The sequence below is a fragment of the Klebsiella sp. K5-204 genome (assembly GCF_030128585.1).
GTDB classification, from domain to species: domain Bacteria; phylum Pseudomonadota; class Gammaproteobacteria; order Enterobacterales; family Enterobacteriaceae; genus Klebsiella; species Klebsiella quasipneumoniae.
Window position 1 is genome coordinate 56,020 of the sequence record NZ_JAKUZS010000003.1, and the last position, 56,028, is coordinate 112,047.

Genomic DNA, 56,028 nt, shown 5'->3' on the forward strand with positions numbered 1-56,028 from the left:
ATGGGGGCGATAGCGCCGAAGGCCGTGGCGACGCCTTTACCGCCGCGGAAATGAAAGAAGACTGGCCAGATGTGGCCCACGCAGGCGGCAATCGCCACTAAACCCAGCCAGAACGGCGTCAGGCCCAGCGCCCAGGCGCCCCATACCGGCAGCATGCCCTTCAGCACATCAAAAATAAGTACCGCTACGGCCGCCCCTTTTCCGCCGATTCGTAGTACGTTAGTGGCCCCGGGGTTGCCTGAGCCGCTGTCGCGTGGGTCGGGCAGGCCAGCAAGGCGACATACCAGAATGGCGCTGGAAATGGAGCCGCAGAGGTAGGCGAGGAGTACCAGTCCAGGCGCGATTGCACTCATAACGCTGTTCCGTTTTGAAAATGTCGTTGTATTCTCTGCATCTGTGGATAATACGCATAATTCGCCGGAAGTGGTATCCGGTTTAGCTAAAAAGCAGGCAGGGCGTGATGGATATTGTATTTATAGAGCAACTTTCGGTAATCACCACCATTGGTGTTTATGACTGGGAACAAACCATTGAACAGAAGCTGGTGTTCGATATCGAAATTGCATGGGATAACCGCAAGGCGGCCGCCAGCGATGATGTCAGCGATTGCCTTAGCTATGCTGATATTAGCGAGCGCGTCATCGCGCATGTTGAGGGGGGAAAATTCGCGTTAGTGGAGCGGGTGGCGGAAGAGGTGGCCGACCTGCTGCTGGAGACATTCCAGTCGCCATGGGTGCGCATTAAAGTCAGCAAACCTGGCGCCGTGGCTCGCGCGGCAAACGTCGGGGTGATTATTGAACGTGGCCTTAATCTGAAACAAAACTTTTCAGGTCACACTTGTTAAACAAATTGCGTTTATACCGGTCATAGCATCCGGTCATCAGGCAATTTTACTGGCGATCTCCTACCAGAACGGCAGGTGAATCCTTGTGTACGCCGTGTACGCTGCGGATTGCGCGCCCTCTGGCAGCCGGGTTATGCCTGTTGAACGATACCGTGTTCCTGGTTTTTTTCATTTTACTTTTTTAAAGGGTTTAATTGGATGAGCGATATACACTCGCTGCTGGTGGCGGCAATATTGGGTGTGGTTGAGGGGTTAACAGAATTTTTACCTGTTTCCAGTACCGGTCATATGATTATTGTTGGTCACCTGCTGGGGTTTGAAGGTGATACGGCAAATACCTTTGAAGTGGTTATTCAGCTAGGCTCGATACTCGCCGTGGTGGTGATGTTCTGGCGTCGCCTGTTCGGCCTGATCGGCATCCATTTCGGCAAGCCGCCGGCGCATGAAGGCAAGGGCAGCGGTCGCTTATCGCTTATCCATATCCTTCTCGGCATGATCCCCGCGGTGGTGATGGGGCTTATTTTCCACGACACCATTAAGTCCTTGTTTAACCCGGTAAACGTGATGTACGCCCTGATTGTCGGCGGTGTGCTGTTAATTGCGGCGGAAGTGCTGAAGCCGAAACAGCCGCGCGCGGTCGGGATTGACGATATGACCTATCGTCAGGCATTCGTTATCGGCTGCTTCCAGTGCCTGGCGCTGTGGCCGGGCTTCTCCCGCTCAGGGGCGACCATCTCCGGCGGCATGCTGATGGGCGTCAGCCGCTACGCGGCGTCGGAGTTCTCATTCCTGCTGGCGGTACCGATGATGATGGGCGCCACGGTGCTGGACGTCTACAAGAGCATCGGCTTCCTCAACATGGGCGATGTTCCGATGTTTGCCGTCGGCTTCGTGATGGCGTTTATCGTGGCGCTGATTGCGATTAAAACCTTCCTGCAGCTGATCAAACGGATCTCGTTCATTCCGTTCGCTATCTACCGCTTTATCGTCGCGGCAGCGGTGTACGTGGTCTTTTTCTAAGGCCATCGCCCTCAGCCTTGCGGCTGGGGGCAACGCTGTTCCTTCCACTGCGCCACCGCCGCAATTCTCCGCCGCGTCAGCTCCTCGCGAATTTCCGCCCCTTTAAAGCCCGCCGCTACCACCTCTTTGGTGGAGACCGACTGCGCCACTTCCCAGGCTTCCAGCAGCAGGCGCCCCTGCGGATAATCGCTGGCCTCAAAGCTGGTACGCCCGCGGACGTCGGCTTCGCTGGTGAGGGCGATCTGTTGCACGCGCTGCGGTTTACGCCAGGCGTCAATGCTGTCGAAAAGTTTGACGAGGGTTTTTGGCTGCAGGATCGGCAGGGTGTGGATCAGATCATGGTACTCCGCCACCAGTTTCGCGAGATCGCGGATATCGTTCGGCACCCGCAGACGCGCGCAGAGCTGCTCCACCAGCTTGACTCCCGCCGGGCCATGGCCGTGGTGACGCGGCCAGAGCGCTTTCGGCGTCAGCCCTTTGCCGAGGTCATGGCACAGGGTGGCGAAGCGCACCTCGACGTCCGGCGATAGCATCGCGGCCATCGTGACGGTCATCAGGGTGTGCAGGCCGGTATCGATTTCCGGGTGCCATTTGGCCGGGGCCGGCACGCCGTACAGGGCGTCAATCTCCGGGAACAGCACCTTGAGGGCCTGGCAGTCGCGCAGCGTCTGGAAAAAGACCTGCGGGTTGCGGGTGGTCAACGCGCTTTCCGTCTCTTTCCACACCCGCTCCGGCGTTAAATGGACCAGTTCGCCAGCCTCAACCATGGCGGCCATCAGGGTCTGGGTCTCTTCGGCGATGCGAAAACCGAGATGGGCATAGCGGGCGGCAAAGCGCGCCACGCGCAGCACGCGCAGCGGGTCTTCGCTAAAGGCGGGAGAGACATGGCGCAGCAGGCGCTGGCGGAGATCGTTTTGTCCGCCGTAGGGGTCGATAATCGTGCCGTCGGCATCCTGGGCGAGGGCGTTGACCGTCAGGTCGCGGCGCAGCAGATCCGCTTCAAGAGTGACGTCCGGGGCGGCATAGCAGGTAAAACCGGTATAGCCTGCGCCGGATTTGCGCTCGGTGCGGGCCAGGGCATACTCTTCCCGGCTTTGCGGATGAAGGAACACGGGAAAGTCGCGGCCTACCTGCTGATAGCCCGCGTCAAGCATCTGTTGCGGGGTGGCGCCCACCACCACCCAGTCTCGGTCTTTGACCGGCAGTCCTAACAGCGCGTCGCGCACCGCACCACCGACCAGATAACTCTTCACGCCTGATTCTCCCGTATCTGTTTTTCGCAAGATGATACGTAAGTCTGGCAGAGAAGACGAATTAGTTCATCCACCGGTCTTTACGTTTGCGGCTTGGCACCAGATGCGGCAGCACCAGACCCAGCAGCAAACCGACGCCCAGCACGCCGCCGCCGTACATAAACCACTGCATGATAATGGTGCGCTGTTTATCATCAAGCTGCAGATTCGCCGCATTCACCTTCTTCTGCGCGACAACCAGCTCGTTTTTCAACTTTTGGTTCTCGTCTTTCAACGCGTTGATCACGCTGTCGCTGCCGGCGACTTTCTTCTGCATATCCGCCGTGCGCTGGTTCCAGGTGGCGTCGATATTATTCAGCTTATCGGTCAGCGTTTTGACCTGGTTTTCCAGATCCGGGACGCGGGTGCGCAGGCTGGGCTCGTTGCTCAGCTCTTTCAGCGGGATCCAGGCGGTACGCCCATTCGCGTCGCGGATCTGCGCGTAACTGGTGCTGTCGTTGGTTTGCAGCACCGACACTTCTTCCCCGGCGTTGATGGTGCCGACCAGACGATAATTATCGCCCGGGCCGCTGCGAACCCAGGTGTTCAGCTCATCGGAAACGTAGCGCTTTTCTTCTGCGTGAACCGCCGTGGCGGCGCTAAGCGCGAGCAAAGTAAAAGTAATCAGGCGTAATTTTGGCATCAGGTCATCGTTTGGTCATAAAAAGTGGAACGATAGTAGAGGCATCGCCAGAGCGACGCAAAGTTTTCCACCACAATCGGAATCATCCAGGAGGTGGCCCGGCAAAAAGCGCGTTGCATGGCGATTCGCCGCAAAATACTATCTACTGACAAAAAATATCGTCGTAAGTTCGCCGCAATTTGTCGGCGCAGCACAGAAGCGGAAGAATTCAGTCATGGCTCAAGAAATCGAACTTAAGTTTATCGTCGCTCAGGATGGGGTAGAGACGCTGCGCGAGCAGCTCAATGCGCTCGAGGCGAAACATACGCCCGCGAGCCAGTTGCTGAACATTTACTATGAAACCGCCGATAACTGGCTGCGTCGTCACGACATGGGGCTGCGCATCCGCGGCGACCAGGGGCGTTATGAGATGACGCTGAAAATCGCCGGTCGGGTGGTGGGCGGCCTGCACCAGCGCCCGGAATACAATATTCCACTGGATAAACCTGAGCTGGCGCTTGAGCGCCTGCCGGCGGAGGTCTGGCCGCAAGGGGAACTTCCAGCCGCGCTGGCGGAGCATGTGCAACCGCTGTTCAGCACCGACTTTGCCCGTGAACGCTGGGTGATCCAGGAAGGAAAGAGTGAAATTGAGATTGCCCTCGATCGCGGCGAAGTGAAGGCGGGCGAGCATCAGGAGCCGATCTGCGAGCTGGAGCTGGAGCTGCTCGCCGGGGAGACTGCCGATCTGCTGCGCCTCGCGCAGCGTTTGCTGGAGAGCGGCGTCCTGCGTCAGGGGAGCCTGAGCAAAGCCGCGCGCGGGTATCATCTGGCGCAAGGCAACGACGAGCGCCCGGTAACCCGGCTGGCGGTGCTGCCGGTGGCGGCGAAGGCCAGCGTGGAGCAGGGGCTGGAGGCGGCGCTGGAGAGCGCCCTGGCGCACTGGCTGTATCACGATGAGGTCTGGCTGCGCGGCAACGCGAAAGCCAAAGCGGAAATCCTGCTGGCGATAGCCCGCGTGCGCCATGCGCTGGTGCTGTTCGGCGGCATCGTGCCGCGGAAGGCGACCACCCACCTCCGCGCGTTGCTGAACGATGCCGAAGCGGCGCTGCTGGCCGCGGACACCGCCGATGAGGCGTTATTCCGCACCGAGGTCGTCGCCGCCAAACTGGCGCTGACCGAATGGCTGGTCCAGCGCGGCTGGCGTCCGTTCCTCAACGAGGCGGGAGAGAAAAAAATAGCCGGATCGTTCAAACGGTTTGCCGATATTCACCTTTCCCGGGCGGCGGCTGAGCTGCGCGGCGCCGTGCAGCACCTGGCGGTGGAGGATGCCGCCGACCAGCTGCCGAAGCTGGCGCGCGACATCGACAGCGTCCAGTTGCTGGCGGGCGCCTATGGCGACGCCGTCGCGCCGTGGCTGGAGAACTGGCAGGAACTACAGCGTGCGATAGAGCATGACGACCGCAGCGTCTTTGAATATTTCCGTCGCCAGGCGCTGGCTGCCGAGCCGTTCTGGCTGCATAGTGGAAAACGATAATTACAGGCCAGGGAGCCCCTATGATGCCGCTTTCTTCGCAGTTACAGCAGCACTGGCAGACGGTCGCTGACCGCCTGCCAGCGGATTTCCCCGTCGCCGAACTGAGCCCGCAGGCCAGGTCGGTGATGGCGTTCAGTGATTTTGTCGAACAGAGTGTGATCGCCCAGCCAGGCTGGCTGAACGAGCTTGCCCAGTCTTCACCGGAGGCGGAAGAGTGGCGGCATTATGAGACCTGGCTGCAGGAACGCCTGCAGGCGGTGGCTGACGAAGCGGGGTTGATGCGAGAGCTACGTCTTTTCCGCCGTCATATGATGGTCCGCATCGCCTGGGCGCAGGCGCTGTCGCTGGTAAGCGAAGAAGAGACGCTGCAGCAGCTGAGCGTCCTGGCGGAGACCCTGATTGTCGCCGCCCGCGACTGGCTGTACGCCGCCTGCTGTAAAGAGTGGGGAACGCCCTGCAATGCCGAGGGCCAGCCGCAGCCGCTGCTGATCCTCGGGATGGGAAAGCTGGGCGGCGGCGAGCTGAACTTCTCTTCCGATATCGATCTGATTTTTGCCTGGCCCGAGCATGGCGCCACCCGCGGCGGCCGCCGCGAGCTGGATAACGCCCAGTTCTTTACCCGCCTGGGGCAGCGGCTTATCAAGGCGCTCGACCAGCCGACGCAGGACGGCTTTGTTTATCGGGTGGACATGCGCCTGCGGCCGTTTGGCGACAGCGGGCCGCTGGTGCTCAGCTTTGCGGCGCTGGAGGATTATTACCAGGAGCAGGGCCGGGACTGGGAACGCTACGCGATGGTGAAAGCGCGGATCATGGGCGATAACGACGACGCCTACGCCAGCGAGCTGCGCGCGATGCTTCGCCCCTTCGTCTTCCGCCGCTATATCGACTTCAGCGTGATCCAGTCGCTGCGTAACATGAAAGGCATGATCGCTCGCGAAGTGCGGCGTCGCGGGCTGAAAGACAACATCAAGCTCGGCGCCGGCGGGATCCGTGAAATTGAGTTTATCGTGCAGGTCTTTCAGCTGATCCGCGGCGGTCGCGAACCTGCGCTGCAGCAGCGGGCGCTGCTGCCGACGCTGGCGGCGATTGATGAGCTGCATCTGCTGCCGGAAGGCGACGCGACGCTGCTGCGCGCGGCCTATCTGTTCCTGCGCCGGCTGGAAAATCTGCTGCAGAGCCTCAACGATGAGCAGACTCAGACTCTGCCGCAGGATGAACTGAACCGCGCCAGGCTGGCGTGGGGGATGCATACCGACGACTGGGAGACGCTGAGCGCGCAGCTGGCGAGCCATATGGCCAGCGTGCGGCGGGTGTTTAATGAGCTGATCGGCGATGATGAGGCCCAGTCGCCGGATGAGCAGCTGGCGGAGTACTGGCGCGAACTGTGGCAGGATGCGCTGGAAGAAGATGACGCCAGCCCGGCGCTGGCGCATTTAAACGACGCCGACCGCCGCAGCGTTTTGGCGCTAATTGCTGATTTCCGTAAAGAGCTGGATCGGCGCACCATCGGCCCGCGAGGCCGCCAGGTGCTGGATCAACTGATGCCGCATCTGCTGAGCGAAATCTGCTCGCGCGCCGATGCGCCTCTGCCTCTGGCGCGGATCACGCCGCTGTTGACCGGGATCGTCACTCGCACCACCTATCTTGAGCTACTGAGCGAATTCCCCGGCGCGCTGAAGCACCTGATTACGCTCTGCGCGGCGTCGCCGATGGTCGCCAGCCAGCTGGCGCGCCACCCGCTGCTGCTTGATGAACTGCTGGATCCCAACACCCTCTATCAGCCGACGGCGACCGATGCCTATCGCGACGAGCTGCGCCAGTATCTGCTGCGCGTGCCGGAAGAGGATGAAGAGCAGCAGCTGGAGGCACTGCGCCAGTTCAAGCAGGCGCAGCAGCTGCATATCGCCGCGGCGGATATCGCCGGCACGCTGCCGGTGATGAAGGTCAGCGATCACTTAACCTGGCTTGCCGAAGCGATCCTCGACGCGGTGGTGCAGCAGGCATGGGGACAGATGGTGGCCCGCTACGGCCAGCCGACCCACCTGCACGATCGCCAGGGGCGCGGCTTCGCCGTCGTCGGCTACGGCAAGCTCGGCGGCTGGGAGCTGGGCTACAGTTCCGATCTCGACCTGGTGTTCCTCCATGACTGCCCGGCGGAGGTGATGACCGACGGCGAGCGGGAGATCGACGGCCGTCAGTTCTACCTGCGGCTGGCTCAGCGGATCATGCATCTGTTCAGCACCCGCACCTCGTCCGGTATTCTCTACGAAGTTGACGCCCGGCTGCGCCCTTCCGGCGCGGCGGGGATGCTGGTCACCACCGCCGACGCGTTTGCCGACTATCAGCAGAACGAAGCCTGGACATGGGAGCATCAGGCGCTGGTGCGCGCTCGCGTGGTCTATGGCGACCCGGCGCTGCAGGCGCGATTTGACGCCATTCGTCGCGATATCCTGACCACCGAGCGGGATGGCGCGACCCTGCAGACCGAAGTTCGCGAGATGCGTGAGAAGATGCGCGCCCACCTCGGCAACAAACATGCCGATCGTTTTGATATCAAAGCCGATGCCGGTGGGATCACGGATATTGAATTTATTACCCAGTATCTGGTCCTACGCTATGCCAGCGACAAGCCGAAGTTGACCCGCTGGTCTGATAACGTGCGTATTCTCGAGCTGCTGGCGCAGAACGACATCATGGACGAGGAGGAAGCGCGAGCCTTAACGCACGCGTACACCACCTTGCGTGATGCGCTCCATCACCTGGCCCTGCAGGAGCTGCCGGGACACGTGGCGCCAGAGGCATTCAGCCGGGAGCGTGAGCAGGTCAGCGCCAGCTGGCAGAAGTGGCTGATGGCTTAACTATAAAATCGGGTGTGCTATTATCGCGCGCAAAGTTTGCGTCTCGCAGGAGAGAGTCATGAAAGTAACGCTGCCGGAGTTTGAACGTGCAGGAGTGTTGGTGGTGGGTGATGTGATGCTGGACCGCTACTGGTACGGCCCCACCAGTCGTATTTCCCCGGAAGCCCCGGTGCCGGTGGTGAAGGTGGAAAATATCGAAGAACGTCCTGGCGGCGCGGCAAACGTAGCGATGAACATCGCCTCCCTGGGGGCGACGTCGCGCCTGGTGGGATTGACCGGGATTGATGACGCCGCCCGCGCGCTGAGCCAGGCGCTGGCCAACGTCAATGTGAAGTGTGACTTTGTCTCCGTCCCGACTCACCCGACCATCACCAAGCTGCGGGTGCTGTCGCGCAACCAGCAGCTGATCCGCCTCGACTTTGAAGAGGGCTTTTCCGGCGTTGATCCGCAGCCGATGCACGAGCGCATTCAGCAGGCGCTGGGCTCGATTGGCGCGCTGGTTCTCTCGGACTACGCTAAAGGGGCGCTGACCAGCGTCCAGACGATGATCAAGCTCGCCCGTGAAGCAGGCGTGCCGGTGCTGATCGATCCGAAAGGTACCGATTTCGAACGCTATCGCGGCGCAACGCTGCTCACGCCGAACCTCTCTGAGTTTGAAGCGGTGGTGGGCAAGTGCCAGAATGAAGCGGAGATCGTTGAGCGCGGCATGAAGCTCATCGCCGAATTCGAACTGTCAGCGCTGCTGGTGACGCGCTCTGAGCAGGGGATGACGCTGCTACAGCCGGGGCGTCCGCCGCTGCATATGCCGACCCAGGCCCAGGAAGTGTACGATGTCACCGGCGCCGGCGACACGGTGATTGGCGTGTTGGCGGCGACCCTGGCCTCCGGCAATACCCTGGAAGAGGCCTGCTATTTCGCCAACGCCGCGGCGGGCGTGGTGGTTGGCAAGCTGGGAACCTCCACTGTTTCTCCTGTCGAGCTGGAAAATGCGGTTCGCGGCCGGGCTGAGACTGGCTTCGGCGTGATGAGCGAAGAGGAACTCAAACAGGCGGTTGCGGCAGCGCGCAAGCGCGGCGAGAAAGTGGTTATGACCAACGGCGTCTTCGACATTCTGCACGCCGGCCATGTCTCCTATCTGGCGAATGCGCGCAAACTGGGCGACCGTCTGATCGTGGCGGTCAACAGCGATGCCTCCACCAAACGTCTGAAAGGCGAAACCCGCCCGGTGAACCCGCTGGAGCAGCGGATGATCGTGCTGGGGGCGCTGGAGGCGGTCGACTGGGTGGTCTCCTTCGAAGAAGATACACCGCAGCGCCTGATTGCCGGGATCCTGCCGGATCTGCTGGTCAAAGGCGGCGACTACAAACCGGAACAGATCGCTGGCAGTGAAGAGGTCTGGGCGAACGGTGGCGAAGTGCTGGTGCTCAACTTTGAAGATGGGTGCTCAACCACCAACATTATTAAGAAAATACAAAAAGATAGCGAAAAATAACCGTTTCGCTATTCACCCACCAGAACGGTGCGGCATCACGGCCTGCGATAGCGATATCGCGGGCCGTTTTTATTTAATGATGTGGAAAATGATTTGGCGCAATAAATAATCACATTAAGCGCATTTTTCGTACAAATGGCGTTAAGGTAAGCGTAAATACTGAAGTGAGTAAAAGGCATATGACTGATCAGAACATCCACCGCTGAAGGAGTATGCGCATGAACCATAACGATATGTATTCAATGAAGAATTTTGATTTTTTGGCGCGGAGTTTCGCCAGAATGCACGCCCAGGGCCAGCCAGTTGATCTTCAGGCCATCGTCGGCAATATGGATGAAGAACATCGTGAATGGTTTTGCCAGCGCTATGAACTGTACTGTCGTCAGGTGAACAGCCCGGCGGAAGCCGCACACTAAGCCAACGCAAACGGGCCCCTGAGGGCCCGTTTTTTTACTGCTGCTCTTCGCTGCCAGGCGTCGTCGCCGGGCGGTTTTCAAGGTCATTCAGGCGCTGTTCCAGCAGCGCCAGTTTTTCGCGGGTCCGCAGCAGAACCTGAGTCTGCACGTCAAACTCTTCGCGGCTAACCAGATCCAGGCGGGTCAGCTGCGACTGCAGCGCCTGGCGGATTTTCTTCTCAACATCCTCACCCAGATCGCGAAGTCCTTTTGGCATCGACTCATGGACCTGGCGGGCGATTTGTTCAATTTTTTTCGGGTCAATCATGGTGGTTTCCTGCTCGGGTCGGATGATTGATCATTGTAGTGCGAACCAGGCCGCCTATAAACCAGAAATGTTTGAAGCTTATGCATTGCCGAGGATAGTCAATAGCGTTATAGTTATCTCGCTTATTCTCAGGGCGGGGCGAAATTCCCCACCGGCGGTAAATCAACCATGGCGTTGAAAGCCCGCGAGCGCTTCCCGTGACTACGGGAAGGTCAGCAGATCCGGTGTAATTCCGGGGCCGACGGTTAAAGTCCGGATGGGAGAGAGTAACGGCACAGTCGGGCCCAGGCCCGCTCGCGTTGACTTTTGCCGCTAAACCGGCGCTCCTAAGACTGCCCTGATTCTGGTAACCATAATTTTAATGAGGTTTTTTTACCATGAATCAGACGCTCCTTTCTTCTTTTGGTACCGCTTTTGAACGTGTGGAACACGCTTTAAACGCCCTGCGCGAAGGCCGCGGCGTGATGGTGCTTGACGATGAAGACCGTGAAAACGAAGGCGATATGATTTTCGCCGCCGAAACCATGACCGTAGAGCAGATGGCGCTGACCATTCGTCACGGCAGCGGCATTGTGTGCCTGTGCCTGACCGAAGATCGCCGTAAACAGCTGGATCTGCCGATGATGGTGGAGAACAACACCAGCGCCTACGGCACCGGCTTTACCGTCACCATCGAAGCGGCCGAAGGCGTGACCACTGGCGTTTCCGCTGCCGACCGCGTGACCACCGTCCGCGCGGCGATTGCCGACGGCGCGAAACCTTCCGATCTCAACCGTCCTGGCCACGTTTTCCCGCTGCGGGCGCAGCCGGGCGGCGTACTGACCCGCGGCGGCCACACCGAAGCCACTATCGACCTCGTGACTCTCGCCGGCTTCAAACCGGCAGGCGTGCTGTGCGAGCTGACCAATGACGATGGCACTATGGCCCGCGCGCCGGAGTGCATCAAGTTCGCTCAGCAGCATAATATGGCAGTTGTCACGATTGAAGATCTGGTGGCCTATCGTCGCGAACATGAGCGTAAAGCCAGCTAATCAGCGGCTGACAACGCCAGTGAAAACAGCCCACTTTTTAGTGGGCTGTTTTGTTTCTGCGCCTTAACCGATGCCCATCGTCTGGAGCACCACCAGGCTCAGCCCCATCACCGACATCCCGCACAGGACGCCATAGCTCGGGTTGCTTTGCGGATCGATCTCTTTTGCCAGCGGCATCAGTTCATCGACCGACAGCGCCACCATAATCCCGGCGACGGCGGCCATGATCGCGCCCATGACCAGCGGCGAGACCAGACTGCCCAGAATCAGCCACGCCAGCACGCCGCCTAAAATCTCCGCCATGCCGGAAAGACCGGCCCAGAGCACCGCCTTGCTGCGCGATCCGGTAGCGGCATATACCGGCCCGGCAACCGCCAAACCTTCAGGAATATTGTGCAGGGCGACGGCAAGCGCCACTCCCATGCCAAGCTCGAGGTTGTTGCTGGCCGTGACATAGGTGGCGATGCCTTCCGGAAAATTATGCAGGCTGATACCCAGCGTCAGCAAAATGGCGGTGCGGCGTAAATTGCGCGGCCGCGGCGCGGCGGGCGGCATCAGATCCTGCGGGTGGGCGTGCGGCAGCAGGCGATCGAGACCAAAGTAGCCCAGCAGGCCGACAACAAACATTCCGTAGCCGAGCAGCGGCGACATGCCCTCGGCGGCCAGCGCGGCAGGCAGCATTTCCATCAACGAAATCAACAGCATGATCCCGGCGGCAAAGCCGAGGGAGAAGCCAAGCAGGCGGTTAGAGGGTTTCTGGCCAATCACGCCGAATATGGCGCCAATAAAGGTTGCGCTACCGGCTAACAGCGTCAATATTAAGGGTGATGACATCGCTTCTCTCCCTGCGAAAATAAGTGCATACGAGTATATTGCCTGAGGATGCGCGTACGGGACAGCTCCCTTTACCGCGAATTACATTCAAATTTTCTGACGATCATCATCATGGTTATCTGAGTTTATCCTGGCGCAAAAGCGCGTAATGTGAGCACATCACATTGACACCCTAAGGATATCATCATGTCCCGTACCCGAATGCCCGCGTTGTTCCTCGGCCATGGCAGCCCAATGAACGTGCTGGAAGACAATCGCTATACCCGCGCCTGGGCTCACCTGGGCGAAACCCTGCCGCGTCCGAAAGCGATCGTGGTGGTCTCTGCGCACTGGTTCACGCGCGGTACGGGCGTGACGGCGATGGAGGCCCCGAAGACCATTCACGACTTCGGCGGCTTCCCGCAGGCGCTGTATGACACCCATTACCCGGCTCCGGGTTCCCCGGCGCTGGCGCAACGACTGGTGGAGTTGCTCTCGCCGGTGCCGGTCACCCTCGATAAAGAAGCCTGGGGATTTGACCATGGTTCATGGGGCGTGCTGATTAAGATGTATCCGCAGGCGGATATCCCGATGGTTCAGCTGAGCATCGACAGCACCAAACCGCCGGCCTGGCATCTCGAAATGGGGCGGAAGCTGGCCTCGCTGCGTGATGAAGGCATTATGCTGGTGGCCAGCGGCAACGTGGTGCATAACCTGCGTACCGCCCGCTGGCATGGCGAGAACACGCCGTATCCGTGGGCGGAGTCCTTCAACAACTACGTGAAGGCGAATTTGCAGTGGCAGGGCCCGGACGATCAGCACCCGCTGGTTAACTACCTGGCACATGAAGGGGGCTCGCTCTCCAACCCAACGGCGGAACATTTCCTGCCGCTGTTATATGTCCTGGGGGCGTGGGACGGCGTTGAGGCGATTTCGACCCCGGTCGATGGCATCGAGATGGGCTCGTTGAGTATGCTATCGGTGGTGGTTGGCGCCTGATAGGTTGTGCTCCGGCGGCGGTATCGTCGCCGGAGCGCGACATTATTCGACGAAAATGTGCGGATAGAAGCGCGACAGATCCTGGGTAATCAGCGCCCGGTCTTCACGAATGCCGATCCCGGCGGGCTGATCGTTGATGAGCCAGCTGCCAATCAGCGTGTAGCTGTCACCAAACTTCGGCAGCGGGTAAAATTCCTGCACGATTGTGCCTTCTTCTCCGTACGGGCCTTCCACGGCTTCCAAAACTTTGCCATTCTCAACGATCGACACGTTGGCGCCTTCGCGGGAGAAGATTGGCTTAATGACGTACTTCTCCATCTCCGGATGGGCATCTTCGCTGAAGTAAGCCGCCAGCAGATTCGGATGATTAGGGAACATTTCCCACAGCATCGGCAGCAGCGCTTTGTTGGAGATGATGCTCTTCCACGCCGGCTCCAGCCAGCGGACGCCGGCGTCTTCCAGCTTGGTGGAAAACATCTCCCGCAGCATAAACTCCCACGGATAGAGCTTGAACAGGTTGCCAATCACCTGATCCTGGAGATCGGTAAACTGGCCTTTTTCACCCAGACCAATATCTTCGATGTAGAGGAATTCCGTCGCCAGCCCCGCCTCGGCGGCGCAGTCCTGCAGATATTGCACGGTGCCGCGATCTTCAACGGTATCGCGGCAGCAGGCCATATGCAGCAGCTGGAAGCCAAACTGCTCGCGCAGCTCACCGAAGCGATCGATTAGCTTTTCCTGCAGGCTGTTGAACTGATCGCTGCCCGCCGGCAGCTTGCCGGCGTTGAGCTGGTCTTCCAGCCAGATCCACTGGAAGAAGGCCGCTTCATACAGCGAGGTCGGCGTGTCGGCATTGTTCTCCAGCAGCTTCGGCTCGCCGACGCCATCCCAGGCCAGGTCGAGACGTGAGTAGAGTGACGGCTGGTTGGTTTTCCACGACTGGCGCACAAAGCCCCAGGTGTGTTTAGGGATGCGGAATTTGGCCATCAGCTCATCGCTGGCGATCACTTTTTCCACCACCTGAAGACACATCTGATGCAGCTCGGCGGTGACCTCCTCCAGCTTTTCCACCTGGGCGAGGGTCAGCTTGTAATAAGCCTCTTCGCTCCAGTAGGGCTCGCCGTACATGGTGTGGAAGTTGAAGCCGTATTCGGTCGCTTTCTCGCGCCAGTCCGGGCGCTCGGTAATGCTAACTCTTTCCATGTTGCTTAGCCGCCCATTGAGCGAGAAGAGGAGGTGGAGCCTGCGGCGCTACGCTGCATGGTCGACTGCTTCGCCACCGACTCGCCGAAGCCCCCGCGGGTGACGGTGGTGGTGGTCGCTGGCTTCGGCGCCATCGCGGTTTTCGGCACGTTCATGGTGCGGCCCGGCTGGGCGGCGCCATAGCTCTTGCCGCTGGCGTCAGTGTACTGACCGTAGGCCGGGCTGGCCGGGTTTTTGGAGCTGAACAGCGGCTGCTGTTGCGCCATGCCGCCGCCCATCAGGCGGCCCATCATGTAGCCGGCCATCAGCGGCATCCAGAAGCTGCCGCTGCTTTGCGCCTGCGCCTGGTTTTCCGGGGCGACGCCCGCCTGGGCAGGCGTTTGCTGGCACTGGCCTTCGCCAAACTCGGCGACGCAGTCTTCGCGGGTGGCATATTTCGGCGCGGTGCGCTCTGCCTCTTTCACCGCGTTGGTGTAGGCCGTGGTGCATTCGGCTGCTTTGCCCGGGTTGGCGGCGGAGCAGTCATCGGCGTTCTGGTACAGCGAGACCGTTTCGTCGCTTTTTTCACAACCGGCAAGCATAAAGACCGCGGTGACGGCCAGGGCGACCGGCGTCAGGTGGCGTGCGCTCCAGCTTTTGCGGAACGACGAATGATTAATATTTTTTGTCCGTTTCATATTTGTCTTCCAGGACCCAGTGGTATGGCGTGTGTTAACGCTCAGGATAGAGGATGAGTGGTGGAAAATGAAGCGAAGAGGGGCGCTAAGCGGGGGATCTTTACGTTGCCTTACGTTTAACGCATCGCCTGTCCGATGGACAGGCGATGCGCGTCACAGTATGAGAATTACTGACGGAACGGATTGCTGCCGCTGCTTTGGGTCGTCGTCCGTGCAGACGCCGGCTTCACGGCCGCGGTCGTGTTGCCGTAACCGTCGGCAGTGGCATCCTGCTGCGGATTTTCCGGCGCGACGCTGTCCGCGGAGGTGGAGATCGGTTTGCCCAGGGTGTTGTTCAGGGCGACCAGATCCTGCTCGTTCAGCGTACCTAACGCCGACTTGATGTTCAGCTCGTTGATCAGGTAGTTGTAGCGCGCATTCGAGAGCTGCTGTTTGGCGTTGTAGAGCGTGGTGGTGGCGTCGAGGACGTCAACGATAGTACGGGTACCCACCGAGTAGCCTGCTTCCATCGCATCCAGGGAGCTTTGCGCAGAGACCACCGCCTGTTTGTAAGCGTTGATGCTGCTGATAGAAGCATTCACGTTGTTAAACGAAGAACGCACGGTCTGGACCACGCTGCGGTGAGCGCTTTCCAGCTGCTCGCTGGCGCCGACGAAGTTGTACTGCGCCTGTTTAACCTGCGAGTTAACCATCCCGCCCTGATACAGCGGCATGGAGAAGCTCAGGCCGATTTTGTTCTGACCGATATCAGCATCTTGCGTGATGCTGTTTGAGCCGCTGTAGCGGTTGTTGGAAACGCCCGACGAGGCGTTCAAATCCAGGGTCGGCAAATGGCCGTCCTGCGCCTGGCGAATCTGCTCGCGGGCCAGATCCTGGCTCAGACGCGCCTGCAGCAGCGACAGGTTGCGGTTCTCCGCTTCCTTCAGCAGGGCGTTCACCGCCTGCGGTTTGCTGGTTTTGAAGCCGTCTACGTTCAGGGAGGCCAGCTCCGGGTAGTAGTTGCCGGTAACCTGGCGCAGCTCTTCCACGGCGTTGTCGAGATCGTTACGCGCGGTCACTTCGTTCGCCAGCACGGCGTCGTATTGTGAACGGGCGTTCTGCACGTCGGTGATCGCCACCAGACCGACGTTAAAGCGCTGGGTGGTTTGATCCAACTGGCGGTAAATTGCCTGTTTCTGCGCTTCGGTATAAGAGAGCGTGTCGATGGCGGCCAGCACTTTGAAATAGGCCGTCGCGGTATTCAGAATCAGCGTTTGCTGATCGGTCTGATACGTGACATCCTGAATGCCTGCCGTTTTTTCCTGCAGCGTCAGGGCGCGCCATTTCGACATATCAAACAGAACCTGCGTTAACTGCAGCGAGCCGCTGGTGACGTTAGAATTCTGGTCTTTATAATCACGGAAGCCGCTGGTATAGGTATAATCCGCTCCCAGCCCGAGCTGAGGCAGTAATGGACTGCGCGCTTCGTTGATCTTTTCGAACGCGGCGTCACGATCGGCTGCCGATTTACGCAGATCGGGGTTGCTGATGCGCGCCTGCTGGTAAACCTGAAGCAGGTTTTCCGCCTGGCTCATGGCGCTGAACCCGGTCAGGCTCAGGCCGATAAGAATGGGGAGCAATTTCTTCATTTGCATTCCTTGTTGTGAAGCATTTAGCGCTGGTCTAATTCTAAGAAAAATTCCGCTGATTGTATCGATTCTGCCGCCGTAAAAAGTTGGCGTTACGTGCCATCCGGCGGTAATTTGCACCAATCTAACATACGGACCGTAAAACGGTAGCCAAACGGTCTGGAAATCCCTCATTTCGGATTAGCAGGACATGACAATGAGCAAACCCATTCACCAGGGAATTACCTTCTCCAAAAATGATGTAGAAATTATTGCACGCGAAACGCTGTATCGTGGTTTTTTTTCGCTCGATTTATACCGTTTTCGCCACCGTCTGTTTAACGGCGGCATGAGCGGCGAAGTCACCCGTGAAATTTTTGAGCGCGGGCATGCCGCCGTCTTGCTACCCTTTGACCCGGTGCGGGACGAAGTGGTGCTGGTCGAACAAATCCGTATCGCCGCCTATGATACCAGCGAGAGCCCTTGGCTGCTGGAAATGGTCGCCGGCATGATCGAGGCGGGTGAGACGGTAGAAGATGTCGCCCGTCGGGAAGCGCTGGAGGAGGCCGGCCTTGAAGTTGGGCGGACGAAACCAATATTAAGCTATCTGGCCAGTCCTGGCGGCACCAGCGAACGGTTATCGATCCTGGTGGGCGAAGTTGATGCATCGACGGCAAAAGGCATTCACGGCCTGGCCGAGGAAAATGAGGATATTCGGGTGCATGTGGTGAGCCGGGAGCAGGCTTACCAGTGGGTAGAAGAGGGGAAAATCGACAACGCAGCCTCTGTCATCGCCTTGCAATGGCTGCAATTGCATTATCACAATTTACGAAACGAGTGGACAAAATGAAGCGTTATACACCTGACTTCCCTGAGATGATGCGCCTGTGCGAGACCAATTTCGCCCAGTTGCGCCGCCTGTTGCCGCGAACGGATGCAGCGGGTGAGAAGGTGAGCTATCAGGTGGGAAGCGCGCAATATCGGTTAACGATAACGGAATCAACCCGCTACACTACTCTGGTGGCGATAGAGCAGACTCTGCCAGCGGTGAGCTACTGGAGTCTGCCGTCGATGACCGTTCGCCTCTACCATGACGCCATGGTGGCCGAAGTGTGTTCGAGTCAGCAGATCTTTCGCTTCAAAGCGCGATATGATTATCCTAATAAAAAGTTGCATCAACGCGACGAAAAGCATCAAATTAACCAGTTTCTGGCCGACTGGCTGCGTTACTGTTTAGCACATGGAGCGATGGCGATTCCGGTTTGTTAGCGTCGTTAAACCTAAGGACACCATTTGGAAAGCCTGTTAAACCTACCTCTGGCTGGTGAGGCCAGAGTCAGGATCTTACAAATTACTGATACTCACCTGTTTGCTGAAAAACATGAAACGTTGTTAGGCATCAATACCTGGGAAAGCTATCAGGCCGTACTGTCGGCCATTCATGCCTCACAGCGTCCATGCGATTTGATTGTCGCAACAGGCGATTTGGCGCAGGATCACTCCTCCGCGGCCTACCAGCATTTTGCTGAGGGCATCGCGAGTTTCGCTGCACCCTGCGTCTGGCTACCGGGCAACCATGATTTCCAGCCGGCGATGTACAGCACCCTGCAGGAGTCGGGCATTTCCCCCGCCAAGCGCGTGTTTCTCGGCGACCACTGGCAGATCCTGCTGCTGGACAGCCAGGTGTTTGGCGTTCCCCATGGCGAGCTGAGCGACTTCCAGCTGGAATGGCTCGAACATAAGCTGGCGGAGGCGCCGGAGCGTTATACCTTACTCCTGCTGCATCATCATCCGCTGCCGGCCGGCTGCAGCTGGCTGGATCAACACAGTCTGCGCAACGCCGGCGCGCTGGACAGCGCGCTGAGCGCCTGGCCGCGGGTGAAGCATCTGCTGTGCGGCCATATTCATCAGGAGCTGGATCTCGACTGGAATGGCCGACGTATGATGGCGACGCCGTCGACCTGCGTTCAGTTCAAACCGCACTGCGCCAATTTCACCCTCGATACGGTGTCGCCGGGCTGGCGCTGGCTGGAGCTTCACCCTGACGGAACGCTGACCACCGAAGTGTGCCGCCTGGAAGGCGCGGCGTTTCATCCGGATATTGCTTCAGAAGGCTACTGATGGCGACGCTCCTTTATCTGCACGGCTTTAACAGTTCTCCGCGCTCGGCGAAGGCGACGGCGTTAAAGACCTGGCTGGCGCAGCACTATCCTGAGATCGCCATGGTGGTGCCGGAGCTGCCGCCTTACCCGGCGGAAACGGCGGAGCTGCTGGAGTCCATCGTGCTGGAGCACGGCGGCGAGCCGCTGGGGGTCGTAGGGTCGTCGCTGGGCGGCTACTACGCGACCTGGCTGTCGCAGTGCTTTATGCTGCCAGCGGTAGTGGTTAACCCGGCGGTGCGGCCGTTTGAGCTGCTGAACAATTTTCTCGGCCACAATGAGAATCCGTACACCGGGCAGCAATATGTGCTAGAGTCTCGCCATATTTACGATCTCAAAGTCATGCAAATCGACCCGCTCGAAGCGCCGGATTTACTCTGGCTGCTGCAGCAGACCGGGGATGAAGTGCTTGATTACCGCCAGGCCGTTCATTACTACGCCTCCTGCCGGCAGACGGTGGAGGAGGGCGGTAATCACGCATTTGTCGGCTTTGACGATCATTTCACTCAGATTATCGAATTTCTCGGCCTGCGCTAAACGGCCCTGAACGACCTACGAATACACACCATGACGCAATCTTCATATAACGCTGATGCCATTGAGGTACTCACCGGGCTAGAGCCGGTGCGCCGCCGTCCGGGCATGTATACCGACACCACCCGTCCTAACCATCTTGGTCAGGAAGTGATTGATAACAGTGTGGACGAAGCGCTGGCAGGCCATGCTAAACGCGTGGAAGTGATCCTGCACGCCGACCAGTCCCTCGAGGTGATTGACGACGGGCGCGGGATGCCGGTCGACATTCACCCGGAAGAGGGGGTGCCGGCGGTTGAACTGATCCTCTGCCGGCTGCACGCGGGCGGTAAGTTTTCCAACAAAAATTACCAGTTTTCCGGCGGTCTGCACGGGGTGGGGATTTCGGTGGTCAACGCCCTGTCAAAACGCGTGGAGGTCAACGTGCGTCGCGACGGTCAGGTCTACAGCATCGCCTTTGAGAATGGTGAGAAAGTAGAGGACCTGCACGTCACCGGCACCTGCGGTAAACGCAACACCGGGACCAGCGTCCATTTCTGGCCGGACGAAAGCTTCTTCGATAGCCCGCGCTTCTCCGTTTCGCGTTTGACCCACTTGTTAAAAGCGAAAGCGGTGCTGTGCCCGGGCGTGGAAATTGTTTTCCGCGACCAGGTCAACAACAGCGAGCAGAGCTGGTGCTATGCCGATGGCCTTAACGACTACCTGAGCGAAGCGGTGAACGGCCTGCCGCTGCTGCCGGAAAAACCTTTCGTCGGCACCTTCTCCGGCGAGACGGAAGCGGTGGACTGGGCGCTGCTGTGGCTGCCGGAAGGCGGCGAGCTGCTGACCGAGAGCTACGTCAACCTGATCCCGACCATGCAGGGCGGGACGCACGTCAACGGCCTGCGTCAGGGGCTGCTGGACGCGATGCGTGAGTTCTGCGAGTACCGTAATATCCTGCCGCGCGGGGTGAAACTGTCGGCGGAAGATATCTGGGATCGCTGCGCCTACGTGCTGTCGGTGAAGATGCAGGATCCGCAGTTCGCCGGGCAAACCAAAGAGCGCCTGTCGTCGCGCCAGTGCGCGGCGTTCGTCTCCGGCGTGGTGAAAGACGCCTTCAGCCTGTGGCTGAACCAGAACGTGCAGGCCGCGGAGCTGCTGGCGGAGATGGCTATTTCCAGCGCCCAGCGCCGTCTGCGCGCCGCCAAGAAAGTGGTGCGCAAAAAGCTGACCAGCGGTCCGGCGCTGCCGGGTAAGCTGGCCGACTGCACCGCCCAGGATCTGAACCGTACCGAGCTGTTCCTCGTCGAAGGGGATTCGGCGGGCGGTTCAGCCAAGCAGGCGCGCGATCGTGAATATCAGGCGATCATGCCGCTGAAAGGCAAGATCCTGAATACCTGGGAAGTCTCTTCCGATGAAGTGTTAGCTTCGCAAGAAGTACACGACATTTCGGTGGCGATTGGGATTGACCCGGATAGCGATGATTTAAGCCAGCTGCGCTACGGCAAAATTTGTATTCTGGCGGATGCGGACTCCGATGGTCTGCACATCGCCACGCTGCTGTGCGCGCTGTTTGTGAGACATTTCCGTACCCTGGTGAAAGAGGGGCACGTCTACGTGGCGCTGCCGCCGCTGTACCGTATCGACCTCGGCAAAGAGGTCTACTACGCGCTGACGGAAGAAGAAAAAACCGGCGTGCTGGAGCAGCTGAAGCGTAAGAAGGGCAAGCCAAACGTCCAGCGCTTTAAAGGTCTCGGCGAGATGAACCCGATGCAGCTGCGGGAAACCACCCTCGACCCGAATACCCGCCGCCTGGTGCAGCTGGTGATCAGCGATGAGGATGAGCAGCAGACCACGGCGATGATGGATATGCTGCTGGCCAAGAAGCGTTCCGAAGATCGTCGCAACTGGCTGCAGGAGAAGGGCGATATGGCGGACCTGGAAGTGTAAGACCGCGCGCTGCGCCAGACGTAAAAGGGAGCCTCAGGCTCCCTTTTCTTATTTCGTTTCTGCGTCAGCGGGCTTAGACGCCGGCCTGCAGGATACGGATGTTGGTCTCCAGCACATCGCCTTTGACCGCTTCCGACCAGGCTTTCATGTGCGGGGTCTGCAGGTGCGCTTCAAGATGCGCGACGCTTTCCCACTGCTCCACCATGACGATAGAGTCAGGAGCGGTGGTCTGGAAGCTGACGCCAGCGGCATGATCCACCATGGGCGCATAGCCGTGGCAGCCGGCTTCCTGCAAAACGGTCGGAATAATTTTCGCGAACTGATCGAGAACCGCCTGGCGGTGGTGCTGGCCCGGGCGGGTACGGATTTCTGCAATCACTGTTAACATGGTTAACTCAACTCCTTCTGTGTGGATCTTGTCATACTCCAGGTTCGAATAACTCGAAATATGTAGAGCATAGACCCCTAGTTAACCAAAAATTTCCGCCAGATGCTTGCGATATTCTGCGATATACCGTGGGACATCAGGCATTTTAATCACGTCGTTGGCGATAAAGGTTGGCAGCGCCTCCATACCCAGGAACTGGTTGGCTTTATGGAACGGCAGGTAAACGCCGTCAACGCCGACGCCGTGGAAGAACTGTTCTTCGTCGGTGAAGGCTTCCATCGGCGCGTTCCAGGTCAGGGAGAGCATATATTTTTTCCCTTGCACCAGGCCGCCGGAGCCATATTTTTTGCTGGCGTCGGAGCGGGTACGGCCGTCGCTGGCGTACAGTGAGCCGTGGCCTTCGGTAAAGACGTCATCCATATATTTTTTCACCGTCCACGGGGCGCCCATCCACCAGCCCGGCATCTGCCAGATCACCACATCGGCCCAGAGGAAATTCTGCACTTCGGCTTTTACGTCGTACTCGCTGTCGGCGCGAACGCTTTTAACATCGTGTCCGGCGTCGCGCAGATAACTCTCCGCGACCTCGGTCAGGGTGTCGTTCAGCTGGCCATTCGAGTGCGCGAATTTTTTTGCGCCATTGATAATCAGGATGTTGCTCATCATTTGTCCTCAATCTTGAAAATTTGCCGACGATCTTACCCCGCGAAGCGGGGCAGTAAAATGAGCAAAATGTGCAAAGTCTTTTGCTAAATGAGCAATAATATCGCTACCAGTCAACGCGGGCTTCGAAGCCGCCGTCGCGGGCATTGGCAAACTCGACGCGCATGCCGTGCAGCGAGGCGATGCGCCGGACGATCGACAAGCCCAGGCCGCTGCCCGTAGCATCCTGACCCGGCGGGCGGTAGAAACGCTCGCCGATGCGCGCCAGCGCCTGCGGGCTGATGCCGGGGCCGTTATCGCGTACCCGAAACTCGCGGGCGTTGAGGGTGATATCGACCTGGCTGCCGCGCGGGCTGTAGCGCACCGCGTTATCCAGCAGATTGCGCACCAGCAGGCTAAGGAGCAGCGGCTGGCCGGTGCGGGAGATGCCAGAGACATTAAGATGCAGGCGCAGCTCAATCCCGGCCTGCTGCGCCGGGTGGTACATCTCCATTACCGCCGACTGCAGCAGATCGTCGATGGCGACCGGCTGCACGTCGTCCAGCTGGGCGAGCGAGTCCAGCCGCGACAGCGTCAGCAGCTGATCCACCAGACGGGTGGCGCGATCGATCCCCTGATGGAGCTGAGCCAGGGCTTTCTCACGCCCTTGTGGATCGTCCAGAGAGAGCTGGGCGACTTCAGTCTGCACCTTCAGCGCCGCCAGCGGGCTGCGCAGCTCGTGGGCGGCATCAGAGGTAAACCGACGCTCACGCAGCATGACGTCGTGGGTGCGCTGGAACAGCTGATTCAGCGACTCGACCAGCGGGCGGACTTCAGTGGGGATCTTCTCCACGCTGAGCGATTCCGCCGAGTCCGGCGCGCGCAGGCGCAGCGTGCGCGCCAGATGTTTCAATGGCGCCAGTTCGCGGCTTAACAGCACGATGAGCAGCACGAACATCAGCGGCAGGGCGATCATCCACGGCGTTAGCTGCGAGGTAACAATGTCCATCGCCATTTCGCGGCGATAATCCCACTCCTGGCCGACGGCGATACGGTGGCGGCCATCGGCGGTGGTTAACCACAGGAAGCGCCACTCGTCATCATCGCCGCGCAGGTAGCCATCGCTGAAGCCCTCGCGCTGCGAGTGCCATTGAATATCCTCCCCGTTTTCGCCGTCGTTAAGCACCATTTTGCCGTCGCGGGTGAAGATGGCGAACGCCAGCGCATCGTCGTCGATATGCCCGTGGCGCACCTTTTTCTTTTCCCCGAGCGATGCCGGCGGGGCGCGGAGCTCTTCGAAATTCATGACGCTCAGGCGGCGGGCGAACAGCAGCTGCTGGGTATCAAACAGCTTATCCAGCTTTTTACTGGTCTGCTGCCAGGCGATCACGCTGGCCACCCCCCAGGCGGCGGCGGTCAGCACGGCAAACAGCAGCGTCAGACGCAGGCGCAGGCTCAGGCGGGCAAGTCGTTTCATGCGTCACCCAGGGTATAGCCGATGCCGTGGACGGTGCGGATAAATTCACTGCCGAGTTTGCGGCGCAGATGATGGACGTGAACTTCCACGGCGTTGCTGGAGACCTCGTCGTCCCAGGTGTAGAGCTTTTCTTCAATAAGCTTACGCGGCAGTACGCGCCCGGCGTTACGCAGCAGCAGTTCCAGCAGGGCGAACTCCTTCGGCTTCAGCGTCAGGCTTTCGCCGTCGAGGCTGGCGGTTAAGCGGTTCGGGTCAAGGCTCACCTTGCCGTGGCGCAGCTCGCTGCTGCTCTGGCCGTGGGCGCGGCGGATCAATGCTTCGAGGCGGGCCGCTACCTCAATCAGGGCGAAAGGTTTGCACAGATAATCATCGGCGCCCAGGCGCAGCCCCTCCACCCGCTGGCTGAGCGCATCGCGGGCGGTGAGGATCAGCACCGGCTCATGGCGGCCTTTGTCGCGCCACTCGCGCAGAATATCGAGGCCATCGATGCCGGGAAGGGTGAGATCAAGAATTGCCGCGTCGTAGGGGGCGCTGTATAAGGCGTTTTTGCCCTCCAGCCCGGCGGTAAACCAGTCGATGCTGAAGCCCATTTTGCTCAGCCCGGCCTTGATGCCATCGCCGATTAACTTGTCATCTTCCACCAATAATATGCGCATTTTCCCTCCTGCCAACCCGGCTGCTCTGCGCAGTAAACCGCGTTGCGACCGGGGTTGTACAGCATTAAAATTTCTTTTTTCCCCTTAAGAAGTCGTTAAGTTTTGTCGGGCGTAATAGGAGCCATATCAACACGAAGGGAGAACACATCATGAAGAAAATTGCTGCGATGACCGCGATCGTTGCCCTGGTTTCCATGCCGGTGCTGGCTGCCGGACAGGGCGGGTATACCGGTCCTTCTGCGACCACGCCGGCAAGTTCGACCACCCAGGGCGGCGGATTTACCGGCCCGAGCGGCGCGGTCACCACCGTCACCAATGTCAAATCGCTGCGGGACGATACCTGGGTGACCCTGCGGGGCAAAATTACCGAGCGCGTGTCCGATGATCTGTATAAGTTCCAGGATGCTACCGGGGTGATCAATGTCGATATCGACCACAAACGCTGGAACGGCGTCACCGTCGGCCCGCAGGACACGGTAGAAATTCAGGGGGAAGTCGATAAGGACTGGAACTCGGTGGAGATCGACGTTAAACAGATCCGTAAAATCACGCCATAAGTCTCCGGCGGATAAGCGCAAGATCGGTCAGGAATCGCTATCCTCGCTCTGTCAGAGTATGTCGCGAGGAGGAGACGATGAACGATATTAAGGCCAGCCCGGCGTATGCCGGGCGCTTCCAGCGCGTCTGTAGATACATTGCGCGTCATCTTGATGAGCCGCTGTCGCTGGAGGCGCTGAGCGCGATAGCGCACAGTTCGCCTTACCATTTTCACCGGCAATTTAGCGCGTATACCGGCATTCCCTTGTACCGGTATATTCAGTGGTTACGTCTGCGACGCGCCTGTTGGCGCCTGGCGTTCAACCCCCGCGATAAAATCATCGACATTGCCCTTGATGCCGGATTTCAGAATGCGGAGTCGTTCAGCCGTGCCTTCCGTACCGCGTTTGACCAAAGCCCGACCCAGTTCCGTCAGCAACCGGACTGGGCCGAGTGGCATCGACGCGTACCGAAACATACGCTACAGGAGCAAACGTCGATGGACGTCAATATCATTTCGTTCCCCACCACCCGGGTAGCCGTCCTGCAACATCGTGGCAGCCCGGACCTTGTCAACGCCACCGCCGCGCGTTTTATCGCCTGGCGTAAGACGAGCGGATTATCGCCCGTTGCCACCAGCGAAACCTGGGGGATCGCCTGGGACGATCCGCAGACTACCCCGCAGGAGGCATTTCGTTTTGATCTCTGCGGTACGGTCGAACGGCCGGTTGGTGAAAACGCCTTTGGCGTGATTAACGGCGAAATCCCCGGCGGACGCTGCGCCGTCGTGCGCCATCACGGCTCGCTGGACACCCTGGCGAACAGCGTTTGGTATCTCTATCGCGACTGGTTACCCGCTTCAGGCGAGACGTTACGGGATTTTCCGGTCTACTTCCGTTACCACAATTTTGTCCACCAGGTGGCTGAGCATGAGCTGCAAACCGATATTTATCTGCCGCTGGCCTGATTAAGGTGACGGAATCCTCAACCGATCTCACGGCCTGTGACTCAGGGCGTGAGATCGGGTATTATCGCGGGTAGTTTTGCCGTCCGAACGGTCGGTACCCAGATTGAGGATCCACGATTAATGAGCGATATGGCAGAGCGCCTTGCGCTGCATGAATTTACGGAAAATGCTTACCTGAACTACTCCATGTACGTGATCATGGACAGGGCATTACCGTTTATTGGCGATGGCTTAAAACCGGTCCAGCGTCGCATCGTCTATGCGATGTCCGAACTGGGGCTGAACGCCAGCGCCAAATTCAAAAAGTCCGCCCGCACCGTCGGCGACGTGCTGGGTAAATATCACCCACACGGCGACAGCGCCTGCTATGAAGCGATGGTGCTGATGGCGCAACCCTTCTCCTATCGCTATCCGCTGGTGGATGGCCAGGGGAACTGGGGGGCGCCGGACGATCCGAAATCCTTCGCCGCCATGCGTTACACCGAATCCCGCCTGTCGAAGTATGCCGAGCTGCTGCTCAGCGAGCTGGGGCAGGGGACGGTCGACTGGGTGCCAAACTTTGACGGTACGCTGCAGGAGCCGAAAATGCTGCCGGCGCGCCTGCCAAACATCCTGCTCAACGGCACCACCGGCATCGCGGTGGGCATGGCGACCGATATTCCGCCTCACAACCTGCGTGAAGTGGCGAAAGCGGCGATTACGCTGATTGAGCAGCCGAAAACGACCCTCGACGAACTGCTGGATATCGTGCAGGGACCGGATTTCCCGACCGAGGCGGAGATCATCACTTCGCGGGCGGAAATTCGCAAAATCTACCAGAACGGACGCGGCTCGGTGCGCATGCGCGCGGTATGGAGCAAAGAGGACGGCGCGGTAGTGATCAGCGCGCTGCCGCACCAGGTCTCCGGCGCCAAAGTACTGGAGCAGATTGCCGCGCAGATGCGCAATAAAAAGCTGCCGATGGTGGACGACCTGCGCGACGAATCGGACCACGAAAATCCGACCCGCCTGGTGATCGTCCCGCGCTCCAACCGGGTGGATATGGAGCAGGTGATGAACCACCTGTTCGCCACCACCGATCTGGAGAAGAGCTACCGCATCAACCTCAATATGATCGGTCTCGACGGCCGCCCGGCGGTAAAAAACCTGCTGGAGATCCTCAGCGAATGGCTGGTGTTCCGTCGCGATACCGTACGTCGCCGTCTGAACCACCGGTTAGAGAAGGTCCTTAAGCGCCTGCATATCCTTGAAGGTTTGCTGGTGGCGTTCCTCAATATTGATGAAGTCATCGAGATCATCCGCACGGAAGATGAGCCGAAGCCAGCCCTGATGTCGCGCTTTGCCATCAGCGAAACCCAGGCGGAAGCGATTCTGGAACTGAAACTGCGCCATCTCGCCAAACTGGAAGAGATGAAGATCCGCGGCGAGCAGAACGAGCTGGAAAAAGAGCGCGATCAGCTGCAGGCGATTCTGGCCTCTGAACGTAAGATGAACAACCTGCTGAAGAAAGAGCTGCAGGCCGATGCCGATGCTTTCGGCGACGATCGCCGCTCGCCGCTTCACGAGCGTGAAGAAGCGAAAGCGATGAGCGAGCATGATATGCTGCCGTCTGAGCCGGTCACCATCGTTCTGTCGCAGATGGGCTGGGTGCGCAGCGCCAAAGGGCACGACATCGACGCCCAGGGGCTGAGCTATAAAGCGGGCGACAGCTGGAAAGCTTCGGCGAAGGGCAAGAGCAACCAGCCGGTGGTGTTTATCGATACCACCGGGCGCAGCTATGCCATCGATCCGATTACCCTGCCCTCGGCGCGTGGCCAGGGTGAGCCGCTGACCGGCAAGCTGACGCTGCCGCCGGGCGCGACCGTGGAACATATGCTGATGGAAGGCGACGATCAGAAACTGCTGATGGCCTCCGACGCCGGCTACGGTTTTGTCTGCACCTTCAACGATCTGGTGGCGCGCAACCGCGCCGGAAAAGCGTTGATCACCCTGCCTGACAACGCGCATGTGATGCCGCCGCTGGTCATTGAGGACGAGTCCGATATGCTGCTGGCCATCACCGCCGCCGGGCGGATGCTGATGTTCCCGGTCAGCGATCTGCCGCAGCTGTCGAAAGGCAAGGGCAACAAAATCATCAACATTCCTGCGGCGGAAGCCGCCGCCGGCCAGGACGGTCTCGCACATCTGTTTGTCCTGCCGCCGCAGAGTACGCTGACCATTCATGTCGGCAAACGGAAGATCAAACTGCGTCCGGAAGAGCTGCAAAAAGTCACCGGCGAGCGCGGCCGCCGCGGTTCGCTGATGCGCGGGCTGCAGAAGATTGACCGTGTTGAAATTGACTCGCCGCGCCGCGCCGCGGCAAGCGATAGCGAAGAGTAAGCGCTTCTCCTCCCGTCTTTGGCGGGAGGAGGCGAAAAAAAGCCGCAAAATCGTTGTTTATTCAGGCGTTGCGATTAACAATGTCCATCATCAGGGGCCCAGGAAGAACGGTCCCGGCCTGCGCAGAACTTGTGAGCCTGCCTTCTGCCAGCAGCGAATAATTCTAAGCGGTTTGGGTTTTAGAGGTAGCTATGCTATTCATTTTTCGAGTAATTTTCGTGGTCATTTATTGCATCGTAGTGTGCATACTTGGCTGTCTGTACTGCTTGTTCAGCCCGCGTAATCCAAAACATGTTGCCACTTTCGGCCATCTGTTTGGCCGCTTATCCCCGGTGTTTGGTCTGAAGGTGGAGCTGCGCAAACCTGCCGATGCGGAAAGCTATGGCAACGCGATCTACATCGCTAACCACCAAAACAACTATGATATGGTGACGGCATCTAACATCGTGCAGGCCCCGACGGTCACCGTGGGGAAAAAGAGCCTGTTGTGGATCCCGTTCTTTGGCCAGCTGTACTGGCTGACCGGTAATCTGCTGATTGACCGCAATAACCGAACCAAAGCGCACGGCACCATTGCCGAGGTCGTCAACGCCTTTAAAAAGCGTAAAATTTCGTTCTGGATGTTCCCGGAAGGGACCCGCAGCCGCGGTCGCGGTCTGCTGCCGTTTAAAACCGGCGCCTTCCACGCGGCTATTGCCGCCGGCGTGCCGATTATTCCGGTGTGTGTCTCGAATACATCGAATAAAATAAAGCTCAATCGCTGGAACAACGGTCTGGTGATTGTGGAAATGCTGCCGCCGGTGGATACCAGCCAGTTCGGTAAAGACAACGTGCGCGCGCTGGCGACGCATTGCCGCGAGCTGATGGCCGCCAAAATCGCTGAGCTGGACAACGAAGTGGCCGAGCGCGAAGCGGCCGGTAAGCAATAAGACAGGAAACGCCGCCAACGCGCGCGTATTGCTGGCGGGAAACGAATTCCCTTTTTCATTTGTCAGTATGTCATGGAGTTAATATGTCACTCAGTCGGCGTCAGTTTATTAAGGCTTCCGGCGTAGCGCTGTGCGCTGGCGCCGCGCCGCTGAAGGCCCATGCCGCCGGCCAGCAGCCTGCGCTGCCGGTTCCGCCGCTGCTGGAGTCCCGTCGCGGTCAGCCGCTGTTTCTGACGCTGCAGCGTTCGCACTGGTCGTTTACGCCAGGCACCCGCGCCCCCGTCTGGGGGATCAATGGCCGCTATATGGGGCCGACGATCCGCGTCTGGAGCGGGGACGACGTCAAGCTTATCTACAGCAACCGTCTGACGGAGAACGTCGCGATGACCATCCGCGGCCTGCAGGTGCCTGGCCCGCTAATCGGCGGCGCGGCGCGCATGATGTCGCCGAACGCCGACTGGGCGCCGGTGCTGCCGATCCGTCAGAGTGCGGCGACGCTGTGGTACCAGGCCAATACGCCGAACCGGATGGCGAAGCAGGTCTATAACGGTCTGGCCGGCATGTGGCTGGTGGAGGATGAGGTGAGCAAGAACCTGCCGATCCCTAACCACTATGGCGTCGATGACTTCCCGGTGATAATTCAGGACAAACGGCTGGATAACTTCGGCACGCCGGAATATAGCGAACCGGGCAGCGGCGGCTTCGTCGGCGATACGCTGCTGGTCAATGGCGCGCAGAGCCCCTATGTCGAAGTGTCCCGCGGCTGGGTGCGTCTGCGCCTGCTGAACGCTTCCAACTCCCGGCGCTATCAGCTACAGATGAGCGATGGCCGACTGCTGCATGTCATTTCCGGCGACCAGGGGTTCCTGCCGGCGCCGGTTTCGCTCAAGCAGCTGTCGCTGGCGCCGGGGGAACGGCGTGAAATTCTGGTCGATATGACCAACGGCGATGAAGTGTCCATTACCTGCGGCGAAGCGGCGAGCATCGTCGACCGTATCCGCGGCTTTTTTGAACCGTCCAGCATTCTGGTCTCCACGCTGGTGCTGACCCTGCGCCCGACCGGGCTGCTGCCGCTAGTCACCGACAGCCTGCCGGCGCGTCTGCTGCCGACTGAGCTGCTCTCCGGCACGCCGATCCGCAGCCGGGATATCACGCTCGGCGACGATCCGGGGATTAATGGCCAGCTGTGGGATCCGCAGCGTATCGATATCACGGCGCAGCAGGGGACCTGGGAGCGCTGGACGGTGCGCGCCGACCGCCCGCAGTCGTTCCATATTGAAGGGGTAATGTTCCAGATCCGTAACGTCAACGGCTCGACCCCTTTCCCGGAAGACCGCGGCTGGAAGGACACCGTGTGGGTCGACGGGCAGGTCGAACTGCTGGTCTACTACGCCCAGCCGTCGTGGCCGCACTTCCCGTTCCAGTATCTGAGCCAGACGCTGGAGCTGGCCGACCGCGGTTCGATTGGCCAGATGCTGGTGAATCCCGCACCGTAAACTCTTCGACCCTGGCCGGCATACGGTCAGGGTTTGAGAAAATCCTCCTTCATTTCCACTATCATTCCGGCTTATAATCCACGCCCTTTTGGTTATTTTTTTATCATTTTCCCCGGAAGCAATATGAGCGCAATATCCCTGATCCAACCGGATCGTGACCTTTTTTCCTGGCCGCAATACTGGGCTGCCTGTTTCGGCCCTGCGCCATTTTTACCGATGTCGCGTGAAGAGATGGATCAACTTGGCTGGGATAGCTGCGACATTATTCTGGTGACCGGCGACGCCTACGTCGACCACCCGAGCTTCGGGATGGCCATCTGCGGCCGTATGCTGGAAGCGCAGGGGTTCCGCGTGGGGATCATCTCCCAGCCGGACTGGAACACCAAAGACGACTTCATGCGTCTGGGCAAACCGAACCTGTTCTTCGGCGTGACCGCCGGCAACATGGACTCGATGATCAACCGCTACACCGCCGACCGTAAGCTGCGTCATGATGACGCTTACACCGCCGGCAACGTGGCGGGCAAGCGTCCGGACCGCGCCACCCTGGTCTACACCCAGCGCTGTAAAGAGGCGTGGAAAGATGTGCCCGTGATCCTCGGCGGCATCGAAGCCAGCCTGCGCCGTACCGCCCACTATGATTACTGGTCCGATACCGTGCGCCGCTCGGTGCTGGTGGACTCCAAGGCCGATATGCTGATGTTCGGCAACGGCGAGCGTCCGCTGGTGGAAGTGGCTCATCGCCTGGCGATGGGCGAAACCATCGATCAGATCCGCGATGTGCGCAATACCGCCATCATGGTGAAAGAGGCCCTCCCGGGCTGGAGCGGCGTTGACTCCACCCGTCTGGATACCCCGGGCAAAATCGACCCCATCCCGCACCCGTATGGTGAAGATCTGCCGTGCGCCGATAACAAACCGGTCGCGCCGAAGAAACAGGAAGCGAAAAGCATCACTGTGCAGCCGCCGCGGCCAAAACCGTGGGAAAAAACCTATGTGCTGCTGCCTTCTTTCGAGAAGGTGAAAGGCGATAAGGTCCTGTACGCTCACGCCTCGCGCATTCTGCACCATGAAACCAACCCCGGCTGCGCCCGGGCGCTGATGCAAAAGCACGGCGAGCGCTACATCTGGATCAACCCGCCGGCAATCCCGCTCTCCACTGAAGAGATGGACAGCGTCTTCGCCCTGCCTTACAAGCGGGTGCCGCATCCTTCCTATGGCGATGCGCGCATCCCGGCGTATGAGATGATCCGTTTCTCGATCAACATCATGCGCGGCTGCTTCGGCGGGTGTTCGTTCTGCTCGATCACCGAGCACGAAGGACGCATTATCCAGAGCCGTTCAGAGGATTCGATCATCAATGAGATCGAAGCTATTCGCGACACGGTGCCGGGCTTTACCGGCGTGATCTCCGATCTCGGCGGACCCACCGCCAACATGTATATGCTGCGCTGCAAATCGCCACGCGCCGAGCAGACCTGCCGCCGACTCTCCTGCGTCTACCCGGATATCTGCCCGCACATGGATACCAACCATGAGCCGACGATCAATCTTTACCGTCGCGCCCGCGAGCTGAAGGGCATCAAAAAGATCCTTATCGCCTCCGGGGTACGCTATGACATCGCGGTCGAAGATCCGCGCTATATCAAAGAGCTGGCGACCCACCACGTCGGCGGCTATCTGAAGATCGCGCCGGAGCATACCGAAGAGGGCCCGCTGTCGAAGATGATGAAGCCGGGAATGGGCAGCTACGACCGCTTTAAAGAGCTGTTCGACACCTATTCGAAGCAGGCGGGTAAAGAGCAGTATCTGATCCCGTACTTTATCTCCGCCCACCCGGGGACCCGTGATGAAGACATGGTGAACCTGGCGCTGTGGCTGAAGAAGCACCGCTTCCGTCTCGACCAGGTGCAGAACTTCTATCCGTCGCCGCTGGCGAACTCGACCACCATGTATTACACCGGCAAAAACCCGCTGGGCAAGATCGGCTATAAGAGTGAAGAGGTGGTGGTGCCGAAGGGCGATAAACAGCGCCGTCTGCACAAAGCGCTGCTGCGCTATCACGATCCGGCCAACTGGCCGCTGATCCGTCAGGCGCTGGAGGCGATGGGCAAGAAACACCTGATTGGCTCACGTCGCGACTGCCTGGTGCCGGCGCCGACTCTGGATGAGATGCGCGAAGCGCGTCGCCAGAACCGTCATACCCGCCCGGCGCTGACCAAGCACACGCCGATTGTGCATCAGCGTTCTAACGGTGGCGCAACGGCGAAAAAGCCCGTTAAACGGGGTAAAGTCGCCGGGCGTTAAGCCTGACTTTGCGCCCGGCAGCGTTTCGCTGGCCGGGCGGTTTCTCAAGCCGGACACGCGTCAGCGCTGCCCGGCTTTTTTACCTGTTATCCGCCGAACTGATCCGGGTCGGGCCCCAGACGCTTGCCCTGATCCAGCCTGGCAATCTCCCCCAATTCTTCTTTATCCAGGCGGAAATCCCAGACGTTAAAGTTTTCGGCGATGCGCGACGGCGTGACGGATTTGGGGATCACTACCAGACCGCTGTCGAGATGCCAGCGGATGACAATCTGCGCCGGCGTTTTGCCATATTTATCAGCCAGCTGATGGATAACTTTCTGATCGAAGACGCCCTTACCCCCTTGGGCCAGCGGGCTCCAGGATTCGGTCTGGATCTTGTGGGTGGCGTTCCAGGCGTGCAGCTGCCGCTGCTGCAGCAGCGGATGCAGCTCTATCTGGTTGATCACCGGCGCGACGCCGGTTTCATCAATCAGCTTCTGCAGATGCGGTACCTGGAAATTACACACGCCGATGCTCTTCGCCAGCCCCTGCTGCTGCAGCTCAATCAGCGCCTGCCAGGCCTCGACGTAATGGCCGATAGCCGGCACCGGCCAGTGGATTAAATAGAGATCCACATAGTCCAGCTTCAGCTTGCTGAGACTCTCTTTCAGCGCCTCGTGCGGCCGTTTTTGATCGTCGTTCCACAGCTTGGTGGTGATGAATAGCTCATCGCGATTGACGCCAGCGCTTTGCAGGGCGTTGCCGACGCCAGCCTCATTTTGGTACGCGGCGGCGGTGTCAAAAGAGCGATAACCGACTTCCAGCGCCTTATGAATGGCGGAGACGACTTCCTCGTTGCCAGCTTTCCACACGCCGAGACCCAGCTGCGGCATCAGGTTGCCGTCGTGTAGTTTTATAACGGTTGGATGTGTCATGCCTTCCTCCTGTTAATGAACTCGGCGAAGCAGGATCCGCCGAGGGGTAGCATTAAGTCTGGACGAAATAGCTAAAAACGGTAGTAAAAACACCTCTCCCCGACGTTTGTTTAACGTAAGGGGAGGTGAATCAGGCGGGGTAACTTAGCGGGCAGCCTCGTAGATACGACGGCTGACGTCCAGGGTGATATCCTGGCGCTCGCCCAGCTTGGTCATGCCGTGCTCTTCCAGTTTCGCCAGCAGCGCCGGGATGGAGCTACCGTCGAGACCGTAATCGGAGAGGCGGGTCGGCACGCCCATCTGCTCGAAGAACTGGCGCGTCGCGGCGATGGCGGCATCGATGCGCTGGTCGTCTGAGCCCTCGGTGATATGCCACACGCGCTCCGCATATTGCAGCAGCTTCTCGCGCTTGGTATCGCGCTTCTCATTCCACAGCGCCGGCAGAACGATAGCCAGCGTCTGGGCGTGATCGAGACCATGCATCGCCGTCAGTTCGTGACCAAGCATATGCGTTGCCCAGTCCTGCGGCACGCCAGCGCCGATCAGGCCGTTCAGCGCCTGGGTCGCGGCCCACATAATGTTGGCGCGCACGTTATAGTTTTCCGGCTCCTGCAGCGCTTTCGGGCCATCCTCGATCAGGGTCAGGAGAATGCCTTCGGCGAAGCGGTCCTGAATTTTGCCGTCAACCGGGTAGGTGACGTACTGTTCGACGGTATGGACGAAGGCGTCAACCACGCCGTTGGCGACCTGGCGCGGCGGCAGGGTATAGGTGTAGACCGGATCGAGGATCGCGAACTGCGGCTGAACATGGGAAGACATAAACGCGCGTTTGTCGCCGGTGGTTTTCCGCGAAATCACCGCCCCTTTGTTTGATTCAGAACCGGTCGCCGGCAGAGTGAGAACCGAGCCCATTGGAATGGCGCTGGCGATCTTACTGCCATAGGTTTCCAGAATTTCCCACGGATCGATATTGGCGTCATAGTGGGCTGCTGCCGCGATAAATTTGGTGCCATCCAGCACCGAACCGCCGCCGACCGCCAGCAGGAAGGTGACCTTCTCTTCGCGGGCGAGCTTCACCGCATTCATCAGGGTTTCGTAAGACGGGTTCGGCTCGATGCCGCCAAATTCAAGGACGTCCAGGCCATTCAGGGCGGTCAGTACCTGATCCAGGACGCCCGTTTTTTTCACGCTGCCGCCGCCGTAGGTGATCAGTACGCGAGCTTCCGCCGGGATCTGTTCACGCAGTTTTTCAATCGCGCCTTTGCCAAACAGAATGCGGGTTGGGGTATGCAGGTCAAAATTATTCATTGCTTGAATCCTCAAAAGAGTAAAACCGCCGACAGGGACGATACCGCTGCCCGATGACGGTTATTGTGGTCCTGGCGCCGTTGCCCCTCAATGCACATTTCTGCCTATGTCTTGCCTATTTCTCCATATGGCTGGAGAATTCGCGGCGGCCTGCGCACAATGTACGGGTGAAGAAACATCGGGAGAGACGGTGGTAATGCAACACGCAGAGATATGTCAGACACTGACAGAGAAGGTTAACCAGCTGAAAGATAAGCACGAAATGTTAAGTTCGCTGCTACCCGACGTCCGCCTGCTGTACGGGACGCAGCCGGGACCGCGGATGCCGGTGATGTACCAGCCGGGGATCGTTTTTCTCTTTTCTGGCCATAAAATTGGTTATATCAATGAGCGGACGTTTCGCTACGATACAAACGAATATCTGCTGCTGACCGTACCGCTGCCTTTCGAATGCGAAACCTTTGCCACCCCGGAGGTGCCCCTGGCCGGCATGCGCCTGAACGTCGATATCCTGCAGCTGCAGGAGCTGCTGATGGATATTGGCGAGGATCCGCTGTTTCAGCCCGCCGTCGCCTCCAGCGGGATAAACTCCGCAGTGCTCTCGGAGGATATCTTGTGCGCTGCTGAACGGCTGCTCGACGTGATGGAGCGGCCGCTGGACGCGCGGATCCTTGGCAAGCAGATCGTCCGCGAAATTCTCTACTATGTGCTGACGGGACCCTGCGGCGGCGCGCTGCTGGCGCTGGTCAGCCGGCAGACCCACTTCAGCCTGATTAGCCGCGTACTCAAGCATATCGAGAGTCAATACACCGAAAACCTCAGCGTCGATCGGCTGGCGGCGGAAGCGAATATGAGCGTATCGGCGTTTCACCATAATTTTAAATCGGTGACCAGCACTTCGCCGCTGCAGTATCTGAAAACCTACCGTCTGCACAAGGCGCGCATGCTGATGATCCATGACGGGATGAAGGCCAGCGCGGCAGCGATACAGGTGGGCTATGAAAGCCCTTCCCAGTTCAGTCGCGAGTTTAAGCGCTACTTCGGGATGACGCCCGGGGAAGACGCCGCGCGTATTCGTACGATGCAGGGAATGTAATACCGGGGAGGGAGCAGGCCGGGCGGGCGCAGCCCCCCGGCAGTCGACGTCAGGCGCTGCAGTATTTCTTTTTGATCACCACGAACAGCGTGCCGAGCAGGCCAGCCAGCAGCAGGGCAATCGGCAGGATCATCAGGCAGGTCATCACCTGATCTTCATGACGCTTCACGAACGGGATCATGCTCAGCGCATAGCCGAGGCCCGTGACCACGCCGACCCACAGCAGGGCGCTCAGCCAGTTGAAGAACTGGAAGCGGCGGTTCGGCAGACCGGAAATCCCCGCCATGGTTGGCAACAGGGTACGGACAAATGCCAGAAAGCGGCCCGCGAGCAGCGCCAGCAGACCGTGGCGGTCAAACATGCAGGTGGCGCGCTGATGGTACTTATGCGGCAGGTGCGCCAGCCAGCCTTTCACCGTTTGCGTATTGCCCAGCCAGCGCCCCTGTACATAGCTCAACCAGCAGCCGAGGCTGGCGGCGGCGGTCAGAATGGCGATAGTGGGCACAAAGTCCATGACGCCTTTAGCAATCAGCGCGCCGGCGAGCAGCAGCAGGCTGTCTCCAGGTAAAAAGGAGGCAGGCAGCAGCCCGTTTTCCAGAAACAGGGTCGCGAACATAACCAGATATACAACGCCCACAACATGAGGGTTCGCCAGTGCGGCAAAATCATGTTGCCACAGCGCGGCGACAATCTCTTGAATGACAACCATGGACTTTCCTAAGTGGTACCGTATTGTTGACTAGTGTACTCCTGAAGAGACCCGAGCACCTTGATCCCGGGCGCAACAAAAGCGGCCGCTCCGATAAAAAGCGTCCGCTATTGTTGCCACTGACTGTCACTTTACACGATACGCGCGAAGCCCGCTGCTAAATCCGCCTGCAGATCGTCAACATTTTCGAGTCCAATGTGCAAACGGATCAACGTGCCGCTGAAGTCGACTTCCGCATCCGGTCGGATGTGAGCGATTTGCTCCGGCTGATTGGCCAGAATCAGCGATTCAAAGCCGCCCCACGAGTAGGCCATGCTGAACAGGCTGAAGTTGTCGAGATACGCTGCCAGCTCAGCGTCGTTGAGGCGCTTGTTGAGCACAAACGAGAACAGCCCGCTGCTGCCGGTAAAATCGCGCTTCCAGAACTCATGGCCTTTACTGCCGGGCAGAGCGGGGTGGTTGACCCGCGCCACCTGCGGATGCTGCGCCAGCCACTCGGCGATGCGCAGGCTGCTTTCATGATGCTGACGCAGGCGGACGCCCAGCGTGCGCAGGCCGCGGCTGGTCATATAGGCGGTATCGGCGTCCAGCATTTGCCCCATCAGATAGGCATTCTCACGCAGCTGCGGCCAGCAGCGCGCGTTCGCCACCGCGGTGCCGACCATGGCGTCGGAGTGGCCGATCAGGTATTTGGTGCCTGCCTGAATAGAAATATCAATGCCAAAATCCAGCGCTTTGAACAGGATCCCCGCCGCCCAGGTGTTATCGATCATGATAATCGCTTCCGGGGCGACCTGACGCACGGCGGCGACAATCGCCGGCACATCGTGCACTTCCATGGTGATGGAGCCAGGCGATTCCAGGAACACCACGCGGGTCTCAGGGCGAACCAGACGGGCAATATCGGCGCCGATTAAGGGATCGAACCAGCTGGTGGTCACACCGAGTTTGGCGAGAATTTTGGTACAAAAATCCTGGCTTGGCTCATAGGCGGTATTGGTCATCAGCACATGGTCGCCCTGCTCGACAAACGCCAGGATAGTGTTGGCCACCGCGGCGGCGCCGCAGGGGAAGAGGGCGCAGCCGGCGCCGCCCTCCAGCTCGCACATCGCTTCCTGCAGCGAGAAGTGGGTCAGGGTGCCGCGACGCCCATAGAACAGCTCGCCGTTGGCCCGATTGCGGGTGGCGTGCTTTTTGGCCTCTACGGTGTCGAACACCAGCGATGACGCGCGCTGGATCACGCTGTTCACTGAGCCCTGGGTATATTTTTTGCTCCGCCCGGCGTTGACCAGCGCGGTATCAAGATGTTTATCAGCCATGTTGATGAACCTGTTTTTATACGTCTGGACGTCTAAACTAGCATGAATCTTCTTTTCTGTACCAGCGCGCTGCCGATACAGGCGAAAATTTTACCAGGCCCGCGGTTAGCCACTTTTTTACTGCGTAAGCGCAAGGAAAATAAACGTGATTTGCTGCACAGTGTAAATACTAATGAGAACCACTATCAATTCGATGTCGTTTTGATATTATTGTGGGCAGATTTTGTGATTATCGTCGTGGAGATAGAGCGTGGGTAATAATTTGATGCAGGCGGATCTCTCCGTTTGGGGTATGTATCATCATGCCGATATTGTCGTTAAGGTGGTGATGATTGGCCTGATTCTGGCGTCGGTCGTCACCTGGGCCATCTTCTTCGGTAAAGGGGCGGAAATCCTCGCCAGCAAGCGTCGCCTCAAACGTGAACAGCAGCAGCTGGCGGAAGCCCGCTCTCTCGATCAGGCCAGCGATATCGCCAGCGCCTTTGAGGCGAAAAGCCTCACCACCCAGCTTATCAATGAAGCGCAGAACGAACTCGAACTCTCCGCCGGTGCCGAAGACAATGAAGGCATCAAGGAACGAACCGGTTTCCGCCTTGAGCGCCGCGTCGCGGCCGTCGGTCGCCATATGGGGCGCGGCAACGGCTATCTGGCCACCATCGGCGCCATTTCGCCGTTCGTGGGCCTGTTCGGCACCGTCTGGGGCATCATGAACAGTTTTATCGGCATCGCCCAGACCCAGACCACCAACCTTGCGGTGGTGGCGCCGGGCATCGCGGAAGCGCTGCTGGCGACAGCTATCGGTCTGTTCGCCGCCATCCCGGCGGTGGTCATCTATAACATCTTCGCCCGCATGATCGGCAGCTATAAGGCCTCGCTCGGCGACGTCGCCGCTCAGGTCCTCCTGCTGCAAAGCCGCGACCTGGACCTCAGCGCCAGCGGCGTGAAGCCGGTGCGCAGCGCGCAGAAATTACGGGTAGGTTGATCGGCTATGGCGATGCGTCTTAATGAAAATCTGGACGATAACGGCGAAATGCATGAGATCAACGTGACGCCGTTTATCGACGTCATGCTGGTTCTGCTGATTATCTTCATGGTAGCTGCGCCGCTGGCGACGGTCGACGTGAAGGTCAATCTGCCGGCCTCCTCCAGCCAGCCGCAACCGCGACCGGAAAAACCTATCTACCTGTCGGTGAAGGCGGATAAGAGCATGTTCCTCGGCAACGACCCGGTGACCGAAGCGAATATGATTAACGCCCTGGATAGCCTGACCGCCGGCAAAAAAGATACCACCGTCTTCTTCCGCGCGGATAAAACCGTCGATTACGAGACGATGATGAAAGTGATGGATACCCTGCATCAGGCGGGCTATCTCAAGATCGGGCTGGTGGGCGAAGAGACCGTCAAAGCCAAATAACCCGATGCTTTTCCTGAAAAGGCTGGCCGCGCGCCGGCCTTTTTTATTGTCCTCTGCCAGCGAAGTGTTGGCCTGGCGTTGCCATCACGTTATCTGTCTGAGATATAATGTCGCTTCTTTTTGTTAACTGACAGGATCTTATGGAACGCTTTCTGGAAAATGCTATGTACGCCTCGCGCTGGCTGCTGGCGCCGGTTTATTTTGGCCTCTCGCTCGGTCTGATTGCGCTGACCATCAAATTTTTTCAGGAGATCTTCCACATACTGCCGCATATTTTTAGCGTCAGTGAGTCGGATATGATTCTGACCCTGCTGTCGCTGGTGGATATGACCCTGGTGGGCGGTTTGCTGGTGATGGTGATGTTCTCCGGGTATGAAAATTTTGTCTCGCAGCTGGATATTAACGAGGGTAAAGAAAAACTCAGCTGGTTGGGCAAAATGGACGCGACGTCGCTGAAAAATAAGGTTGCCGCCTCCATCGTGGCGATCTCCTCTATTCACCTGCTGCGGGTGTTTATGGATGCGAAAAACGTCCCGGACAATAAGCTGATGTGGTATGTCATCATCCACCTGACCTTTGTGCTGTCGGCCTTTGTGATGGGCTACCTCGATCGTCTGACCAAAGTGAAACACTGATCCTTTCTCTCCCGGCGGCGTTAGCCGCTGGGCTTTCTTCTCCCCGTTTCTGCTGTTCTGCGCTGGCGTATGTCCGGGCTTCTGCTTTGCTTAAAGGGCGCTTAACAACGGAGGCAGGGTGATGACGCGATTAACGGCCAAAGATTTCCCGCAGCAGCTGCTCGAGTATTATGACTACTATGCCCACGGCAAAATCAGCAAACGCGAGTTTCTCCAGCTGGCGGGGAAATATACCGTCGGCGGGATGACCGCGCTGGCGCTGTTTAATCTGCTGAAGCCCGACTATGCCCTGGCAGAGCAGGTACCGTTCACCGACCCGGATATCCGCCCGGAGTATATTCATTATCCCTCTCCTGACGGCCACGGCGAAGTGCGGGCTTACCTGGTGACGCCGACGAAAATAGCCGACAAAGCGCCCGCCGTGGTGGTGGTGCATGAGAACCGCGGCCTGAATCCCTATATTGAAGACGTCGCCCGGCGGGTAGCGAAAGCGGGGTATATCGCGCTGGCGCCGGATGGCCTGAGCTCCGTCGGCGGCTATCCGGGGAATGATGATGAAGGCCGCGCGCTGCAGCAGAAAGTCGATCCCGTGAAGCTAATGAATGACTTTTTTGCCGCGGTCGCGTTTATGGCGAAGCATCCGCAGGCGACGGGGAAGGTTGGTATCACCGGTTTTTGTTACGGCGGCGGCGTCAGCAACGCGGCGGCGGTCGCCATTCCGGAGCTGGCCTGCGCGGTGCCGTTTTACGGCCGCCAGCCGCCGCTGAAGGAGGTCGATAAAATTAAAGCGCCGCTGCTGCTGCACTATGCCGGCCTCGATAGCGGCATTAATGAAGGCTGGCCCGCCTATGAACAGGCGTTGAAGGAACACCATAAAGTCTATGAGGCCTATCTCTATCAGGGCGTGAATCACGGCTTTCATAATGATTCCACGCCGCGCTACGATCGGGCTGCGGCGGACCTGGCCTGGCAACGCACGCTGGCATGGTTTGAGAAGTATTTACGCTAGCGCAACCGTCATAAATAGCGCTACCGCTCGCTCAAAAAAACGCTATATAATTTATTATATAACGATTGGGAGGGCGCGATGGAAAATCATTTTGGCAAAGGCTTAATGGCGGGGCTACAGGCATCCTATGCTGACACCGCCGCGCATGCGGCGAATTTTTGCGCCGACTATAAACGCGGGTTTGTGCTTGGTTACTCGCACCGCATGTTTGAAAAAACCGGCGACCGCCAGCTCAGCGCCTGGGAAGCGGGGATCCTCACTCGTCGCTATGGCCTGGACAGGGATATGGTGATGGATTTCTTCAAAGAAGGTGGGGCGGGTATGGCGATGCGCTATTTTCTGGCGGGCTATCGGCTGGAAAGCTAAACAGGACGGCTTCGCAGGCGGAACCGTCCTGTGGTGGGAACCCTTTCCCGTCAACGGGAAAGGGTGAAGACCTTACGCCTGGCGCTTATCTTCCGTTTGGGTGTCAAAGTCGCGGGCGTCGTGGCGCTCATGCAGTTGCTCATTGAGCGGGCCGTTGGTGCGGTTAACGATGCGTCCGCGCTTGACGGCGGGGCGGTTGCCGACATCCTGCGCCCAGCGCAGCACGTTGGTGTAGCTCCCGGCGTCGAGGAACTCCGCCGCGTTATAGACATTGCCCAGCACCACGTTGCCATACCATGGCCAGACCGCCATATCGGCGATGGTATACTCCTCGCCGGCCACATAGCGACCGCGGGCGAGCTGTTTGTCCAGCACGTCGAGCTGGCGTTTGGCTTCCATGGTAAAGCGATCGATCGCGTACTCGATCTTCACCGGCGCATAGTTATAGAAGTGGCCGAAGCCGCCGCCGAGGAAGGGCGCGGCGCCCTGCAGCCAGAACAGCCAGTTAAGGGTTTCAGTGCGGCCGGCGGGATCCTTCGGCAGGAAGAAGCCAAATTTTTCCGCCAGATAGAGAAGAATGTTGCCGGATTCGAATACTCGGGTGGGCGGCGTGGTGGAGTGATCGCTCAGCGCCGGGATCTTCGAGTTCGGGTTGATGTCGACAAAGCCGCTGGAAAACTGATCGCCTTCGCCAATGCGTATCAGCCAGGCGTCGTACTCCGCGCCGCTGACGCCCAGCGCCAGCAGCTCCTCCAGCATGATCGTCACCTTCTGGCCGTTGGGCGTGCCAAGTGAGTATAGCTGGAGCGGATGGGTTCCCACCGGCAGGACGCGTTCATGAGTCGCGCCGGACACGGGACGGTTGATGTTGGCGAACGCGCCGCCGCTGTTTTGCTTCCATTCCCACACTTTTGGTGGCTGGTAGTTTTGCTCTGACATGCTGGTTTGCCTTTTTCGTGGATGTACAAAAAGTGTAGCAGGTGACCTCAGGCCATAATCCGCGCGGCCCACACGCTGACATCATCGCCGCTGCCCAGATCCGGCTGCACCAGACCATTGACCATAAAGGTCGGCGAGACATGGATGCCGTTCTGGCGGGCATATTTGCTGTGCCACTTGATCACGTCCTGCAGCTCCGGGCGGGCAAAGGCGGCCCCCAGCAGGACGTGACTGTAGCGCTCAATGCGTTCAATGATTTGCTGCGGCGTGGCGTTCATGTTCGGCCCGCTGCAGTGATCGGTAAATTCAAACTCTTCCCGATGGTCTGCCACGGCCTGCATCACCTTATGCGCCTGCTCTCTGCCATGCGGCAGGGTGGACGCGGCGAGGATGCAGCGGACAATCACCCCGGAGAACAGATGCCACGGCTGCGACTGCAGCCGTATCTTGATGGTTACGTTATCGGCGCCGACCTCATCGAGCAGATCGTCGAGTTTATTAAACGCGCGGACAGAGTAGGGGCAGGTGGGCTCAAGGAACACCTCAAACGTCCGCGGGCCGTGTCCCCAGACCAGCGGTTGGGCATTCAGATGCGAGGGTGTGCTCATTGTCGACTCCTGATGTTGCGTTGTTTTTTTGTTATATCACCGATAACGATATCACTTCTGCTTTCGGCTGCAGGGTTATTTTCCTTAACGGCACGATTAGCGAAACGAATGAGTGGTATCATCGTTACACCTCTGTCTGGTAAGTGCCTGCGGCAGGATAAGAAGAGGGAGTTTTGTTTCGCCAACTGCCCGGGCTGCATTTATTTGAGGTCAGGCTAAATGAGCAAAGGATCGACAAGCAGTGACGCCCCGTTTGGGACATTGTTAGGCTACGCGCCCGGCGGCGTGGCAATTTATTCATCGAATTACAGTAGCTTAAATCCGCAGGACTATCCGGATGACGCGACGTTTCGCAGCTACATCGGCAATGAGTATATGGGGCATAAATGGCAGTGCGTTGAATTTGCGCGCCGCTTTCTGTTCCTGACCTACGGGTTTGTCTTTACCGATGTGGGGATGGCCTATGAAATCTTCTCCCTGCGCTTTCTGCGCGAAGTGGTCAATGACAATATTCTCCCGCTGCAGGCCTTCGCCAACGGCGCCCGTCGTCCGCCGATCGCCGGTTCGCTGCTGATCTGGCAGAAGGGCGGCGAGTTTAAGCACACCGGCCACGTCGCGGTGATCACCCAGCTTGTCGGCAATAAGGTGCGTATCGCCGAGCAGAACGTCATTCACTCGCCGCTGCCGCAGGGCCAGCAGTGGACCCGCGAGCTGACCCTCGAGGTCAACGCCGGCCGGTACACCATCAAAGATACCTTTGCCGATACCGAAATTTTAGGCTGGATGATCCAGACCGCCGATACCGAACACAGCCTGCCGCAGCCGGTGCTGCCGGGCGAGGCGATGGCGATCAAGGGCGCGCGGCTGCCGAACAACGGCCAGTTCCGCGGCAAATGGCTGAACGAGAAAGATCCGCTGCAGAAAGCCTACGTGGCGGCCAACGGCCATTTTATCAATCAGGATCCCTATCAGTATTTCACCATCAGCGAAAGCGCCGAACAGGAGCTGATTAAAGCCACCAACGAGCTGCACCTGATGTATCTGCACGCCACCGATAAGGTAATGAAGGATGATAACCTGCTGGCGCTGTTTGATATCCCGAAAATCCTCTGGCCGCGTCTGCGTCTCTCGTGGCAGCGCCGGCGTCATCATATGATCACCGGGCGCATGGATTTTTGCATGGACGAGCGCGGGCTGAAGGTGTACGAGTACAATGCCGACTCCGCCTCCTGCCATACCGAAGGCGGGCTGATCCTCGAGCAGTGGCTGAAGCAGGGCTACTACGGCACGGGTCACAATCCGGCCGAAGGTCTGCTCGATGAGCTGGCGGGGGCGTGGAAACACAGCCGGGCGCGGCCTTTCGTGCACATCATGCAGGACAAGGATCTGGAAGAGAATTACCACGCGAAGTTTATCCAGCGTTCGCTGACCCAGGCCGGTTTTGAGAGCAAAATTCTCTTTGGCCTCGATGAACTGCGCTGGGATGCCGCCGGCCAGCTGATCGACGCCGACGGGCGGCTGGTCAACTGCGTCTGGAAAACCTGGGCATGGGAAACCGCCATTGAGCAGGTGCGCGAAGTCAGTGCCGATGAGTACGCGGCGGTGCCGATTCGTACCGGACATCCGCAGAATGAGGTGCGACTGATTGACGTCCTGCTGCGTCCTGAAGTATTGGTATTCGAACCCCTGTGGACGGTGATCCCGGGCAACAAAGCGATCCTGCCGGTGCTATGGTCGCTGTTCCCGCATCATCGCTATCTGCTGGATACCGATTTCGTGGTTAACGACGAGCTGGCGAAAACTGGTTATGCCGTGAAGCCCATTTCCGGACGCTGCGGGAACAATATCGATCTGATCGGGCCTCAGGATGAGGTTCTGGATCAGACCAGCGGCCAGTTTGTCGATCGTAAGAATATCTACCAGCAGCTGTGGTGCCTGCCGAAAGTGGATGGCAAGTATATCCAGGTGTGCACCTTTACCGTCGGCGGTAACTACGGCGGTACCTGTCTGCGCGGCGATTCGTCGCTGGTGGTGAAAAAAGAGAGCGACATAGAGCCGCTGATCGTATTGAAAGACAAAGCGTGATGTGCTGACCCCGGATAGCGGCTCGTGCCCTGTCCGGGGAGAGCGCAGAGACACGAACCAGGATAGCCCGGTCTGGTAAGCGCCGCCGGGGACCACCTGCAACAAAGCCAAGATAATTAACACAACAACAAGACAGAAAAGGAAAATAGTATGCACGATCGGCGTCTCGCCGCCCGCGCGGGTGAACTCAAGCCCTCCGCCGTCCGCGAACTTCTCAAGCACAGTAAACTGCCGGGCGTGATCTCGCTTGGCGGCGGCATTCCGGCCCCGGAACTGTTTGATACCGAAGGCCTGGAGCTGGCGGTGCAGAAGGTGATGAGCGAGCGTTTTCATGACGCATTTCAGTACGGTCTGACCGAGGGCTACCCGCCGCTGCGTCAGGCGGTGAGTGAAATCTGCCACTCCCGTGGCGTGACCTGTTCAGCCGCTCAGGTCTATATCACCTCCGGCTCCCAGCAATCGCTGGATATCGTTGCCCGCACGCTGCTCGATCCAGGCGATACTATCGTCGTTGAGCGACCCACCTATCTGGCGGCGCTGCAGGTGTTTCAGCTGGCGCAGGCCAATATCCTCAGCGTCGATACCGATGATGACGGGATGCTGGTGGAGCAACTGGCCGACCTGCTGGAGACCACCCGCGTCAAAGCCGTCTACCTGGTGCCGACGTTCGGCAACCCCGGCGGTAAAACGCTGAGCGAGGCGCGTCGTCGCCGACTGGTCGAGCTGGCGAAAAAATATGACTTCGTCATTCTGGAAGACGATCCCTACGGTGAAATTAGCTTTACTGACGCCGTGCGACGTCCGCTCTATCAGCACGCCGTTGAGCTGGGCTGTGAAGATCAGGTGGTTTACACCTCGACGTTTTCAAAGATCCTCGCGCCGGGGATGCGTATCGGCTGGATCGTCATGCCGGACTGGCTGGCGCAGCAGACGGTGATCGTTAAGCAGGCGGCGGATCTGCATACCAATATGCTGTCGCAGGTGATCACCGCGGAATACCTCAGCCTGAACCGGCTGCAAAATCAGATTGCGTTGATTCGCGAAGACTATCGCAAGAAGTGCGTGGCGCTGGCCGACGCGCTGGAGAGTCGCCTTGGCGAGCATCTGGAATTCAGCCGCCCACAGGGTGGGATGTTCCTGTGGGCGCGTTTCCGCTATCCATTCGATACCATGGCATGGATGAAGAAAACGCTGGAAAACGGCGTTGTGTACGTCCCGGGGGAAGCGTTCTATCACGATAATCCGGATACCCGTACCCTGCGCCTTTCCTACTCCACGGTGTCGGAAGCGGGGCTGCTGACCGCCGTTGAGCGGCTGGCGGCCTCCCTGTAACGACCCTGCAGTGCGCCGCTTAGCGGCGGCGCACCCTCTTCGCCTCAGTAGCGAGAGGGGGTGACGCTAGCGTTCAGCGCAGGGGTCACTCCGTATCGGCGATGCGATCATCCAGCCAGACCAACATCAGCGCTGCGAGAAAAGCCACCGCAAAGGTACCAATAAACAACCACATAGATGTCCCTCACGGGTTAATTATTTTGCTGATTTTACCGGAGAGCGATCGTTTCGGTCGGAGATGGAGATTTTTGTCCCAGCCGAATGGCTGGCGAGAGAGAAAAAGTCATCGGCATCAATATCGAAGTTAAGAATAATTTCCCTGTATTCCCCACCGTTAATTAACGCTTTGGCTTCTTTAACACTACTGGCAATAATGACAGGCATCAGTTTTATCTCATTTTGAAAACTGAGAAGCAAAATAAGAGTTAGTTCGTACCAGATCAACTACTTTTTATCGTATGCGACCGCAGAAAAAAACGTCATCCCGTGGCCCGGCGATAGAGGAGGATTTTGTGACAGCGATCGGCTCATCAACAGCGGGATCTTATCGGACGCTGGGACGGGCTGCTGTTTCGCCAGCCCGCCGGGATTATTCACCCTGCTGTTTTGCCCGTAATATCTCGCCGCAGCGCTGCCGGTCCTGACGCAGCGTCTGCTGTTCCTGCGGGCTGAGCTGATGCCAGGTGTCCAGCATCCGCTGCCCCAGCGCCGGCAGGTAATGCGCTTTATGCAGCGCGTAGTCTGAATTCCCCCCCTCGACGATGTTTTGCATATCGTCGAGGAACTGGCGGCTGTCGTCATGATCGATCACGCAAAATACCGCCCGGTAGTAAGCTTCGTCTTCCTCGGTGTAATGCGGGGTGAACCACCAGACCAGCAGCGCGGTAAGCGCCAGCAGCGGGATAATAAAGGGTAATTTTTTCAACATCAGTTTTTCGGCCGGAGACAATCAGCCGTCAGTGTACCTGCAACGACGTCAGGATGTAAGCGCCGGCCCCGGCGGGCCGGCACAGGCTAGTAGCCGACCGGGTAAATGCGGCCGGTCTGCACCCCTTCAATGCTGCGGCGATAGGCCTGCGCCACGGCGGCGGCAGGGACGCTGGCAAAGCCCGGGAAAAAGTCGCCGTAGGCCGCCAGCGACTCGCTGAGCACGGTGGGGCTGATGAGATTAATGCGGATCCCGCGCGGTAGTTCGCAGGCGGCGGCGCGCACAAAGCCTTCCAGACCGGCGTTAACCGTCGTGGCATTAACGCCCTGAGCAATCGGCTCCTGCGCGACAATGCCGCTGACCAGAGTAATCGACCCGCCGTCGCGCAGGAAATGCTGGCCGATCAGCGCCAGGCGAATTTGCCCCAGCAGCTTGTCCTGCAGACCGAGGTTGAACTGGCTATCGGTCATGGTGCTTAACGGCCCAAAGTGCAGATTGCCGGTAGTGGAGACGATGGCGTCTACTTTGCCGGTCTGCGCAAACAGCGCCTCGACGCTCCCCTGGGAGGTAATATCCACCTGATAATCCCCCCGGGTGCGGCCGACGCGGATAACGTCATGTCTCTGGCCCAGTTCTTCGCTGACCGCGCGACCAATGGTGCCGCTGGCACCGATAACGATAATTTTCATGGCTGACTCCTGGTGAGGTGAAAGCCTATTCTTTAATAAAACGGATATCGGATAAACTGGCAAAAAGTTAGAACATTACTAACCAGAGGTTAGCAATATGGATAAGCTGCGAGGGATGGAGACGTTTATTGCCGTGGTGGAGTGCGGCAGCTTTACCGGGGCGGCGTCGCGCCTGGGGCTGTCGGCGGTAATGGTCGGGAAATACATCGCCCAGCTGGAAACCCAGCTGGCGACGCGTCTGCTGGAGCGTAACACCCGACGCCAGAGCCTCACCGACGCCGGGCGGGTCTATTTTGACGAAGCGAAACGGGTGATGGAGCAGGTTTCCATCGCCGAAAGCGCCGTTGAGCGGCTGCGGCTGGCGCCCGCCGGCACCCTGCGGGTGAGCGCGCCCACCTCGTTTGGCGCCAGCGTGATCGCGCCTCTGACCGCCACCTTTCTGCAGGCCTGGCCAGCGGTCCGGGTGGAACTGGATCTGACCAACCGGATGGTCGATCTGGTGGATGAAGGTTTCGATCTGGCGATCCGCATTGGCGAGATCCATCAGGAGGATCTGGTGGCCCGCTATCTGGCGCCCTATCGGATGGTGATCTGCGCCGCGCCGGCTTATCTGGCGCGTTACGGAACGCCAGGGACGCCGGAAGATCTCGCCGATCATCTCTGCCTGTCCCATACGGTCTGGACCGCGCGCAACGAGTGGCGGCTGCCGGGCATGGAGGGGGAAGTGCGCTGGAAGCGCGATGCGGTTTTGCGCTGCAACGATGGCTATGCGCTGCGCCAGGCGGCGATCGCCGGGGCCGGGCTGCTGATGCAGCCGGAGGTGCTGCTGGCCGATGCGCTGGCCAGCGGCAGCCTGATGCGGGTGCTGGAGGCGTGGACCCCACAGCCGAGGCCCGTGCATCTGCTCTGGCGCCAGGATCGCCGGCCCCTGCCGAAGCTGACGCAGTTTATCGCCCACCTTCAGGAGGGAATGGCCGACGCGCTGGCGACGACCCGCGCGTCGGAATAATTACTCCTCCCGTAGCGCCTGCTGCCAGTCGGCAATCAGATCGTGAGGATCTTCGATCCCGACCGACAGGCGGATCAGCTGCGGCGTGATGCCGTTCGCCAGGCGCTTCTCCAGCGGGATCGAGGCATGGGTCATGCTGAAGGGCTGGCTCACCAGGCTCTCCACGCCGCCCAGACTCTCCGCAAGGGTGAACCAGCGCAACTTGCTGATAATGCGTTCGGCGTAACCGTCATCGCCCTTCACCACGACGGAAATCATGCCGCCGGGCAGGGACATTTGCTGGCGCGCCAGCTGATGGTGCGGGTGCGAGGCCAGCCAGGGGAACCAGACTCGCTCCACCTCCGGCTGCTGTTCCAGCCATTCGGCGAGCTGCAGCGCGTTCGCGCTGTGGCGCTCCATCCGCAGCGCCAGGGTGCGGATGCCGCGTAGCGTCAGGAAGCTGCTGAACGGGTCGAGTACACCGCCTACCGCATTCTGCAGGTAGCCAAGCTTTTCCGCGAGCTCAGCGTTATCGCCAACCACCGCCAGGCCAGCGACGACATCGGAATGGCCGTTGAGGTACTTGGTCGCGGAGTGGACCACAATATCAAACCCATGCTCCAGCGGGCGATGGATCGCCGGCGAGGCGAAAGTGTTATCGGCGACGCTGATCAGGTTATGGCGGCGCGCGATGGTGGCGATGGCGCTGAGATCCGCCAGCTTCAGCAGCGGGTTGGTGGGCGTCTCCACCCAGATCATGCGCGTATCGGGGCGGATCGCCGCTTCAATCCCCGCCAGGTCGTCGGGTTTCACCCAGCTCACCTGCAGACCAGCGCTACGGCGGCGAACGTTTTCCAGCAGGCGGTAAGTACCGCCATACACATCATCGACCGCCACCAGGTGGCTGTCCTTATCCAGCAGCTCCAGCACGGTGGAGATGGCGGCCAGCCCGGAGGCGAACGCGTAGCCGCGCGTGCCGTTTTCCAGGTCGGCGATCGCCGTCTCCAGCGCGTGGCGTGTAGGGTTCCCGCTACGGGAATATTCATAGCCGGTATGCTGCCCCGGCGCCGGCTGAGCAAAAGTGGAGGTGGCGTAAATCGGCGGCATCACTGCGCCGTGGCTGTCGGTGAAGGTTCCGCTATGTACGCTCAGGGTGTGGATGGATGACATAAAAAATTCCTTATTGTGCGACTCGGTTACGCCAGGCGGTCAGTACATCGCTGCGGGTGACCAGGCCAAGAAAACGCGCGTTGTCAGCGATCACCGCCACCAGACCGCGATCGAGAATGGCCTGCAGTTCGCTCTCTGGCGCACGCTTATCGAGAGTTTCAACATGGCGGCTCATCGCTTCACTGACCGGCAGAGAGAAGCGTTGGCGATCGCCCTTTACGTGGCGGATCAAATCCCACTCATCGACGATGCCGACCACGCGGCCATCCTCCAGCACCGGCAGCTGGGAGATGTCATACAGCCGCATGCGGGTAAATACTGCGGCCAGGGTGTCGTCCGGCGCGGCCGTGACGGTGGCGCCTTCGTCATGGCGCAGGGCGATAAAATCACTGAGATCGCCCTGTTCGGGGCGGGCGATCAGCCCCTGCTGGCGCATCCAGTCGTCGTTGAACATTTTTGACAGGTATTTATTGCCGCTGTCGCAGGCGAAGGTCACCACCCGCTTCGGACGGCTTTGCGCCCGGCAGTAGCGCAGCGCGGCGCTGAGCAGGGTGCCGGTGGAGGAGCCGGCCAGTACCCCCTCGACCTGCAGCAGCTGGCGCGCGGTGTGGAACGCTTCGCGGTCGCTGACGCGATAGGCGGTATGCACCCCTTCCAGCCTGGCCAGCGGCGGGATGAAATCTTCTCCAATCCCTTCGACCAGCCAGGATCCCGTTTCGCCGTAGCGTCCGGTATCAACCTGATCGGCAAGGATCGAGCCCGCCGGATCGGCGAGGATAAATTCCGTTTTCGGCGAATGTTCTGCAAACCAGGCCTGAAGCCCGCCCAGCGTGCCGCCGGAGCCAACGCCGACGACGATGGCGTCTATGTCGCCCTCCAGCTGCTGGAAAAGTTCCGGCGCGGTGGAGGTAGCGTGCGCCAGCGGATTAGCGTCGTTGTTAAACTGGTCGATGTAAAAAGCCCCCGGCGTTTCATCGGCAAGGCGGCGGGCATAATCCTGGTAATAGGCCGGGTGGCCTTTATTGACGTCGGAGCGGGTGAGCAGCACTGTCGCGCCCAGCGCCCGCAGGTGAAAGATTTTCTCGCGGCTCATTTTGTCCGGCACCACCAGGATCAGGCGGTAATTTTTCTGCGCCGCAATCAGCGCCAGGCCGAGGCCGGTATTGCCGGCGGTGGCTTCGATAATTGTCCCGCCGGGCGCCAGTTTGCCCTGGCGCTCGGCTTCGTTAATCATCGACAGCGCAACCCGATCTTTAATTGAGCCGCCCGGGTTCTGATTTTCCAGTTTTAAAAACAGACTGCAGGGGCCGGTATCCAGTTTGTGCAACTGGAGCAGGGGAGTATGACCGATCAGGTCGCTCACGGAATGAAACAGTGACATAACCATTTACCCACTCGTTTAAGATATTTTTGCATGGTAGGTCTGTGAAATCGGTTATTTAAAGAATATTTCTCTGTCATTTAGCGCAAAATGGAATATAAGATGCTGTTTAGCCATCCGGAGGGAAAGCAGGGTAGCCGCCTGGGCGGATCGATTGCCAGAAAAGGGCGTTTTTAGCCGCTTTTGTCGACAAAAAGGCGATTTTAATCAGCGTGTTATCTGATATCTGGCAATGTATTTGCGAAAAGATTCTATGGGGAACAGGCCTGCGCTTGCCGTTAAGTGGCAGCGGGCTGGCCAGGAGAAAAACGCAGCAGGGAAATCACGGGTTAACGGAGTTCGATGAAGAGTCCGGATGCAGAAAAGCAAAAACCCAGCCATAGGCTGGGTTCTTTAAATAGTGGTGCCCGGACTCGGAATCGAACCAAGGACACGGGGATTTTCAATCCCCTGCTCTACCGACTGAGCTATCCGGGCAACGGGGCGCATTAAACCGTAATCGCCGCGCCTCGTCAACGAAATTTATCTGTTTTGCAGCAGACTGAACAATCTATCACCACATTGCGCTAAAAGCACGCGTCTTCAGGCAAAAAACAGCGTCCAGGCCGCTGAAATCGGCATCGCCAGCACCAGCGCAGGCAGCATATTCACCACGGCAAACATTTTTATTCCGCAGATGCGCAGCCCGGTGGCCACCAGCAGCATACCGCCGACGGCGCTGAAATCCGCCAGCATCATCGGCGTGGTGAGCGGCATAATGATCGCCGCGCAGGCCGCGAGGGTCAGCTGGATAAGCAGCATCGGCACGCTGATGGCGGCGACGGCAATGCCCAGGGTGCAGGCGAAAATGGTGGCGGTGAAAAAATCAAGAAACGCTTTGGCAATCAGAATGCTGGCGTCGCCGGTCATCCCTTCGCGCATGGCGCCGAAGACGCCGGTGCCGCTGGCGCAGAACAGGACGATAATCGCCACATAGCTCTGAATATAGGAGTCATGCGCCGAGGCCTTTTTCTTACCCTTCGATGACAGCAACTGCTGAAGCTGACTGACCAGCGTATTTATGCCTTTTTCCATATTGCATATTTCGCCGAGCAGCGTTCCCACCAGGGTTGACAGCACCATCACCGGCAGATTGGCGCATTTAATCACCAGTAAAATACCGATGCCTAATGACGCCAGGCCAAAAATTGAGGTCATGGATGTGCGGATCCGTTCCGGCAACCGCTGGCTGAGTAAGGCGCCTAACACGCCGCCGACCAGCACCGCGCTGGCATTAATAAAAGGTCCTGTAACCACGCTGACTCCTGTTAAATATCCCTGATAACCGATTGATTATGACGTTAACCCGCCGTGAAAGCTTGTGTATCCGTGATATAAGTGCATACGGTTTTCATCTTGCGCCTGTCGGGGAAAGGTGCCATGATTGCGCGAATTTTCTCCTCCCTGATATGAGGCCGCCGATGACGACACTGCCATTACCTCGCCAGCGACGCCGCGCACAGATGCGTGGGCTGCCTCATCTTGCTACGCTTACCCCTCCGTTCACCATGCGGTGAAGGACACGTATGCTCACTGTAGGGCAACAGTAAGATCGGACGCGTCTGCTTTTACTGATGTCCGGCGGTCGGAGCTGAATCCGTCAGACCCGGACACATCGTTGGGCAAGGTTTCCCTTGTCTGAGATTTTTACACTCCCGATACGGGCATTTGCGCTTATGAAATCCATGCACATTGCCGCCAGCTGCGAGCTGGTCACCCGCTTGTCCACCCACCGTCGCGTTGTGGCGCTGGACAGTACCGATTTTACCGATGTGGCGGCAGTCGTCATCACCGCGGCGGACAGTCGCAGCGGTATTCTTGCCCTCCTCAGGCGTAGCGGATTTAACCTGCCGGTCTACCTGCTGAGCGAGACGGCGGTCGATAAGCCGGAGGGGGTACAGGCGGTGATCGCCGGTAAAGATCAGGAGTGGCTCGAGCTGGAAGCGGCGGCCTGCGATTATGAAGCGCGTCTGCTGCCGCCGTTTTTCAATACGCTGACCCAGTACGTCGAAATGGATAACAGCACCTTTGCCTGTCCGGGACACCAGCACGGGGCCTTTTTCAAAAAGCACCCCGCAGGCCGTCAGTTCTATGACTTTTTTGGCGAAAACGTCTTTCGCGCCGATATGTGTAACGCCGATGTAAAATTAGGCGATCTGCTGATCCACGAAGGGTCGGCCAAGCATGCGCAGAAGTTCGCCGCGAAGGTCTTTAATGCGGATAAAACCTACTTCGTCCTTAACGGCACCTCGGCGGCCAACAAAGTTGTGACCAACGCGCTGTTGACCCGCGGCGATCTGGTGCTGTTCGATCGCAACAACCACAAGTCAAACCATCACGGGGCGCTGATTCAGGCGGGGGCGACGCCTGTCTATCTTGAAGCCGCGCGCAATCCGTTCGGCTTTATCGGCGGCATTGACGAGCGTTGCTTTGATGAGCGCTACCTGCGGGATCTCATCCGCGAAGCGGCGCCAGAGAAAGCCACGGCCGCTCGCCCGTTTCGCCTGGCGGTGATCCAGCTCGGAACCTATGACGGCACGGTCTATAACGCCCGCCAGGTGGTCGATAAAATCGGCCACCTCTGCGATTACATCCTGTTCGACTCGGCGTGGGTGGGCTATGAGCAGTTTATCCCGATGATGGCCGACTGTTCGCCGCTACTGCTGGAGCTGACGCCGGACGATCCGGGCATTTTTGTCACCCAGTCCGTACACAAGCAGCAGGCCGGTTTCTCGCAGACGTCGCAGATCCATAAAAAGGATAACCATCTGCGCGGCCAGGCGCGCTTCTGTCCGCACAAACGGCTGAATAACGCCTTTATGCTGCATGCCTCCACCAGCCCGTTTTATCCGCTGTTCGCCGCGCTGGACGTCAACGCCAAAATTCACGAAGGCGAGAGCGGCCGCCGCCTGTGGGCTGAGTGCGTGGCGCTGGGCATCGAGGCGCGCAAAGCGATCATCGCCAACTGTAAGATGATTCAGCCCTTTATTCCGCCGATTGTGGCAGGGCGCCCGTGGCAGGATCACCCGACCGAAGCGATCGCCCGGGAGCGTCGTTTCTTCAGTTTCGAACCGGGCGCGCGCTGGCATGGTTTCGAGGGCTATGCCGACGACCAGTATTTTGTCGACCCGTGCAAGCTGTTGTTGACCACCCCTGGCATCGACGCGGAGAGCGGGGAGTACAGTGAGTTCGGCATCCCGGCGACCATTCTGGCGCATTACCTGCGGGAAAACGGCATCGTGCCGGAGAAGTGCGATCTCAACTCGATTCTGTTCCTGCTGACGCCGGCGGAAAGCGCCGAAAAAATGGCGCAGCTGGTGGCGATGCTGGGGCAGTTTGAACAGCATATTGAAGCGGATACGCCGCTGGCCGATGTGTTGCCGACCATCTACAACAAATATCCGGTGCGCTATCGCGACTATACCCTGCGCGAGTTGTGCCTGGAGATGCACGATCTGTACGTCAGCTTTGACGTGAAGAGCCTGCAAAAAGAGATGTTCCGTAAACGGAGCTTCCCGCGGGTGGTGATGAATCCCCAGGATGCCAACCGCGAATTTATCCGCGGCGACGTGGAGCTGGTGCGTCTGAGCGAGGCGGAGGGCCGCGTCGCGGCGGAAGGGGCGCTGCCGTATCCGCCGGGGGTATTATGCGTGGTGCCCGGTGAGGTCTGGGGGGGCGCTGTGCTGCGCTATTTCCTCGCGCTGGAGGAGGGGGTCAATATGCTGCCGGGCTTCTCGCCGGAGCTGCAGGGAGTCTATAGCGAGACGGATCCGGACGGCATTAAGCGGCTGTATGGCTACGTGTTGAAGGGATAAAAAAACGCCCCGCCGAACAGGCGGGGCGTTTTACTTTTGCCGATCACGCGCTCTGCTGCGCGGCGGTCGGCTGTCTGACGTGTTTGTATTTGAACAGCGCCACGAAGGCAAAAGCCAGCGCCAGCGAATAGCCGGCGAAAATCAGCCACACGCTCTGCCAGTTAGTGAT

At 59.0% G+C, this 56,028-nt stretch carries 55 protein-coding genes, 1 tRNA gene, 1 pseudogene and 1 riboswitch (2 of these 58 cut by a window edge); of the genes and pseudogenes, 30 read left to right on the forward strand and 27 right to left on the reverse strand.

The window, feature by feature from the left end:
• On the reverse strand, positions 1-353 hold the 5' portion of the coding sequence (plsY, locus tag MKR05_RS08930) for a glycerol-3-phosphate 1-O-acyltransferase PlsY (RefSeq protein ID WP_004205257.1). 265 nt of this gene lie to the left of the window's left edge; only the first 353 of its 618 coding nucleotides appear in the window; its start codon is at positions 351-353; the stop codon falls past the left edge of the window.
• 107 nt (positions 354-460) lie between these two features.
• Between plsY and folB the strand changes: the two genes are divergently transcribed.
• Entirely contained in the window at positions 461-844 is a 384-nt protein-coding gene (gene folB, locus MKR05_RS08935; RefSeq protein ID WP_004150923.1) for a bifunctional dihydroneopterin aldolase/7,8-dihydroneopterin epimerase, read from the forward strand.
• 198 nt (positions 845-1,042) lie between these two features.
• Positions 1,043-1,864: an undecaprenyl-diphosphate phosphatase gene (bacA, locus tag MKR05_RS08940; protein ID WP_023291038.1), complete on the forward strand. Its 822-nt coding sequence runs from the start codon at positions 1,043-1,045 to the stop codon at positions 1,862-1,864.
• 11 nt (positions 1,865-1,875) lie between these two features.
• Here bacA and MKR05_RS08945 read toward each other — a convergent pair whose 3' ends face one another.
• Together MKR05_RS08945 and MKR05_RS08950 are read right to left on the reverse strand one after the other, a co-directional pair.
• Positions 1,876-3,117, reverse strand: a complete 1,242-nt coding sequence (locus MKR05_RS08945) for a multifunctional CCA addition/repair protein (RefSeq protein WP_050533730.1) — start codon at positions 3,115-3,117, stop codon at positions 1,876-1,878.
• Between the two features lie 61 nt (positions 3,118-3,178).
• Positions 3,179-3,799: a TIGR04211 family SH3 domain-containing protein gene (locus MKR05_RS08950; RefSeq protein WP_023291036.1), complete on the reverse strand. Its 621-nt coding sequence runs from the start codon at positions 3,797-3,799 to the stop codon at positions 3,179-3,181.
• 214 nt (positions 3,800-4,013) lie between these two features.
• Between MKR05_RS08950 and MKR05_RS08955 the strand changes: the two genes are divergently transcribed.
• Genes MKR05_RS08955 through hldE form a run of 3 tightly spaced genes read left to right on the forward strand, consistent with a single transcriptional unit; the run spans position 4,014 to position 9,662 of the window.
• Complete coding sequence (locus MKR05_RS08955) at positions 4,014-5,312, forward strand: inorganic triphosphatase (RefSeq protein ID WP_087824483.1); 1,299 nt, start codon at positions 4,014-4,016, stop codon at positions 5,310-5,312.
• Between the two features lie 20 nt (positions 5,313-5,332).
• Positions 5,333-8,170 carry a bifunctional [glutamate--ammonia ligase]-adenylyl-L-tyrosine phosphorylase/[glutamate--ammonia-ligase] adenylyltransferase gene (glnE, locus tag MKR05_RS08960; RefSeq protein ID WP_186799634.1) on the forward strand — a complete coding sequence of 946 codons (2,838 nt, stop codon included), beginning with the start codon at positions 5,333-5,335 and terminating at the stop codon, positions 8,168-8,170.
• Positions 8,171-8,228: 58 nt separating this feature from the next.
• The gene (gene hldE, locus MKR05_RS08965) at positions 8,229-9,662 is read left to right on the forward strand and encodes a bifunctional D-glycero-beta-D-manno-heptose-7-phosphate kinase/D-glycero-beta-D-manno-heptose 1-phosphate adenylyltransferase HldE (RefSeq protein WP_023291033.1); all 1,434 of its coding nucleotides are present in this window, start codon (positions 8,229-8,231) and stop codon (positions 9,660-9,662) included.
• 80 nt (positions 9,663-9,742) lie between these two features.
• Here the strand turns inward: hldE and MKR05_RS08970 are convergent.
• Positions 9,743-9,889, reverse strand: a pseudogene (locus MKR05_RS08970) (hypothetical protein); the annotation flags it as partial.
• On the opposite strand from MKR05_RS08970, the gene glgS reads away from it, so the two are divergent.
• Entirely contained in the window at positions 9,881-10,078 is a 198-nt protein-coding gene (gene glgS / locus MKR05_RS08975) for a cell surface composition regulator GlgS (protein ID WP_004205248.1), read from the forward strand. The pseudogene MKR05_RS08970 and the gene glgS overlap by 9 nt on opposite strands.
• 34 nt (positions 10,079-10,112) lie before the next feature.
• Here glgS and ubiK read toward each other — a convergent pair whose 3' ends face one another.
• On the reverse strand, positions 10,113-10,385 hold the full coding sequence (gene ubiK / locus MKR05_RS08980; RefSeq protein ID WP_004174355.1) for a ubiquinone biosynthesis accessory factor UbiK: 273 nt from the start codon (positions 10,383-10,385) through the stop codon (positions 10,113-10,115).
• 120 nt (positions 10,386-10,505) lie between these two features.
• Positions 10,506-10,657, forward strand: a riboswitch (FMN riboswitch).
• Positions 10,658-10,762: 105 nt separating this feature from the next.
• Between ubiK and ribB the strand changes: the two genes are divergently transcribed.
• Positions 10,763-11,416: a 3,4-dihydroxy-2-butanone-4-phosphate synthase gene (ribB, locus tag MKR05_RS08985; RefSeq protein ID WP_023159075.1), complete on the forward strand. Its 654-nt coding sequence runs from the start codon at positions 10,763-10,765 to the stop codon at positions 11,414-11,416.
• A 63-nt stretch (positions 11,417-11,479) separates the two neighbouring features.
• Here ribB and zupT read toward each other — a convergent pair whose 3' ends face one another.
• The gene (gene zupT, locus MKR05_RS08990) at positions 11,480-12,250 is read right to left on the reverse strand and encodes a zinc transporter ZupT (RefSeq protein WP_064155330.1); all 771 of its coding nucleotides are present in this window, start codon (positions 12,248-12,250) and stop codon (positions 11,480-11,482) included.
• A gap of 186 nt (positions 12,251-12,436) precedes the next feature.
• Here zupT and ygiD point away from each other — a divergent pair, with 186 nt between their 5' ends.
• A complete protein-coding gene (gene ygiD, locus MKR05_RS08995) occupies positions 12,437-13,228 on the forward strand; it encodes a 4,5-DOPA dioxygenase extradiol (protein WP_004205244.1) in 792 nt (263 codons plus the stop codon).
• 42 nt (positions 13,229-13,270) lie between these two features.
• Here ygiD and MKR05_RS09000 read toward each other — a convergent pair whose 3' ends face one another.
• The 3 genes from MKR05_RS09000 to tolC all read right to left on the reverse strand — a co-directional run bounded on the left by MKR05_RS09000 (position 13,271) and on the right by tolC (position 16,736).
• Positions 13,271-14,431 carry a glutathionylspermidine synthase family protein gene (locus MKR05_RS09000; protein ID WP_023291031.1) on the reverse strand — a complete coding sequence of 387 codons (1,161 nt, stop codon included), beginning with the start codon at positions 14,429-14,431 and terminating at the stop codon, positions 13,271-13,273.
• 5 nt (positions 14,432-14,436) lie between these two features.
• Positions 14,437-15,108 carry a DUF1190 family protein gene (locus MKR05_RS09005; protein WP_002916849.1) on the reverse strand — a complete coding sequence of 224 codons (672 nt, stop codon included), beginning with the start codon at positions 15,106-15,108 and terminating at the stop codon, positions 14,437-14,439.
• Positions 15,109-15,275: 167 nt separating this feature from the next.
• Positions 15,276-16,736, reverse strand: a complete 1,461-nt coding sequence (tolC, locus tag MKR05_RS09010) for an outer membrane channel protein TolC (RefSeq protein ID WP_023291030.1) — start codon at positions 16,734-16,736, stop codon at positions 15,276-15,278.
• Between the two features lie 196 nt (positions 16,737-16,932).
• Between tolC and nudF the strand changes: the two genes are divergently transcribed.
• The 5 genes from nudF to parE are packed head-to-tail and all read left to right on the forward strand — an operon-like array spanning position 16,933 to position 21,337.
• Entirely contained in the window at positions 16,933-17,565 is a 633-nt protein-coding gene (gene nudF / locus MKR05_RS09015; RefSeq protein WP_004205241.1) for an ADP-ribose diphosphatase, read from the forward strand.
• Positions 17,562-17,984 carry a DUF1249 family protein gene (locus MKR05_RS09020; RefSeq protein WP_004205239.1) on the forward strand — a complete coding sequence of 141 codons (423 nt, stop codon included), beginning with the start codon at positions 17,562-17,564 and terminating at the stop codon, positions 17,982-17,984. Before nudF ends, MKR05_RS09020 begins: the two co-directional genes overlap by 4 nt.
• A 24-nt stretch (positions 17,985-18,008) precedes the next feature.
• Entirely contained in the window at positions 18,009-18,836 is an 828-nt protein-coding gene (gene cpdA, locus MKR05_RS09025) for a 3',5'-cyclic-AMP phosphodiesterase (RefSeq protein ID WP_004205237.1), read from the forward strand.
• Positions 18,836-19,411: an esterase YqiA gene (gene yqiA / locus MKR05_RS09030; protein WP_004205236.1), complete on the forward strand. Its 576-nt coding sequence runs from the start codon at positions 18,836-18,838 to the stop codon at positions 19,409-19,411. The genes cpdA and yqiA overlap by 1 nt, the downstream gene beginning before the upstream one ends.
• Before the next feature lie 30 nt (positions 19,412-19,441).
• Positions 19,442-21,337, forward strand: coding sequence for a DNA topoisomerase IV subunit B (gene parE, locus MKR05_RS09035; protein ID WP_004205235.1), 1,896 nt, complete (start codon positions 19,442-19,444; stop codon positions 21,335-21,337).
• Between the two features lie 73 nt (positions 21,338-21,410).
• Here parE and MKR05_RS09040 read toward each other — a convergent pair whose 3' ends face one another.
• The 4 genes from MKR05_RS09040 to qseB form a co-directional block, all read right to left on the reverse strand.
• Positions 21,411-21,725 carry a putative quinol monooxygenase gene (locus MKR05_RS09040; protein ID WP_023291029.1) on the reverse strand — a complete coding sequence of 105 codons (315 nt, stop codon included), beginning with the start codon at positions 21,723-21,725 and terminating at the stop codon, positions 21,411-21,413.
• An 81-nt stretch (positions 21,726-21,806) separates the two neighbouring features.
• Positions 21,807-22,388 (reverse strand): NAD(P)H-dependent oxidoreductase, encoded by a 582-nt coding sequence (locus MKR05_RS09045; RefSeq protein ID WP_023291028.1) that lies wholly within the window; start codon positions 22,386-22,388, stop codon positions 21,807-21,809.
• A gap of 106 nt (positions 22,389-22,494) precedes the next feature.
• Positions 22,495-23,844, reverse strand: coding sequence for a quorum sensing histidine kinase QseC (gene qseC, locus MKR05_RS09050; protein WP_087824485.1), 1,350 nt, complete (start codon positions 23,842-23,844; stop codon positions 22,495-22,497).
• Positions 23,841-24,500, reverse strand: coding sequence for a quorum sensing response regulator transcription factor QseB (gene qseB, locus MKR05_RS09055; protein ID WP_044524726.1), 660 nt, complete (start codon positions 24,498-24,500; stop codon positions 23,841-23,843). Before qseB ends, qseC begins: the two co-directional genes overlap by 4 nt.
• 149 nt (positions 24,501-24,649) lie before the next feature.
• On the opposite strand from qseB, the gene MKR05_RS09060 reads away from it, so the two are divergent.
• From MKR05_RS09060 to MKR05_RS09085, 6 genes are all read left to right on the forward strand, one after another.
• Positions 24,650-25,057, forward strand: coding sequence for a YgiW/YdeI family stress tolerance OB fold protein (locus tag MKR05_RS09060; RefSeq protein WP_023291025.1), 408 nt, complete (start codon positions 24,650-24,652; stop codon positions 25,055-25,057).
• A 77-nt stretch (positions 25,058-25,134) separates the two neighbouring features.
• Positions 25,135-26,004: a GyrI-like domain-containing protein gene (locus tag MKR05_RS09065; RefSeq protein WP_050533736.1), complete on the forward strand. Its 870-nt coding sequence runs from the start codon at positions 25,135-25,137 to the stop codon at positions 26,002-26,004.
• A 120-nt stretch (positions 26,005-26,124) separates the two neighbouring features.
• Positions 26,125-28,383: a DNA topoisomerase IV subunit A gene (gene parC, locus MKR05_RS09070; protein ID WP_048335295.1), complete on the forward strand. Its 2,259-nt coding sequence runs from the start codon at positions 26,125-26,127 to the stop codon at positions 28,381-28,383.
• A 191-nt stretch (positions 28,384-28,574) separates the two neighbouring features.
• Complete coding sequence (gene plsC / locus MKR05_RS09075; protein ID WP_004205223.1) at positions 28,575-29,312, forward strand: 1-acylglycerol-3-phosphate O-acyltransferase; 738 nt, start codon at positions 28,575-28,577, stop codon at positions 29,310-29,312.
• Between the two features lie 83 nt (positions 29,313-29,395).
• Entirely contained in the window at positions 29,396-30,808 is a 1,413-nt protein-coding gene (gene ftsP, locus MKR05_RS09080; RefSeq protein ID WP_044524723.1) for a cell division protein FtsP, read from the forward strand.
• A 33-nt stretch (positions 30,809-30,841) separates the two neighbouring features.
• Positions 30,842-33,115, forward strand: a complete 2,274-nt coding sequence (locus MKR05_RS09085; RefSeq protein WP_180813963.1) for a YgiQ family radical SAM protein — start codon at positions 30,842-30,844, stop codon at positions 33,113-33,115.
• Between the two features lie 86 nt (positions 33,116-33,201).
• Here MKR05_RS09085 and dkgA read toward each other — a convergent pair whose 3' ends face one another.
• Complete coding sequence (gene dkgA, locus MKR05_RS09090; RefSeq protein ID WP_032454068.1) at positions 33,202-34,029, reverse strand: 2,5-didehydrogluconate reductase DkgA; 828 nt, start codon at positions 34,027-34,029, stop codon at positions 33,202-33,204.
• 144 nt (positions 34,030-34,173) lie between these two features.
• On the reverse strand, positions 34,174-35,337 hold the full coding sequence (gene yqhD / locus MKR05_RS09095; protein WP_023291020.1) for an alcohol dehydrogenase: 1,164 nt from the start codon (positions 35,335-35,337) through the stop codon (positions 34,174-34,176).
• Positions 35,338-35,533: 196 nt separating this feature from the next.
• On the opposite strand from yqhD, the gene MKR05_RS09100 reads away from it, so the two are divergent.
• Positions 35,534-36,433, forward strand: a complete 900-nt coding sequence (locus MKR05_RS09100; RefSeq protein ID WP_032454066.1) for an AraC family transcriptional regulator — start codon at positions 35,534-35,536, stop codon at positions 36,431-36,433.
• A gap of 49 nt (positions 36,434-36,482) precedes the next feature.
• Here MKR05_RS09100 and yghB read toward each other — a convergent pair whose 3' ends face one another.
• Together yghB and metC are read right to left on the reverse strand one after the other, a co-directional pair.
• Positions 36,483-37,142 (reverse strand): DedA family general envelope maintenance protein YghB, encoded by a 660-nt coding sequence (yghB, locus tag MKR05_RS09105; RefSeq protein WP_004205217.1) that lies wholly within the window; start codon positions 37,140-37,142, stop codon positions 36,483-36,485.
• Positions 37,143-37,273: 131 nt separating this feature from the next.
• Positions 37,274-38,461: a cystathionine beta-lyase gene (metC, locus tag MKR05_RS09110; protein ID WP_032454065.1), complete on the reverse strand. Its 1,188-nt coding sequence runs from the start codon at positions 38,459-38,461 to the stop codon at positions 37,274-37,276.
• A gap of 250 nt (positions 38,462-38,711) precedes the next feature.
• On the opposite strand from metC, the gene exbB reads away from it, so the two are divergent.
• The 5 genes from exbB (at position 38,712) to MKR05_RS09135 (ending at position 41,885) form a co-directional block, all read left to right on the forward strand.
• Entirely contained in the window at positions 38,712-39,443 is a 732-nt protein-coding gene (gene exbB, locus MKR05_RS09115) for a tol-pal system-associated acyl-CoA thioesterase (RefSeq protein ID WP_004174395.1), read from the forward strand.
• Positions 39,444-39,449: 6 nt separating this feature from the next.
• The gene (gene exbD / locus MKR05_RS09120) at positions 39,450-39,875 is read left to right on the forward strand and encodes a TonB system transport protein ExbD (RefSeq protein WP_002916785.1); all 426 of its coding nucleotides are present in this window, start codon (positions 39,450-39,452) and stop codon (positions 39,873-39,875) included.
• 140 nt (positions 39,876-40,015) lie between these two features.
• Positions 40,016-40,510, forward strand: coding sequence for a TIGR00645 family protein (locus MKR05_RS09125; RefSeq protein ID WP_004105804.1), 495 nt, complete (start codon positions 40,016-40,018; stop codon positions 40,508-40,510).
• Between the two features lie 121 nt (positions 40,511-40,631).
• A complete protein-coding gene (gene yghX / locus MKR05_RS09130; RefSeq protein ID WP_060590333.1) occupies positions 40,632-41,519 on the forward strand; it encodes a YghX family hydrolase in 888 nt (295 codons plus the stop codon).
• Positions 41,520-41,597: 78 nt separating this feature from the next.
• Entirely contained in the window at positions 41,598-41,885 is a 288-nt protein-coding gene (locus MKR05_RS09135; RefSeq protein ID WP_032417601.1) for a DUF2623 family protein, read from the forward strand.
• A gap of 72 nt (positions 41,886-41,957) precedes the next feature.
• Here MKR05_RS09135 and yghU read toward each other — a convergent pair whose 3' ends face one another.
• Together yghU and MKR05_RS09145 are read right to left on the reverse strand one after the other, a co-directional pair.
• The gene (gene yghU, locus MKR05_RS09140; RefSeq protein WP_032454062.1) at positions 41,958-42,824 is read right to left on the reverse strand and encodes a glutathione-dependent disulfide-bond oxidoreductase; all 867 of its coding nucleotides are present in this window, start codon (positions 42,822-42,824) and stop codon (positions 41,958-41,960) included.
• Positions 42,825-42,871: 47 nt separating this feature from the next.
• A complete protein-coding gene (locus tag MKR05_RS09145) occupies positions 42,872-43,432 on the reverse strand; it encodes a thioredoxin domain-containing protein (protein WP_004150918.1) in 561 nt (186 codons plus the stop codon).
• Positions 43,433-43,452: 20 nt separating this feature from the next.
• Between MKR05_RS09145 and MKR05_RS09150 the strand changes: the two genes are divergently transcribed.
• From MKR05_RS09150 to MKR05_RS09160, 3 genes are all read left to right on the forward strand, one after another.
• The gene (locus MKR05_RS09150) at positions 43,453-43,575 is read left to right on the forward strand and encodes a hypothetical protein (RefSeq protein ID WP_032454061.1); all 123 of its coding nucleotides are present in this window, start codon (positions 43,453-43,455) and stop codon (positions 43,573-43,575) included.
• A gap of 76 nt (positions 43,576-43,651) precedes the next feature.
• Positions 43,652-45,517: a bifunctional glutathionylspermidine amidase/synthase gene (gss, locus tag MKR05_RS09155; protein WP_032454060.1), complete on the forward strand. Its 1,866-nt coding sequence runs from the start codon at positions 43,652-43,654 to the stop codon at positions 45,515-45,517.
• Positions 45,518-45,667: 150 nt separating this feature from the next.
• Entirely contained in the window at positions 45,668-46,849 is a 1,182-nt protein-coding gene (locus MKR05_RS09160) for a PLP-dependent aminotransferase family protein (RefSeq protein WP_032454059.1), read from the forward strand.
• A 195-nt stretch (positions 46,850-47,044) separates the two neighbouring features.
• On the opposite strand, the gene MKR05_RS09165 is transcribed toward MKR05_RS09160, so the two are convergent.
• From MKR05_RS09165 to MKR05_RS09175, 3 genes are all read right to left on the reverse strand, one after another.
• Positions 47,045-47,233, reverse strand: coding sequence for a hypothetical protein (locus tag MKR05_RS09165; protein ID WP_004205204.1), 189 nt, complete (start codon positions 47,231-47,233; stop codon positions 47,045-47,047).
• A gap of 205 nt (positions 47,234-47,438) precedes the next feature.
• Positions 47,439-47,777, reverse strand: a complete 339-nt coding sequence (locus MKR05_RS09170; RefSeq protein ID WP_023291012.1) for a hypothetical protein — start codon at positions 47,775-47,777, stop codon at positions 47,439-47,441.
• A gap of 86 nt (positions 47,778-47,863) precedes the next feature.
• Positions 47,864-48,466, reverse strand: coding sequence for a short chain dehydrogenase (locus MKR05_RS09175; protein WP_048335284.1), 603 nt, complete (start codon positions 48,464-48,466; stop codon positions 47,864-47,866).
• Between the two features lie 97 nt (positions 48,467-48,563).
• On the opposite strand from MKR05_RS09175, the gene MKR05_RS09180 reads away from it, so the two are divergent.
• Positions 48,564-49,475 carry a LysR family transcriptional regulator gene (locus MKR05_RS09180; RefSeq protein WP_117129079.1) on the forward strand — a complete coding sequence of 304 codons (912 nt, stop codon included), beginning with the start codon at positions 48,564-48,566 and terminating at the stop codon, positions 49,473-49,475.
• On the opposite strand, the gene MKR05_RS09185 is transcribed toward MKR05_RS09180, so the two are convergent.
• The 4 genes from MKR05_RS09185 to MKR05_RS09200 all read right to left on the reverse strand — a co-directional run bounded on the left by MKR05_RS09185 (position 49,476) and on the right by MKR05_RS09200 (position 53,301).
• Positions 49,476-50,624 (reverse strand): PLP-dependent aspartate aminotransferase family protein, encoded by a 1,149-nt coding sequence (locus tag MKR05_RS09185; RefSeq protein WP_238875629.1) that lies wholly within the window; start codon positions 50,622-50,624, stop codon positions 49,476-49,478.
• A 10-nt stretch (positions 50,625-50,634) separates the two neighbouring features.
• Positions 50,635-52,011, reverse strand: a complete 1,377-nt coding sequence (locus MKR05_RS09190; protein ID WP_072421878.1) for a cystathionine beta-synthase — start codon at positions 52,009-52,011, stop codon at positions 50,635-50,637.
• Between the two features lie 395 nt (positions 52,012-52,406).
• Positions 52,407-52,482, reverse strand: a tRNA-Phe gene (locus tag MKR05_RS09195).
• A 105-nt stretch (positions 52,483-52,587) separates the two neighbouring features.
• Entirely contained in the window at positions 52,588-53,301 is a 714-nt protein-coding gene (locus tag MKR05_RS09200) for a DUF554 domain-containing protein (RefSeq protein ID WP_023291007.1), read from the reverse strand.
• 419 nt (positions 53,302-53,720) lie between these two features.
• Between MKR05_RS09200 and MKR05_RS09205 the strand changes: the two genes are divergently transcribed.
• Entirely contained in the window at positions 53,721-55,859 is a 2,139-nt protein-coding gene (locus tag MKR05_RS09205; protein WP_048298276.1) for an ornithine decarboxylase, read from the forward strand.
• Positions 55,860-55,902: 43 nt separating this feature from the next.
• Here the strand turns inward: MKR05_RS09205 and MKR05_RS09210 are convergent, their stop codons facing one another.
• Positions 55,903-56,028 carry the end of a nucleoside permease gene (locus tag MKR05_RS09210; RefSeq protein ID WP_238875628.1) on the reverse strand. Its footprint extends 1,128 nt past the window's final position, so the window shows 126 of its 1,254 coding nt (coding positions 1,129-1,254); its start codon lies beyond the right edge, outside the window — the gene reads right to left on this strand; its stop codon occupies positions 55,903-55,905.

Excerpts from the sequence above, each read along its gene's own strand:
- MKR05_RS09190 (WP_072421878.1), bottom strand. The coding sequence starts at position 52,011 with ATGGTTATGTCACTGTTTCATTCCGTGAGCGACCTGATCGGTCATACT.
- MKR05_RS09205 (WP_048298276.1), top strand. The coding sequence starts at position 53,721 with ATGAAATCCATGCACATTGCCGCCAGCTGCGAGCTGGTCACCCGCTTG.
- MKR05_RS09160 (WP_032454059.1), top strand. The coding sequence starts at position 45,668 with ATGCACGATCGGCGTCTCGCCGCCCGCGCGGGTGAACTCAAGCCCTCC.
- tolC (WP_023291030.1), bottom strand. The coding sequence starts at position 16,736 with ATGAAGAAATTGCTCCCCATTCTTATCGGCCTGAGCCTGACCGGGTTC.
- folB (WP_004150923.1), top strand. The coding sequence starts at position 461 with ATGGATATTGTATTTATAGAGCAACTTTCGGTAATCACCACCATTGGT.
- metC (WP_032454065.1), bottom strand. The coding sequence starts at position 38,461 with ATGGCTGATAAACATCTTGATACCGCGCTGGTCAACGCCGGGCGGAGC.
- MKR05_RS09180 (WP_117129079.1), top strand. The coding sequence starts at position 48,564 with ATGGATAAGCTGCGAGGGATGGAGACGTTTATTGCCGTGGTGGAGTGC.
- MKR05_RS09020 (WP_004205239.1), top strand. The coding sequence starts at position 17,562 with ATGAAGCGTTATACACCTGACTTCCCTGAGATGATGCGCCTGTGCGAG.
- MKR05_RS09165 (WP_004205204.1), bottom strand. The coding sequence starts at position 47,233 with ATGCCTGTCATTATTGCCAGTAGTGTTAAAGAAGCCAAAGCGTTAATT.
- gss (WP_032454060.1), top strand. The coding sequence starts at position 43,652 with ATGAGCAAAGGATCGACAAGCAGTGACGCCCCGTTTGGGACATTGTTA.
- ygiD (WP_004205244.1), top strand. The coding sequence starts at position 12,437 with ATGTCCCGTACCCGAATGCCCGCGTTGTTCCTCGGCCATGGCAGCCCA.
- MKR05_RS09170 (WP_023291012.1), bottom strand. The coding sequence starts at position 47,777 with ATGTTGAAAAAATTACCCTTTATTATCCCGCTGCTGGCGCTTACCGCG.
- MKR05_RS09135 (WP_032417601.1), top strand. The coding sequence starts at position 41,598 with ATGGAAAATCATTTTGGCAAAGGCTTAATGGCGGGGCTACAGGCATCC.
- ribB (WP_023159075.1), top strand. The coding sequence starts at position 10,763 with ATGAATCAGACGCTCCTTTCTTCTTTTGGTACCGCTTTTGAACGTGTG.
- MKR05_RS09175 (WP_048335284.1), bottom strand. The coding sequence starts at position 48,466 with ATGAAAATTATCGTTATCGGTGCCAGCGGCACCATTGGTCGCGCGGTC.
- glgS (WP_004205248.1), top strand. The coding sequence starts at position 9,881 with ATGAACCATAACGATATGTATTCAATGAAGAATTTTGATTTTTTGGCG.
- yqhD (WP_023291020.1), bottom strand. The coding sequence starts at position 35,337 with ATGAATAATTTTGACCTGCATACCCCAACCCGCATTCTGTTTGGCAAA.
- ubiK (WP_004174355.1), bottom strand. The coding sequence starts at position 10,385 with ATGATTGACCCGAAAAAAATTGAACAAATCGCCCGCCAGGTCCATGAG.
- zupT (WP_064155330.1), bottom strand. The coding sequence starts at position 12,250 with ATGTCATCACCCTTAATATTGACGCTGTTAGCCGGTAGCGCAACCTTT.
- bacA (WP_023291038.1), top strand. The coding sequence starts at position 1,043 with ATGAGCGATATACACTCGCTGCTGGTGGCGGCAATATTGGGTGTGGTT.
- yghB (WP_004205217.1), bottom strand. The coding sequence starts at position 37,142 with ATGGTTGTCATTCAAGAGATTGTCGCCGCGCTGTGGCAACATGATTTT.
- MKR05_RS09145 (WP_004150918.1), bottom strand. The coding sequence starts at position 43,432 with ATGAGCACACCCTCGCATCTGAATGCCCAACCGCTGGTCTGGGGACAC.
- MKR05_RS08955 (WP_087824483.1), top strand. The coding sequence starts at position 4,014 with ATGGCTCAAGAAATCGAACTTAAGTTTATCGTCGCTCAGGATGGGGTA.
- parC (WP_048335295.1), top strand. The coding sequence starts at position 26,125 with ATGAGCGATATGGCAGAGCGCCTTGCGCTGCATGAATTTACGGAAAAT.
- ftsP (WP_044524723.1), top strand. The coding sequence starts at position 29,396 with ATGTCACTCAGTCGGCGTCAGTTTATTAAGGCTTCCGGCGTAGCGCTG.
- MKR05_RS09060 (WP_023291025.1), top strand. The coding sequence starts at position 24,650 with ATGAAGAAAATTGCTGCGATGACCGCGATCGTTGCCCTGGTTTCCATG.
- qseB (WP_044524726.1), bottom strand. The coding sequence starts at position 24,500 with ATGCGCATATTATTGGTGGAAGATGACAAGTTAATCGGCGATGGCATC.
- exbD (WP_002916785.1), top strand. The coding sequence starts at position 39,450 with ATGGCGATGCGTCTTAATGAAAATCTGGACGATAACGGCGAAATGCAT.
- yghU (WP_032454062.1), bottom strand. The coding sequence starts at position 42,824 with ATGTCAGAGCAAAACTACCAGCCACCAAAAGTGTGGGAATGGAAGCAA.
- qseC (WP_087824485.1), bottom strand. The coding sequence starts at position 23,844 with ATGAAACGACTTGCCCGCCTGAGCCTGCGCCTGCGTCTGACGCTGCTG.
- MKR05_RS09125 (WP_004105804.1), top strand. The coding sequence starts at position 40,016 with ATGGAACGCTTTCTGGAAAATGCTATGTACGCCTCGCGCTGGCTGCTG.
- hldE (WP_023291033.1), top strand. The coding sequence starts at position 8,229 with ATGAAAGTAACGCTGCCGGAGTTTGAACGTGCAGGAGTGTTGGTGGTG.
- plsC (WP_004205223.1), top strand. The coding sequence starts at position 28,575 with ATGCTATTCATTTTTCGAGTAATTTTCGTGGTCATTTATTGCATCGTA.
- parE (WP_004205235.1), top strand. The coding sequence starts at position 19,442 with ATGACGCAATCTTCATATAACGCTGATGCCATTGAGGTACTCACCGGG.
- glnE (WP_186799634.1), top strand. The coding sequence starts at position 5,333 with ATGATGCCGCTTTCTTCGCAGTTACAGCAGCACTGGCAGACGGTCGCT.
- MKR05_RS09040 (WP_023291029.1), bottom strand. The coding sequence starts at position 21,725 with ATGTTAACAGTGATTGCAGAAATCCGTACCCGCCCGGGCCAGCACCAC.
- MKR05_RS09065 (WP_050533736.1), top strand. The coding sequence starts at position 25,135 with ATGAACGATATTAAGGCCAGCCCGGCGTATGCCGGGCGCTTCCAGCGC.
- yghX (WP_060590333.1), top strand. The coding sequence starts at position 40,632 with ATGACGCGATTAACGGCCAAAGATTTCCCGCAGCAGCTGCTCGAGTAT.
- MKR05_RS09000 (WP_023291031.1), bottom strand. The coding sequence starts at position 14,431 with ATGGAAAGAGTTAGCATTACCGAGCGCCCGGACTGGCGCGAGAAAGCG.
- MKR05_RS09005 (WP_002916849.1), bottom strand. The coding sequence starts at position 15,108 with ATGAAACGGACAAAAAATATTAATCATTCGTCGTTCCGCAAAAGCTGG.
- yqiA (WP_004205236.1), top strand. The coding sequence starts at position 18,836 with ATGGCGACGCTCCTTTATCTGCACGGCTTTAACAGTTCTCCGCGCTCG.
- dkgA (WP_032454068.1), bottom strand. The coding sequence starts at position 34,029 with ATGACACATCCAACCGTTATAAAACTACACGACGGCAACCTGATGCCG.
- MKR05_RS09045 (WP_023291028.1), bottom strand. The coding sequence starts at position 22,388 with ATGAGCAACATCCTGATTATCAATGGCGCAAAAAAATTCGCGCACTCG.
- nudF (WP_004205241.1), top strand. The coding sequence starts at position 16,933 with ATGAGCAAACCCATTCACCAGGGAATTACCTTCTCCAAAAATGATGTA.
- MKR05_RS08950 (WP_023291036.1), bottom strand. The coding sequence starts at position 3,799 with ATGCCAAAATTACGCCTGATTACTTTTACTTTGCTCGCGCTTAGCGCC.
- MKR05_RS09185 (WP_238875629.1), bottom strand. The coding sequence starts at position 50,624 with ATGTCATCCATCCACACCCTGAGCGTACATAGCGGAACCTTCACCGAC.
- MKR05_RS09100 (WP_032454066.1), top strand. The coding sequence starts at position 35,534 with ATGCAACACGCAGAGATATGTCAGACACTGACAGAGAAGGTTAACCAG.